We start from the raw sequence: 56899 nt of genomic DNA on the forward strand, positions 1-56899 counted from the left end.
AGGTCCTTGCCCGCGATGCATCGCACATCGCGGGCAAGGGAGACGCGCGCCGCGTCTTTCCATCGCCATTTAAAAGAGCACCGCTCGCCTCCCAAGGAGGAGACACATGCAGCCCGCCGTTCAGTCACCAACCGAATCGAACCTCGAAGCACGCGTGTCGCGCAAACTTGCGTGGCGCATCATTCCGTTCGTGATGCTGCTGTACTTCATCAGCTTTCTTGATCGCGTCAACGTCGGCTTTGCGGCGATGACGATGAACAAGGCCATCGGCCTTTCGCCCACTGCATTCGGTTTGGGCGGCGGGCTGTTTTTCATCGGCTATTTTCTGTTCGAGGTTCCGTCGAATCTCATTCTTCACAAGGTCGGCGCACGCATCTGGATTGCACGCGTGATGATCACGTGGGGCATCGTGTCGGTGGCGTCCGCATTCGTCAGTGGTCCGAATAGTTTTTATCTGCTGCGCTTTCTGCTCGGCGTTGCGGAAGCGGGCTTCTTTCCGGGCGTCATTCTCTATCTGAGCCTGTGGTTTCCCGCGAAGCAGCGCGCCGTGGCCGCTGCATGGTTCATGGCGGCTGCGCCGATATCGACGGCCATCGGCTCGCCGCTCTCCGGCGCGATCATGCAAATGCCGCCCATGTTCGGCCTCGCCGACTGGCAATTGCTCTACGTGATCGAAGCGCTGCCTGCCATCGCGCTCGGCTTCGTCGTGCTCAAGTATCTGACCGACACACCCGCCAAAGCGCACTGGCTCGCAAGCGATGAACGCGAGTGGCTCATCGCGAAGCTCAAGTCCGAAGCCGATGCGAAGCAGGCCCACGCAGGCCACACGGCGGGCGCGTGGAATGCATTGCGCGATCCTCGCGTGCTCGCGCTGGCGTTGATCTACTTCGGCACGTCGGCGGGACTTTATACGCTCGGGCTGTGGGCACCGCTCATCATTCGCCAGTACGGGTTCAGCGCGATGCAGACGGGCCTCATCAACGGTATTCCGAGCGTGGTTGCGGTTGTCGCGATGATCCTCTGGGCCAAGCATTCCGACCGCACGCAGGAACGCACGTGGCATGTGGTCATTCCGTGCGCGCTGGCGTGCGTCGGCTTCATATTCGCGGGTCAGGCGGCGACAGCGCTGTTCGTGGTGCTGGCGCTCGTCGTAGTGAACGTGGGCATCAGCGCGGCAAAGGCGCCGCTCTGGGCAATGCCGAGCATGTTCCTCTCGGGCGCGGGCGCGGCGGCGGGGATCGCGATGATCAATTCGATCGGCAATCTCGGCGGCTTCGTGGGACCGTTCGCGATCGGCTGGCTCAAGAACGTAACGGGCGGCTATGCAGCGGGCCTTTACGTGGTCGGCGCGACGCTTGCGATGTCCGCGGTCATCACGTTGATGCTGAGCCGCAAGGCGAAGGCGGAGCGAGAGCATGGCGTGACGGCTCGTTCGTAGGCGGTATTTACATTCGATGTCGCGTACCCACGCGAGCCCTGTTCGGACGGGGCTCGCTTTTTTTGCGTTTTGCGCGCCGACGAGGGGTGTCATCGCATTGCATGCAATCGACCGCAGGCGGCCCAAAGAATACAAAATGCCGCGCGACCGTGCGACACGCTCTTCCCCTTCATGTTGCGTCCCCTTTCAGCCGCATTTTGCGACGGAATAGTCGGCTTTATTTTAAGATAGCCGCTTTCAGCGATTCGGCATCGTGTGCCGGGGATAGGTTCGTGTTCTTTCCGAAGCAAGCTCAAAACGCCGTGGCGTGGGCCTTTGGCGCTGTTTTGTGCCTGTCGGTGGCGGTTGATGCGCAGGCCGCCCGGTCGGCAGCGTCAGCCGCATCGGCGGCCACGGCGCCCGCCGCGAGCGCAACCGCAGCAAGCATTCTTTCGGCGACGTCGCTGCCGCCGCACTTCGACGGCGACGATCCCGAGCACGTCAGGGACGCATTGGCCGCGGCGACCTCGCCCAACAAAAAACCGGCGGCGAATCCGACGATCACGAGCCGCGTGCGCAGCTTCCTGGCTCGTCCGTTTCATCGCGCGAACGCTTCAGCTTCGAGCGGCGATGACCAGTCGCAAGCCGAGCGAACTTTTGCATTCGTCATACCAGCGTCGTACGGCGTGCGTTTTGAATCCAAAAAGAAGCTGTTATCGGTGAACGTGTCGCTGGCGGCGCCCGAGCATCCCGACGTGATCCAGCTCAAGCGCAAGGTGGAAGGCCAAAGCGGCCGAAAGCTCGTGATCGCGCCGGAAGCGAAGGCGAAGGGTTTCATCCAGACCATCGATACGATCCAGCTCGAAACCGACGATCGCGCGAAAACGAGTGTGCGTGGAAGCGCGCTGCTTCCCGGCTTCGATCCTTCGCACGGCAGCGGTGACTTCGCGATCGTGCTCGTCTGTTCGCTCGAACCGCCTTATCTGTCCGACCGCTCCGAACATAGCGATCCCACCGACGAAGAGCCGACCGACATCACGCGCAGGACGTCGACATTACATGGACGTATCGTTGGGATATGGCTCGTCGATCGCAACGATGGAACGATCGTCACGAAGCGGCTTCGGCTCGTCAAATAGCGCGTCGAGCAGTTTCGAGGTGAAGGCGTTATGCGAACGGCAAACAGCACCGGCGCAGAAAAGCGCTTGTTTCATGATGTTTTTTGAATACTGATGAGGCGACGCCATGAGTCGATGAACGACACGCTCGCGTATGGAGACACGAATGCCCCGTAGTTTAAAAAGCGTGCACAAGACCGGCCGGGCGGTCGGCTTGCGCCTGTTTCGGCGCAATAGCAATGCGTGGGTGCGCGTCGCCGATGTGTTCTCGCGCTTTCCGCTGCTCGCGGGCGTGATCGGCACTGCGATGGCTTTGTCGATGGGCGTGCTGTCGTTCGCCGCGCTCTGGCAGGGTCGCGCACAGGCGTTGCAGAACGCGCACGAGGCATCGGCGAATCTGGTCGCGACGCTCAGCGCAGACATCTCGCGCAACGTCGAATCGAGCGACCTGTCGTTGCGGACCATCGTGAGCGGCATGGAGAACCCGGCAACCGCGAAGCTGGCGCCGGGACTGCGCAGTCTCTTTCTCTTCGACGGCGCCACGGCCGCGAGCTATATCGGCGGTGCGTTCGTGATGAACGCGCAAGGACGGATCGTCGCTGCGCGTGATCGATCGCAGCATGCAACGGATTCTTTCAGCGATCGCGACTACTTCACCACTCACGCGCAACGCGCGGATGTCGGACTCTACATTTCGGGCCCGTATGAGTCGCGTTTGCGCGGCGGCAAGCCATCGCTCGCATTGAGCCGGCGCATCAACGCACCCGACGGCTCGTTCGCGGGCGTCGCGGTCATCGCGCTGAACAGGAGCTATTTCGATAGCCTGCTTTCGCGTGTGAATGTGGGCCGCGCGGGCTCGGTATTCATCGTGCAGCGCGATGGCGTGATGCTCGCGCGCAAGCCTCCATTGCAGGCCACCGCGGGCAATACGCCAAGGACGATCTCGCTGTCCCCGGCGTTCGCCGCGATGAAGGATCAGCCTTCGGGGTCGTATATCTCCGTATCCGCACTCGATGGCGTGCGCCGCCTCTTCACGTTCACGCGCGTGCCGGGCACGAACCTGATCGCCGGAGTCGCGCCCGCCGAGGACGACGTGCTGCAAGGCTGGCGGCACCGCAGCAAGATCATCGGCGGCCTCACGCTGATGTTCGGCGGCGGCTTCATCGCCATGTCCTGGCTGCTGGCGATCTCGCTCCGCTCACGCGCCATCGCGCTCGAAAAACTGCAGCGCCTTGCCGGCACGGACTCGCTGACCGGCTTGAGCAACCGCCGCGCGCTGGATCGTCGTCTGGGCGAAGAGTGGCGCCGTGCGCGTCGTGCGGCTCAACCGCTGTCGGCACTCTTCATCGACGTGGATCACTTCAAGCTCTACAACGACACCTACGGCCACGCGATGGGCGACGACGCGCTCGTCGCCGTCGCCGATTGCATTCAGCATTCCATCAAGCGTCCCAGCGATATCGTCGCGCGCTACGGCGGCGAGGAATTCGTGCTGGTGCTGCCCGGCGCGACGGCGGCGAGCGCGGTGACCTTCGCCGACCGGCTGCGCCTGAAGATCGAATCGCTCGCCATTCCCAACAGCGCTTCGCCCAAGGGCTTTCTCACGATCAGCATCGGCTCCGCAACGACGATTCCCCGCCACGGCGGCGACGCTCTCAAGCTGCTGAACAGCGCGGACGCCGCGCTTTACCGGGCGAAACGTTCCGGCCGCAACACGGCTGTCCACGAAGACAGCATGGTGGACGGCAGCGCGTAAGGCGCTGCCCGTGATCTGCGAACCGCGAGCCGGATGCGCTTGCATGCTGCATGCAAAATCTTTCGGCATTTTGCATTCGAAGGAGACAACACGATGACAGCCTCGGCTGCGGTATCCGCCATCCTTTTCGCGATATTGCTCGGCGCGATGATTCCTGGACCCAGCTTCGTGCTGGTCGCCCGCAACGCGATCGGTTTATCGCGAGCGGACGGGCTCGCCACTGCGCTCGGCATGGGCCTCGGCGGGATCGTGTTCGGAGGCGTCGCGTTGGCGGGCCTGTACACGGTGCTGCTTGCGGTCGAATGGCTTTACATCGCATTGAAAGTCGCGGGCGGACTTTATCTGCTCTATATCGCGTCGCGAATCTGGCGCGGCGCGGCACAGCCGATGTCGATGCCAGCCGATGGCACGCCGCACGCCCGCAGCGCTTCGAAGTGCTTCTGGCTCGGGCTGACGACGCAACTGAGCAACCCGAAGACGGCGATCTGGTACGGCAGCATCTTCGCCGCCCTGCTGCCGCAGCATCCGCCGCTCTGGTGTTATTTCGTGCTGCCGCCGCTCGTGTTCGGCATCGAGTTCGGCTGGTACACAATCGTCGCACTATGCTTTTCGAGCCGCCGTCCGCGCGAGCTGTATCTGCGCGCGAAGAAATGGATAGATCGCATTGCCGCGACAATGATCGCCGCGCTTGGACTCCGGCTCATTCTCGCGGCGGGAAGAAGTGGGATTTGAAGCGGGATTTGAAGCTGGCTGCATTCAGAATGCCAAGCGCCGACGCAGCGCCGGCACACTAGCGCGATAGTCCGCGCGCGTCGATGGACCAGATATCGACCACTTGCTCGCCGCGATAGCACACGTACTCGTCGTAGAGATTCACGGTCGGATCGCAATGGCCCGGCGGCAAAAGAATGCGCTTGCCGAGCAGCGCCGACGTGTCGTCGTGCGGCGCGCCTTTTGCATTCAGCATGCCATGTTCGTCGTTCGCGGCGCTATACGTCAGCACCGGCTCATCGGCTGCATCCAGCCAATGCACGCTGCGCGGCAAGCCGGAATCCACCGCCAGCCCCTTGAGGCCGACATCGCAAACGGCCATGCCGGGACGGGCCGCGCTCATGATCGTCGACAGCACGAAAAGGCTATGGCGCCACTGCAGTTCACCGTCATACGCCAGCGAGCCGTAATCGCCATCCATGAAAACGTACGAGCCCGGCTGCACCTCGGTATAGACGCCGCTCGCGACATCGAATTCGACCGTGCCCGTGCCTCCGCCCGTCACGATGGCACTTTGAATGCCACGCGCCTCCAGCGTTCGTACAAAATGCGCGGCGCGATCCGCTGCGCGCCCCGCTTCGGTCTTGCGCGCCTGCCAGTCGGCGATATGCTGAGCACCGCCGTGATACGCCTGGATGCCCGCGAATCGCAACGCCGGCTGGGCCGCGATGGCATCGGCGAGCGACAGCAGCGCGTCCTCGCTCGTCACGCCGCAACGGCGCTGGCCGGCATCGACTTCGGCGAGCACGTCGATCTTCACGCCCGCGCGCAGAGCCGCGGCGCCGAGCGCTTCGACTTGCGGAATCGCATCGGCGCATACGGAAAGACGCACGTGCGCCGCGAGTTCGACGGCCATCGCGACCTTGTCCGCACCGACGAACTCGTTGCTGATATGAATGCTCTCGACGCCGGCCGCCGCGAAAGGATAGGCCTCCGAAAGCTTCTGGCAGCACACGCCGGCCGCGCCTGCCTCGATTTGACGACGCGCGATCGCGCTCGACTTATGCGCCTTCGCATGAGGCCGCAACGCGACGCCGTTACGCGCGACGAACGCGGCCATTGCGGCCAGATTGGCATCGAAGGCGTCGAGGTCGATCAGCAGCGACGGCGTGGCGACGGCCGAGAGCGCATCGCCGACGCGCGCGGCGGGAGGAGGAACGAGCTTCATGATTGAACGTGAGGCGTGAGACATGAGAAACGAGAAATGAAAAGGCCGGGCGTCACTATAACGCCCGGCATTCGGTCGACCGCATGCTGCATGCAAAATGCCGCATGCATTGAACCGAGCGACACGAATCATCCCGCCAGCGCTTCGGCCTCCAAAATCGCGCCTTCGTCCTTGAGCGACTGGATGCGCGCATCGTCGAAACCGTATTCGCCCAGCACTTCGGCCGTATGCTGCCCGAGCAGCGGCGCCGAACGCGAGGGCGCGGTGCAGCCATCGGAGAAATGAATTGGCAAGCCGATGCCGCGCATCGAACCCGCGAGCGGATGCTCGGTCTCGACGATCATGCCGCGCGCGACAGCCTGTTCGTGCGACGACGCTTCCGGCACGCTGAGCACGGCGCCGCTCGGCAAGCCGATCGCATCGAACGCTGCGAGCCATTCGTTCGTGGTGCGCTCGACGAGCCGTGCAGTCAGAATCTCCACCAGCGCCTCGCGATGCTTCAGCCGGCCCGCGTTGGTCTGGAAGCGCTCGTCATCGGCGAGGCCGGGAATGTTCAGCACGCCCACGAGCCGCTCGTAATTGCTTTGATTCGCCGCGCCGATATTCACCCAGCCATCGCGCGTCCGGAATGCCTGATACGGCGCGCTCGTCGGATTCGCCGAGCCGGCCTTCGGCAGCACGGTGCCGTCCGCGAAATAGTTCGCGAAAGCCCAGTACATCTGTTGCAGGCCCGCTTCGAAGAGCGAGGTATCGACCATCTGGCCGAGACCCGTGCTCTTCTTTTTCGCATAGGCCGCGCTGATGCCGAGCGCCGCGAGAATGCCCGCGTTGATGTCCGTCACCGGCGACCCCGCCTTGATCGGCGCCTGCCCCGGCTCGCCCGTCATGCTCATCAGTCCGCTCAGGCCTTGCGCGATGAGATCGAAGCCGCCCTTGTCCGCCATCGGCCCGCTGCGGCCGTAGCCTGAAATCGCGCAATAGATGAGGCCGGGATTCACTGCCTTGAGCGCTTCATAGCCCATGCCGAGCTTTTCCATCGTGCCGCGACGATAGTTCTCCGTGACGACATCCGCCGTCGCGAGCATCTTCTTCAGCACTTCCTTGCCGCCCTCGGTTTTCAGATTGAGCGCGATGCCGCGTTTGTTGCGGTTCACGATCATGAACGATGCCGACTCGCCGCTCGGAAGGATCGGCGCGAAACGCCGGCAATCGTCGCCGCCCGGGATCTTCTCGACCTTGATGACGTCGGCGCCCATGTCGGCGAGCATCATCCCGCAGATCGGTCCCGACATGATGTGCGCGAGTTCGATCACCCGCATGCCCGCGAGCGGACCTCCGCCCTGCTCGGTCGATGCTGCCGCTGGATTCGTGTCTGCCGCTTTCGTGTCTGCCATTTCTACGTTCCTGTTATTCCGGTTTCATCGGGCTGCTCGTGGATGTCAATGGCGACCGTCCGCGCCGAGATTGCATGCTGCATCTTGAATGCCGAATGCCTAATGCCTGATGCCGCATGCAATCCGTGCCGCCGAACGACCGCCCTGCGCGTCACACCAGCTTTCCCGCGTGCGCGCCTTCCGTCTTCTCCTCTTCGACTTCGAGCGACCGATCCGGACGCATCGTGAACGACAGGATGATGCCGGCTGCCATGACGATCATCGATACCGTGAACGGCAGATTCCAGTTGCCGGTGCGGTCGATGAGCCATCCGCCGATGACCGGGCTGATGATCGCCGACAGCGCCGATCCTGAATTCATAATGCCGGACGCCGTGCCCGCATGCTTCGGTGCGATGTCCATCGGCACGGACCACATCGGCCCGATCGTCATCTCGTTGAAGAAGAAGCCCGCCGACAGACAGATGGCCACGAAGGTCATCGAGATATCGGAGACGAGCATGATCGGTGCGAGCGAGAGCAGCGTCAGCAGCATGCACACGCCGACCATCACATTACGAGCGAGACGCACGTTGCCGCTCTTGCGCAGGATGCGATCGGTCACGGAACCGCCGAGATAATCGCCCAGCACGCCCGCGAAGAACACACCCGATGCGAACAGCGCCGACTTGCCGAGCGGCATGTGATAGTTGTGCAGGAAGTACTGCGGAATCCAGCCGAGGAACAGCCACAACACCCAGCCATAGCAGAAATACACTGCGGTGACAGGCGCCATGCGGCCGAGCAGAATGCGCCACGGTACCGGCTTGCGCTGCTTCACGCCCGAATAGTCCGCAAGCGTCGCGCATTCGGACTCGGTGATGCTCGGATGATCGCGGGGGTTATCGCGAAAGTAGAAGATCCACGCGACGGCCCATGCGAAGCTGATGATGCCGGTGATGATGAACGCACCGCGCCAGCTCGTCGCGAGCATCAGCCATACGATCAGCGGCGGCGCCACTGCATTGCCGATGCGCGATGCGGCATGCGTGATCCCTTGCGCGAAGCCGCGCTGGTCCGCCGGCATCCAGTTGGACATGGCGCGCGTCGCGGTCGGGAACGTCGCGCCTTCGCCGAGACCGAGCAATACTCGCGCGACGATCAGCGAGACGAAGCCGCCTGCCATGCCGGTCAGCACGGTCGCGCCTGCCCAGATGATGGCGCACACGGCGAGCGTACGACGCGGGCCGAAGCGATCGCCCACCCATCCGCCGATGATCTGGAAAATCAGATACGGATACGCGAATGCAGAAAACACGAAGCCGATCTGCGTATGTGACAGGCCGAGTTCCGCGCCGAACTGGCTCGCCGCGGTACTGACATTGACGCGGTCGATATAGGTGATGAAATACATCGCGCATAGCAGCAACAGAACGCGCGTGGTGGCTCGACGGAACATCATCGTCTCCTTGAGTGATCGCGTGCGCTTCCCCGGCGCGGCATGCACCGTGGTCACGGCATACGGAACATCGTTAGGTGCGTCGAATGAGGGCGTGCGCCCGCGAATATCGCTATGGTGTGCGTCTGCGCAATCGGCGGATGCGAGGTTTGCGGGGTGATGTCATGACGTCGTCTCCTGTCGCGGATCGTCGAGTGTCCGCTGTTATGGTGTCGATGGAACTGCCTCTGCCTGCTGCTATGTCAATCTATAACGTCGACTTCCTTCAAGCGATCGCACGTTCGAGCACGCGCGCGACATGTAATGCGTCGGTCTGTGCGCCATCCGCGATCTGGTGACGGCAACTCGTGCCGTCCGCGACGATCACTGCATCGCGCGCATCTCTTGCCTTGCGCACCGCCGGCAAGAGCGACATTTCGGCCATCGCTTGCGATGCTTCATAGTGTTCCGCTTCATAGCCGAAGCTGCCGGCCATGCCGCAGCATGACGATTCGATCGTCTTGACGTCCAGCCCGGGAATCCAGCTCAGGACCGCCTCGACGGGACGCACTGCATCGAAGGCTTTCTGATGACAGTGGCCATGCAGCAAAGCCTTTTGTTTGTCGAGCGATTTAAACTGGAGATTGAAACGTCCCGCTGTGCGCTCGCGCACGAGAAACTCTTCGAATAGAAACGATGCTTCGGATAGCTTACGAGCTGCATCGCCATATCCGTAGCCGAGGAACTCGTCGCGCAACGAGAGCAGACACGATGGCTCCAGCCCCACGATCGACACGCCGCGTTCGACGAAGGGCAGCAGCGCATCCAGCGCACGGCGCGCTTCGGCTTTCGCTTCATCGACGAGTCCGGCTGAAAGGAACGTGCGGCCGCAGCACAGCGGACGTTCGCCTGCCTTCGTGTTGAGATGAACGGCGTAGCCCGCCGCTTCGAGCACACGTTGCGCGGCGCGGGCGTTCTCGGGCTCCATGTAATTGTTGAACGTATCGACGAACAACAGCACTTCCTTCTCCGCCGATGCAACGCGCTTGCTGTGGGCATCGTCGAGAAAAGGCTTCTTGAAGCGCGGAAACGCACGTTGAGGCGCGAGCCCGAGCTTCGTCTTGAGCCAATGCGCGGCGCGCGGCATGTTCGCTTCGAACGATGCGCTCAACGACGGCATGCGGCTCGCATACGGCGCATAGCGCGGCAGGAATGCGACGAGGCGTTCGCGCAGACGCAGACCATGACGCGCCGTCCACGCCGCGCGCGCTTCGATCTTCATGCGCGCCATATCGACGCCGGTCGGGCAATCGCGCTTGCATCCCTTGCATGAGACGCAGAGATCGAGCACGTCCTTGACATCCTGGCTCGCGAGTCCATCGCCGTCTTCGCCGAGCTGACCCGACAGCGCAAGACGCAAAGTATTCGCGCGGCCTCGCGTGACATGTTGCTCGTCCTTCGTGATGCGATAACTCGGGCACATCGTGCCTGCATCGAACTTGCGGCAGTGGCCGTTGTTGTTGCACATCTCGACAGCCTTCGCGAGTCCGTTCGAAAGATCGCCACCCGATCCCTTCGGTCCTTCTTCACCGGTCAATGGATCGCGCGTGACGTTCCACGCGGACCAGTCGAGTTGCGGTTCGAAGGCACGCTCGCGATACGACGGCGGGAACCGGAAGTTCGTCGCGTCGTCCATCTTCGGCGGTGCAACGATGCGATCGGGGCTCATGCGGTTCTCGGGATCGAAGAGCCGCTTGATGTCACGAAACGCTTCATTGATCCGAGGTCCGTATTGCCATGCAACCCACTCGCCACGGCAAAGACCATCGCCATGCTCGCCCGAATATGCGCCCTTGCATTCGCGCACCATCGCGGCTGCCTCTTCCGCAATCGCACGCATCTTCGTCGCGCCGTCGCGACGCATATCGAGAATCGGCCGCACATGCAGCGTGCCGACGCTCGCATGCGCATACCATGTCCCTTCGGTGCCGTGCTTTCTGAAGACTTCGGTGAGGCGGCTCGTATAGTGCGCGAGATGTTCGAGCGGCACCGCGCAATCTTCGATGAAGGACACAGGCTTCCCGTCGCCCTTCATGCTCATCATGATGTTGAGCCCGGCCTTGCGCACTTCCCACAGCGCTTTTTGCGGGCCCGCATCGGGCATCTGCACGACGGAGCCAGGCAAGCCCAGGTCGCTCATCAACTCGACGAGTTCTGCGAGCTTGCTTACTTGCGCGTCACGTTGCTCGCCCGCGAACTCGACCAGCAGCACCGCTTCCGGTTCGCCCACCAGCGCCTTCTCGATGACCGGACGAAACGCGGGATTCGACATCGCCAGATCGATCATCGTGCGATCGACGAGTTCCACTGCAACGGGACCGAGCTTCACGATGTGCTGCGTCATGTCCATCGCATCGAAGAAGCTCGGGAAGTTCACCACGCCAAGCGTCTTGTGAGCGGGCAGCGGTGCGAGCTTCAACGTCAACTGACGGCTGAATGCGAGCGTGCCTTCCGAACCGACCAGCAGGTTCGCCATGTTCGGTTCGTCGGCGCTGAAGGGCAACGGGCTCTGGCAATCGAAGAGATCGAGGTTGTAGCCCGCGACGCGCCTCAGTACCTTCGGAATGTGCTCACGCATTTCATCGCGTTCGCGCATGGCAATCCCGCGCACCCCTTCGATGAGATCGCGCACGCGCGCATCGCTGCGCATCGTCGAGAGCCTGCCGAAGCGTGCTTCGTGACCATCGGCGAGGATCGCGTCGATGGCGTCGACGTTATGCACCATGATCCCGTATTCCATCGAGCGCGAGCCGCACGAGTTGTTGCCGGCCATGCCGCCTATGGTGCATTGCGCGCTCGTCGATACATCCACCGGAAACCACAGGCCATGCGGCTTGAGCCACGCATTCAGATGATCCAGCACCACCCCCGGCTCGACCGTGACCGTGCGCGCTTCCTTGTCGAAGTGAACGATGTTGTTGAGCCACTTCGTCGTATCGATGACGAGCGCTTCACCGATGGTCTGTCCGCACTGGCTGGTGCCCGCGCCGCGCGCGAGCACGCTCGCGTGACTATCGCGCGCAATATCCAATGCGAGCCGCAAGTCGTCCTGATCCTTCGGCACGACGACGCCGAGCGGCATGATCTGATAGATCGACGCATCGGTCGCGTAACGTCCACGCGATGCGCGATCGAACAGCACGTCGCCCTTCAGCTCGCGTTGCAGCCGTGCCTGCAAGGGCGTCGGCGCGGCGAGCCGTGCGCGCGCCGATGCAGGCATCAGATGAATCGGCTTGACGAGACGGTCGGTGGTGGAATTGAGCATCGTCGCTGTCAGTAGGTGCGGTTGGTCTTTTGCATGCGTGATGCCGAATGCGTTATTCGAAATGCAGTCGGACGGGCGGCAAACCTTCGATCTTGCCGGTCGCCACGCCCGGCTTGTCCGGGAACGCGATGCCGGTGTACGAACCCGCCGTGATCACCGTGCCTTTCTCCACGATCAGTCCGCGCGACACCGCGTGATTGATCGTCCAGGCGAGCAGCCTGCGCGGATCGCCGGCCGGATTGGCGGGCGTGGCGTCGAAGAGCGATGCGCCGTCGTAGTCGAACGTCATCGCCGGCGAAACGAACGGGAACGCGTCGTCATACGGCACGCCTTCGCCGACGACGAGCGCGCCGTGGTTCTGCAAGTCCGCAAGCTGCCAGATCTTGTCGATGTCGGGCCACGCGGCAAAGCGGCTCGCGACCACTTCGATCGCCGCGTGCACGGAGTCGATTGCATTCAAAATGTCATCGTCGCTGTACGGGCCGCTGTTCGCGTCGAAGCTGCGCTTGAACGTGAACGCGACTTCGAGTTCGAGCCCCGCCTTGCCGAACGCCTGCATCGAAAGATGCACGCCCGATTCGTGCATGCCGCTTGCCGGAAGCAGCGCGCCCTGAATGGGACCATCGGCGGATTTCGAGCCGACCTTCCAGCCGCCGATCGCGCGGCTGTCGCTACTGTCGGCGCCGAGTGCGCGCAGCGTCGCTTCCTGCGTCGCGTAGGCATCGTCGGCGCTCGCCGGACGAGCGGTCTCGGGCAAGTCGTCCAGCTTCGCGCGATGCCCGCGCGCCTCGGCAAAGAGACGCGCGAGCGCCGCTACATCGAACGCCGCGCTCATGCCGCGACCTTCAGTTCGGGCTTGGCGACGTGCTTCGTCAGATAGTCCATCGCGGCCGTGACGCCGCTGCCCTGCAACGGAATGTGCGCGAGCTTGAGGCCCATTTCGCAGCCGCAAAGCGCGGCCATCAGCGTGAGATCGTTGCAATCGCCGAGATGTCCGATGCGGAACATGCGGCCCTTCGCCTTGCCGAGCCCCGTGCCGAGCGACAGATCGAAATGTTCGTAGATGAGCTTGCGCACCGAATCGGCATCGACGCCTTCGGGCGTCATCACGCCCGTGAGCACCGGCGAATACACGGACGGGTCCGCGCACTGGATCTCCAGACCCCACGCCGTCACGGCCGCGCGGCAGGCAGCCGCGAGCCGCTGATGCCGTGCGAACACGTTGTCGAGCCCTTCGCCGAGAATCATGTCGAGCGCTTCAGCCAGGCCGTACAGCAGATTCGTGTTCGGCGTGTAGGGCCAGTAGCCCTGCTTGTTCATCTCGATGATCTCTTTCCAGTCCCAGAACGCGCGCGGCAGCTTCGCCTGCTTCGACGCTTCGATCGCCTTCTGCGACACCGCATTGAAGCTGATCCCCGGCGGCAGCATGAGGCCCTTCTGCGAGCCTGAAACGGTCACGTCGACACCCCACTCGTCGTGGCGATAGTCGGCGGATGCGAGACCCGAGATGGTATCGACGAGCAGCAACGCAGGATGACCCGCTGCATCGATCGCGCGGCGCACGGCGGCGATGTCGGACGTGACGCCCGTCGAAGTCTCGTTATGCACGACGCAAACGGCCTTGATCGTGTGCTGCGTATCGTCGCGCAGGCGCTTTTCGATCATGTCCGGCTGCACACCGCGACGCCATCCTTCGATGCCCGGCAAGCCGAGGAACTCCGGCTTGAGTCCCAGGTTCTCGGCCATCTTCTTCCATAGCGTCGCGAAGTGACCGGTTTCGTACATGAGGACGGTATGGCCGGGGCTGAGCGTGTTGGACAGCGCGGCTTCCCATGCACCCGTGCCCGATGCCGGATAGATCACGACCGGCTGCGTCGTCTTGAAGATCTTCTTGATTCCATCGAGCACCTTCAGCCCCAGCGCGCCGAACTCCGGGCCACGATGGTCGATGGTCGGATAGCTCATTGCACGCAGTATGCGATCGGGCACCGGGCTAGGGCCGGGAATGCCCAGGAAGTGACGGCCAGCGGGATGGAAATCGAGCTTCAGCATGGGTGCGCATCCTTTTAAATTGAATTTTGCATGCAAAATACTCTAACGCAGTGTTTCGGCCGAGCAAAGGATTTATTAGGCCGAATGGCCTAGGGATAACCCGTTGGCGGTTTTTTCCGCTTTCCTTGAGCTAAAATTGCCGAAACGAATTTCGAGGTATTGAATGCAAAATCCCGACATCCCGGAATCGCGCCTGTCGCCGGCGCTGCTCCCCAAGCTGGAACGTCTCCGCCTGCACGACACGGTGGTGGACAATCTGCGCACGTTCATCGTCGAGGGGACGCTCGCGCCCGGCGTCAAGCTGAACGAGCGCAAGCTGTGCGAAACGCTCGGCATCTCGCGCACGCCGTTGCGCGAAGCGTTGAAGGTGCTGGCGGCCGAAGGGCTGATCGAGATCGCGCCGAACCGGGGCGCGTCGGTATCGCAGATGAGCGACCTCGAGATCCGCGAGATGTTCGAACTGATGAGCGGCCTCGAAGCGTTCTCCGGCGAGTTGGCGTGCGAGCGCATCACGCCCGCCGAGATCGACGAGATCAAGTCGCTGCACGAAGCGATGATCGCTTGCCGCGCGAACAACGATCTTTCGGGGTACTACGCGCGCAATCGCGCCATCCACGACAAAATCAACGAAGCGGCGCGCAATACCGCCTTGCGGCAGACGTACACGTCGATCAATCGCCGTTTGCAGGCGCTGCGCTTCCGTTCGAATTTTCAGACGCCGAAGTGGGACAGCGCCATACGCGAACACGAAGAGATGATCGCGGCGCTCGAGACACGCGATGGTCCGCGCATGGCCGCGATTCTGCGCCGGCATTTGCTGAGCAAGCGCGATGCGGTGCTCGCGGAGCGCACGCTGACGACGGTGAAGCCCGCCGCCGTCACGAAGCGTGGGACTAAAGAGGCATAGATCGTGAACCGTGCGGCATCTCGCTGCCGTTTCTTCAGCCGCGCGAAACCAGCGCGGCGACGTGACCGCTCTCATGCGGGACATGGCGCGTGACGGGTGCGACGAAAGCGAGCGCAGCCGTGATAACGATGGCGATGACACTGATAGTGATGGCATTCATGTTGACCTCCGTTTCGATGAAGCCATTGTCGTCGCGCAGAGTTAGCTGGAAATGAGCCGGGCTGCGGTGCGATCGCGTTCGCGCCACCGAGAGTAACATCGGCATTCTTTATTCCGCATTCAGAATGCAATCGATGCACTCGACGTACGCGACCACGGCTACAACGCTCGAACTCCCCTTCAAACGTCCCTTCGACTGGACGCGCCTCATCGCCTTCATCGGCGGGAGGGCGTCGGCGGGCGTGGAGTCCGTGGAAGGCGGCGTGTATCGACGTGCGATCGAATGGCGCGGCGACGACGGCATCGTCGAAGTGCGGCCACATGAACGCAAGCATCGCCTCATCGTGACCGTTCAAGGCGATGCGGCTCGCCACGCCGACGAACTCGCCGCCCCGCTTTCACGAATGTTCGACGTGCATGCAGATCCTCACGCCATCTCGCAATGCCTCTCGCGCGACCCGATGCTCGCGCCGCTCGTCGAGGCCGCGCCCGGACTGCGCGTGCCGGGCGCGTGGTCCGGCTTCGAACTCGTCGTGCGGACGATCGTCGGGCAGCAGGTGAGCGTGAAAGGCGCATCGACGATCATGGGACGCATCGTGCAGCGCGCCGGGCGGCGCATCGACGGTCATGCGCACGAAGGCACGGCCTGGCGCTTTCCGACGCCATCCGAACTCGCAGCGGCAGACCTCGAAAAGATCGGCATGCCGGGCAAACGCATCGAGACTGTGCAGCGTTTCGCGCATGCGGTGGCGACGGGCGCCCTGCCGATCGACACGCCCGGCGCGGACCCTGAGCACGTGAAATGCGAACTGCTCGCGATGCCGGGCATCGGACCGTGGACGGTCGGCTATGTCGCGATGCGCGCCTTGCGCGACCCCGACGCATGGCCCGATGCCGATCTCGTGCTGATGCAGGCCATCGCTGGACGCGAGCCGTCACTCATGAAACCGGCCCAGCGGCGCGCGTACACCGAACGCTGGCGTCCGTGGCGCGCTTATGCGGCAATGCACTTGTGGAACGGCGTGGCGGCCGAGACCGGACTCGCACGAGGCGGTTGAATTTTGCATGCGGTCGATTGCATGCAGCATGCCGAATCACAGGAAATGGGCTAGTCTGGGCTGAGATGCGGTCCTCGCCCCTCGCCTTCGCGCACAGATTGCAGCGGCTCCGTTTGCAAAGGAGACTCCTATGACCGATGTACCGAGCGACAAGTGGCAATACCAGGTCCGCATTCGCCTAAGCCCCCGATACGCGGACCTCGCGCGCAAAGATCCGTCCAACGCGGAACTATCATCAATCAACACGCTGCTCGTCAAATACCAAGCCTCGTTGAACTGCCAGTTCGATGCATTCGCCGACTACGTCGCGCAAGCCGAACGAGAAGGCACGGAGCATTACCCGCTGTACCGATGGACACGCGAGACCATCGAAGATCCCGTCAAAAAGGCAAAGTATCTGGAGGCGTTCACGCTATACGTGCATGACGATGAGGTCTACGACAAGGCCATCGCCGACGCGCTCGAAACCGACCTCCACGGACTCGCGCGCCATTGGAACGGGGCCATCACCGACATTCGCAAGTTCGATACGAACCCCGCGCATAACCCGCAGCCGCCGTCCTACGACAAGCGCTGAAGTGCGTATGGTTGACGGTGCGGGCATCGCAAGATAAGGTCTTGGTCAACCAACCAAGATCACGATGCGAGGCAGCCAGCGTGCAGGATCGTCGACAAACCATTCTCGAGGCCGCCCTCGCCACCCTGCGCGAAGAAGGCTATTCGGGCTTCACGCAGCCGCGCGTCGCCAAACGCGCGGGCGTGCGGCAAAGCCACCTCACTTACTATTTCCCCACGCGTCTCGAACTGATCGAAGCGGTCGCGCGCGCCGCCGTCAACGGTCAGCTCGACGCACTCGACGCCTTCGCGGGAGAGACGTCGCCGAAGGTCACGGCGGCGTCCATTGCCAACGTCGCCATGCGGCACGAGAACACACGCGTGCTGATGGCGCTCGCGCAGGCTTCCGACGAAGAGCCTTCGATACGCAGCCTGTTTCGCGAGTTCGCGGATGCCATCGCTCTGCGCATCACACGCATGCTCGAATCGATGGGACTCGCCGTGAGCAAGGAGCACGTCGCGATGATTCATGCGCTCGTCGTGGGACTCGCGGTGGTCGAACTCGCGGTCGGACGCAGTGACGGCAAGCGGCGTGCGAGCGCGGCCATCGAAGCCCTTTTCGCGATGCTGCCGCGCACCGGCGAGCGCACCGTTCAACCCTCGCGCTAAATTGCATCGTTGCCGCGATTGCATCTTGCGTTTTGCATATCGCATTCGATTGCACCGTCAGCGTGACATCGCGTGAAACAAGTCTGAGCGAGACTCTGCGAAAGCCTTCTCCTATAGTGAGCACGTCGCCACACACAACGCCACGTGGCCCACGCACCGAGAGGACGCTTCCGTGAACGACAGATCGAATTTTGCATGCAAGCTTGTTTCATCCGCTGCGAAGACGGGACTGCGCCGGACGCTGATCGTCGTCAGTGCCGCGGCGCTCGCGCTGTCGAGCGGTTCAGCCTTCGCGGGCTGGGGGCGCGGCGGCACTGCTTATACCGGGCGTGGCGAATATAACGGCGCACATTTCGGCTCGTGCGGCGGCGGGAGCTGCTCCCACGCGGGCGGCGTGATGAACCCGTGGGGCGGCGTCGCGACGAACTCAGGCACGGTCACGCGCACCGCGCCGGGCCAGTTTTCGAACGCCGGCACCGCGTACGGCCCCAACGGACGCTCGATGCAGCACGCGGGCGACACGAGTTGCGCGGGCGGATCGTGCTCGCACACCGGCAGCATGACCGGCCCCAACGGCAACACCGCAACCGGCGCGGACACCGTCACGCGCAGCGCGCCGGGTCAGTTTTCGTCCTCCGGCTCCGTGACCGGGCCGTACGGGAACACCTCGACGCACAGTGCATCCACCAACTGCGCCGGTTACACGTGCAACCGCTACGGCACGGTCAACACAGCCAGCGGCGGCACCGTCGCGCATTCTGGCAGTGCGACGAGCGTCGCGCCGGGCGTCGTCGTGACCTCGGGCACCGCCGTCGCGACGACCGGTTCGCATGGCACGACGGTGATCGCGGGCAGCGCCACGACGTCGAGCGCGGTGGTCGTGATGCCGCCGCCACCCGCCACCGTATATGTCGCGCCCGCGCCGGCGCCCGCCGTATGGGTTCCCGGCCACTGGGCCGGCGCCGTCTGGATTCCGGCGCACTGGGCCTGAATGCAAAATGCCAAAGCGTCGTCGCCGCCGTAGTCGTTGCCATCGACCCGGCGGCTGGCGCACACTGCGAGTCAACGCCGCCGCCAGGGAAGGCTCGACATGCTCAGTGTCTCGTTCGACGTAGACGGATCGAAGGCAATCCGCTCATGACGCGGGATCGCATGCAGCGTCCGCATCTGCCGCAGGATCACGCGAAAGGCGTCCTGCACGACCTCACATGGACGGTCGGCCCTGTGTTGCTGGCCTTTGCGCTGGCGACCGCGCTCGTCATCTGGCTCGTCGATCCCGCGCCGCCCAAGACCATCACGATGAGCGCCGGCCAGCCCGACAGTTCGCTTTATCAAACCGCCCAGGAATACGCAAAGATCCTCGCGCGCAACGGCATCACATTGAAGGTGCTTCCCTCCGATGGCTCCGTGCAGAACCTGGAACGCCTCCTCGACCCGAAACAGAAGATCGATCTCGCGCTCGTGCAGGGCGGCATCGCGACTAAAGAGCAGGCATCGTCGCTGATGTCGCTCGGCAGCGTGGCGTACGTGCCTATCGTCGTGTTCTATCGCGGCAAAGGGCTCACGTTGCTGTCTCAGCTGGAAGGCAAACGCATCGCGATCGGGCGCGAAGGCAGCGGCACACGCACGCTGTCGCTGAAACTGCTCGAAGCAAACGGCATTACGCCTGGCGGCAGCACGCAGCTTCTTCCAACCGACGGCCTGCAAGCTGCAACGGAACTCGTCAGCAACGAAGCGGACGCCGTGTTTCTTAGCGGCGATTCGGCCACGCGCGGGCTCATGTTGCGCCTGCTCAAGGTGCCCGGCATATCGGTGATGGACTTCAACGAAGCGAGCGCTTATACGCGGCTCTTTCCGTATCTCGACGATATCGAATTGCCGCCCGGCGTGCTCGATCTGGGCCGCCGCATTCCGCCGGCGACCGTGCATCTCATCAGTCCGACGGTTGAGTTGGTTGCGCGCACGAACCTGCATCCCGCGTTATCGGATCTATTGATCGAAGCCGCGCAGGAAGTGCATGGCACGGCGGGATTGCTGCAGCGCGCGGGTCAGTTTCCGAGTCCCGTCGCGCATGAGTTCCCAATCAGCGAGGACGCGAGCCGCTATTACCGTTCCGGCAAGAGCTTTCTTTATCGAACGCTGCCGTTCTGGCTCGCGAATATTGCGGATCGCGCGCTCGTGTTGCTGCTGCCCGTCGCGGTGCTTGTTTTTCCAGCGTTGCGGGTCGTACCCGCGTTATATCGATGGCGCGTGCGCTCGCGTATCTATCGCTATTACGGTGCATTGATTGCAATCGAACGCGGTGCAATGCATATGTCGAGCGATGAAGAGCGCCGTGCGCTGCTGGTCGAACTCGACCACATCGAAGAATCACTCGATACGCTCAAGCTGCCGCTTGCCTATACCGATGCGCTCTATGTGCTTCGCGAGCATATCGGCTTCGTGCGTTCGCGATTGAGCGGCTCTGTACGCAGGGAACACAGCACCGTTTAGGAGGCGATGCCCATGCTCAAGCAAGCGCTGACGAGATTGCATTGCGCGATCATCATGCTCGCTTTGATGACGGCATGCGCGAGCCTTCCGCCTCAGAGCGGCCGCACGCCGAGCCACGCTTCCACACAGACAACCGATACGCGCTTAAGCAAAGCCTTTAATGCAAGTGAATTGAATCATCCCGGCGAGAATGCATTTCATCTCTTGTACGACGGAATGGATGCACTCGTCGCTCGCGTCGTGCTTTCCGAAACCGCAGAGCGATCGCTCGATGTCCAGTACTACATCTGGCACGACGATCTCACTGGCCGTGCGATGGCCGCATCGGTATTGCGCGCGGCGGATCGCGGCGTGCGCGTGCGATTATTGCTCGACGATCTCGGCACCAACGCCGACGACAATCTCCTGCTCGCGCTCGCCTCGCATCCGAACATACAGGTACGGCTTTTCAATCCGGTGGCGAATCGTACTTTCAAGCGGCTCGGCTCCGCAGTCGAGTTCTTCAGAGTGAACCGGCGCATGCATAACAAGTCGCTCGTCGCCGATAACCAGGCGGCGATTCTCGGCGGCCGCAATATCGGCGACGAATATTTCGGCGCGTCGAGCACGGTGGCATTCGGCGACCTCGATGTGCTCGTGCATGGCCCTGTCGTGCGCGAAGTATCGGATGCGTTCGATCTCTACTGGAATTCCGATGCGGCCTATCCCATCGACAATCTCATGGGCCGCCGTGCGGATACCAACTCACTCGCAACATATCGAAGCCGGCTCGATGCGTATCTGCTTTCGGAAACTCACTCGCCGTATGTCGCGCAGGCAAGTCAACGTATCGCGCAAGCGATCGAATCGCACGATGCATCGTTCGTGTGGGGCAAAGCTACTTTGCTCTACGACGATCCCGCCAAAATCACTCGCAAGCCGGACGACAGCGAAGGCCGCCTCATGTCGCGGTTCAGGGCGCTCAAGCTCGAGCCGCAGCATGAATTGCTGATTGTCTCGCCCTACTTCGTGCCGCGCGAAGCGGGCGTCAAGTGGCTGCAAGCGATGACTGCGCGCGGCGTACGCGTGACCGTGCTGACCAATTCTTTAGCCGCAACCGATGTAGCCGCCGTCCACGCGGGATATCAGCGCTATCGCAAGGACATGCTTGAGGCCGGCGTGCGGCTCTATGAACTCAAGCCTGTGGCTTCCAGCGATAAAAATGACAAAGAAAATAAAACGATGTTCGGCTCGTCGAAGGCCTCGTTGCATGCGAAGACCTATGTATTCGACCGCGAACGCATCTTTATCGGCTCGATGAATCTGGACCCGCGCTCCGTCGAACTGAACACGGAGATAGGCGTCTATTGCGAGAGTCCGCAAGCGGCGCAGCAAGTGGCGGATGGTATCGGGACGAATATCGATCGTATTGCGTGGCGTGTGGAACTGCAGCCGAATGCCGATGGCGGTCAACGCATGGTATGGATAGACACTGACGCGAACGGCGCGGTCACAACGCTGGAGAAAGAGCCCGATGTCTCGACGTTCAGGCGCGCGACGATATGGATGCTGGGCCTTTTGCCGATCGAGTCGCAACTATGAGGCGAGCTTGCGACTCGATCGTCGATTGGCTTATTTGAAGCCCGCGACCGCATGCGGCACATACGGCGCTTCGAGCTGCGCGATCTCGTCGGCCGTGAGATTCAGCGACAGCGCCGCGACCGCATCGCTGACGTGATTCGGCTTCGATGCCCCGATGATCGGCGCACTGACGGGCGACTTTTGCGCGACCCATGCAAGCGCCACTTGAGCGCGCGGCACACCACGCGCCTTTGCGACCGTTGCCACGGCCTCGACCACGGCTTTGTCTGCATCATGCGTCTGGTACAGCGTGCTGCCGAACGCATCGGTCTGCTGACGCTCGCTCGTCGCATCCCACTCGCGCGTAAGACGGCCGCGCGCGAGCGGGCTCCACGGCAACACGCCAATGCCCTGATCCTTGCATAGCGGTAGCATCTCGCGCTCTTCTTCGCGATAGAGCAGGTTCAAGTGATTCTGCATCGTCTTGAACTCGGTCCATCCCTTTGCGCGCGATGTATAAAGCGCTTTGCTGAATTGCCAGGCGTACATCGACGACGCACCGATATAACGCGCCTTGCCCGCCTTGACGACATCGTGCAACGCTTCCAGTGTCTCTTCGATCGGCGTCGTGTAGTCCCAGCGGTGAATCTGATAAAGATCGACGTAATCGGTGCCGAGGCGCCTCAGGCTGTTATCGATTTCATTGAAGATCGCCTTTCGCGAGAGGCCCGCGCCATTGGGACCGGGCCGCATGCGATTGAATACCTTCGTCGCGATCACGATGTCATCGCGCTTCGTCATTTCGCGCAATGCACGACCGACGATCTCTTCCGACGTGCCGTCGGAGTAAGTATTCGCGGTGTCGAAGAAATTAATGCCTGCATCCAGCGCCTGCTGGATGATGGGACGGCTCTGCTCTTCATTGAGCGTCCAGGGATGCGTGCCGCGTTCAGGCACGCCGAAGGTCATGCATCCAAGGCACAGCCGCGACACGTCCAGGCCGGTCGTGCCGAGTTTCACGTAGTCCATCGGGGAATCTCCTTGCCGTCGACTGCTTTTCTGAGGATGTGCACGAAGGCTTTGGTGTCTTCATGCGCGAGAGACGAAAAGCATAGACATTAGCGCAGGTTGGCTGCTCTTGCTTGTCTTACAGTCGTTAAGCAACGCAATCATTACTTGCAAGGAATCGATGCAAACTTACTCGCACAGCGCCGCGCGGCGCTGTGCGTTTTCTCTAGCGAAGCTTAGGAGCGCGCGGGCTCGCCCTCCTCCATGTCATGTCCGTGCGAAATGGCCTCCAAGGACGGATCGTGATGAAGCAACAGGACCGCCGCTACACCGACCATGCCCGCGCCCGCGAGGCAAAGCAGGCCCGCACCGAAGCCGCCCGTGCTGTCCTTGATCCAGCCCATTGCGTAAGGCCCGAAGAAGCCCGCGAGATTGCCGAGTGAGTTGATCGCCGCGATCCCGCCCGCCGCAGCCGCACCCGAGAGGAACGATGCAGGCAGCGTCCAGATCACCGGCAGACAGCCAAAGATACCGAAGCCTGCAATCGACAGCGCAATCATCTTGAGCACCGGATTGTCGAGGCCCGCCGACGCAGCGATGCCGCCCGCCGCGACCATCAGCGCGATGGCAACGTGCCAGCGTCGTTCGAGCTTGCGATCCGAATGACGGCCCCAGAGCACCATGCTGACGACACCGACTGCATACGGCAAGGACGTCACGAAGCCCGTCTGAAGATTCGTCAGTCCGAACGCCTTGACGATCTGCGGCAAGAAAAAGCTCAAGCCGTAATTGGTCGCATTTGCCCCGAAATAGATCAGCGCGATGGCGAGCACGCGCGGATTGAAGAGCGCTTCTTTCACGCTAAACGAATGCACCGACTCGCGATGCGCGCGTTCATGCGCTTGCCGATTGACGAGCCAGTTACGTTCGTCGTCTGCGAGCCAGTGTGCGTTCGCGGGCTTGTCCGTGAGATAGAAGAACACGACGAACGCGAGGATGAGCGCGGGAAACGCTTCGATCAGATAAAGCCACTGCCAGCCCTGCATTCCGCCGATGCCGTCCATTTGCAGCAACGCACCCGAGATGGGGCCGCCGATCACGGTGGACAACGGAATAGCCGCCATGAAATAGCCGACGACGCGCCCGCGATATTTCGCCGGGAACCACAGCGTCAACAGGTAAATGATGCCGGGGAAGAAGCCCGCTTCCGCGATGCCCAGCAACACGCGCAGTCCATAGAACACATATGCGTTCGACAAGCCCGTTGCTTGCGCGATATGCGGAATGTACGCCATCAGCGCGGCGAGAATGCCCCACGTGAACATGATCCGTGCGATCCACTTGCGCGCGCCGAATCGTTCGAGCAACAGGTTGGACGGGACTTCGAAAAAGAAATAGGCGATAAAGAAAATGCCCGCACCAAAGCCAAAGGCGCTCGCCGAAAAGCCGAGCGCCTTGTTCATTTGCAGTGCAGCAAAGCCGACGTTGACGCGATCGAGATAGGCGATGAAGTAGCAGAGAATCAGAAACGGCACGAGACGTAGCATCACGCGCTTCATGGTGCGAGTTTCAAGGTCCATCAATGTCTCCTCCGTTATAGGGAACAGGCAGATCGTTGACTTGCAATCGACTTGCGCAGCCTACTCTTTACGGAGGAATTGCATAACTGGTGTTTAGCCTGTGTTTTGCCGAAAAACACCGGCAAGAGGCGCTTCCACGCGCCTCCTTGTGACGTTTATGCGACCGGTAACATTCCGGCGTAGCCGGGTTCCGGTAATCCTTGCACGCCGGGCCGCAAAGCGAACACGGAGCCGTCGTTGTCGGTGGCGTTGGAAGCGGGTCGAATCGATGTCACATAGAGCGTGGAAAGATCGTCTCCGCCGAATGCGCACATCGAAGGCTTGACGGCCGGCACCGCGACGGTGCGATCGAGCTTGCCCTCCGGCGTGAAGCGCAAGAGGCAGCCGGCATCGTTTGCGCAGGTCCAATAGCAGCCGTCGGCATCGACCGCCGCGCCATCCGGACGCCCCATGTGATGATTCAGATCCGCGAAGAGGCGACGGTCATGCGGCATGCCCGTGTCGGTATCGAGATCGAAGGCCCAGATCAGGCGCCGCTGCGGATGTGAATCGGACAGATACATGATCGCGCCATCCGGCGAAAACGCGAGCCCGTTCTGCGTGATGAGCCCGTCGACGATCGGCGCGGACAGCGTGCCGTTTGCATCGAAGCGATAGAGCGCGCCTGCGGTACTCGCCTGCGCCATGTCCTGCACCATCGTGCCGGCCCAGAAGCGGCCCTGCCGGTCGCAGCGGCCATCGTTGAAGCGCATGCCGGGTGCATCGAAGCGCGGCGCGGCGAGCTTCGTCACACGCACATCGCCCGCGTCTTGCAGCGTCACCGCGAAGAGCCCGCTTTCCATGCCGGCGACGATGCTGCCCGCCGCATCGAATGCAAAACACGCGACCTGCTCGGGCAGCGTCCATTCGCTGCGCTGTCCGCTTTCGGGGCGCAGCCGCACGATGCGCCGCGCGGGAATGTCGACCCAATACAGCGCGCGGTCTTTTGCATGCCAAACAGGGCACTCGCCGACAGCAGCGCGCCCTGCCGCTTCGATCCGCTCCACGCGAGGCGCGCTCGTCATCGGCTGCGCTCCATCGGCTCGCCGAGCACGAACGCGCCGCCCTGGAAGCGCTGCGCCGGATCGTCGTGATCGTCCGTGGGCGCGCGCACCGGAAAGCGGTCACTGAATTCGGCTGAGCTATCCTGCGGATTGAAGCCGAGGAAGCCCGCCTTCGTGTTGTCCCACCACTTGAGCGGATTGTTCGACGCGCCATACACCACGGTATGCCCGACGCGATTCGTGAACAGCGAGCAGCGCACGAGTTCGATGAAATCGCGGTAGCTGAGATAGGTCACAAGCATGCGCGGATTCTTGGGCTCTTCGAACGACGACCCGATGCGCAGGCACACCGTCTCGATGCCGAAGCGGTCGAAGTAATAGCGCGACAGCGATTCGCCGAAGCACTTCGTCACGCCGTAGAGGCTGTCGGGGCGCTGCGGCGCGTCGGCGTCGAGCACTTCCGTCACGGGATGAAAGCCGATCGCATGGTTCGAACTCGCGAACACCACGCGCTTCACGCCGTGACGCCGCGCCGCTTCATAGATGTTGTACGTGCCGCGGATGTTCGCCTCGATCAGATCGTCGAACGGCGCTTCGACCGAAATGCCGCCGAGATGCACGATGGCATCGACGCCCTCCACCAGACGCATGACCGCGTCGCGGTCCGCGAGATCGACCGCGCTCACTTCTTCGTGCGCGGCTGCGTCGTCGATCGGCGCAATGTCGGATGCGCGCACGACATCGGCCCATTGCGCGAGCGCGCCGCGCAGCTGACGGCCCAAATTGCCGGCCGCGCCGGTCAGAAGCAGGCGTTTGAACGGCTTGCCCGCTGCTGTTGACTGGTTCATCGGAACACTCCTCTCGAATGCGTGAAAAGCAGAATGGGGTAAAACGTTTTCCGCACTATAACGATCCGCGCAACCCGCCGTCAAATGGCATTTTGTCGATTGCATGCCGCATGCAAAAAACATTTCGACTGCGTCGTTTTCTGCGACAATCCGAAAATCTTGGAAAAGCCAGAGAAAACGTTACCTCGATGAAGAAAAACTCCCCGACCATTCGCGATGTCGCCGCCGCAGCGGGCGTTTCGGTCGCGACGGTGTCCAAATACATCAACGGCGCGCAGCGCTTCTCGGCGCCGGTCGAAGCGAGGCTCAAGGAGGCCATCGAATCGCTCGGCTATCGCTCGAATCCGCTTGCGCGCTCAATGATCACCGGCCGCACGCGCACCATCGGCCTCACGATTCTCGACATCAGCAATCCGCACTTCACCAACGTCGTGAAAGGCGCGAACCGCATCGCGCTGCGGCACGACTACACGCTGCTTCTGGTCGATATCGACGAACAGCAGGCACGCGAGCGGCCGCTGATCGAAGCGTTGTCGCAGCGCGTGGACGGGCTGATCGTGAGTTCGCGTCTGCCCGACGAGGACGCGCGCTGGATGCTCGATCTCGACAAGCCCGTCGTTCTGTTGCGTAACGCCGAGGCGCTGCCGATTCCGAGCGTCGGCATCGACAACCGCCTCGCCGCGCATATGCTCGCGCGGCATCTGCTCAATCTCGGGCATCGGCATATTGCATACCTCGGCTTCGGCCAGGCGCGCATCAACGATGAACGCATTCGCGGCGTGCGCGAGTGCCTCGAAGAAGCCGGCCTCGAACTCGACGTGCATGACGCCCACGCTCCGACCGCGCTCGCCGGCGAGCATGCCTGCTCGCGCGTGATGCTCGGCCCGAAGCGGCCGCAAGCGGTGATCTGCTACAACGACCTCATCGCGCTCGGCTTCATGAAGGAAGCCGCGACGCTCGGCATTCGCGTGCCTCAGGATGTGTCGGTGACCGGCATCGACAACGTGCCTTACGGCGCCTACGCCGCGCCCGGCCTCACCACCGTCGACATCCAGAGCGAGAAGATGGGCGAGCTTGCGATGCAGAAACTCATCGACGCACTCGCCGGTCATCCCGATCCCGGCAACTCCATGTTCGAGCCGCGCCTCATCGTGCGTGAATCTACTGCTGCGGCCGCAGCGACCGCAACGAGCACGTGAAGCGCGGCGCATGATCTCGGCGCTCGCAATCAGGCGTCGAGCTTCGCGGGCGTCATCTTCGGCGTGAGGACGTGCATCACGCCGAACGCCACGAGGTACGCGAGCGCGCCGATGGCGAACAGCGCCCAGTACTGACCGGTGCGTTGCAGAACCTGACCGATCACTTCCGAGAACAGCACGCCGCCGACCGAACCCGCCATCCCGCCGATACCGACCACCGCGCCGATCGCGCGCTTCGGGAACAGGTCCGACGCCGTCGTGAAGAGATTGGCCGACCAGCCCTGATGCGCCGCCGCCGCGAGACCGACGATACCCACCGCGATCCACAGGTCGTGGACCTGCGAAACGAATGCAATCGGCAAAACACAGCACGCGCAGATCAGCATCGCGGTTTTGCGTGCAGCATTCACGCTCCAGCCCGAGCGCAAGAGCGCCGACGAAATCCATCCCCCGCCGATACTGCCCACCGTGGTGATCGCGTAGATCACCACGAGCGGCAAGCCGATGTGCTGCATGTCCATGCCGCGCGATTCGTTCAGCCACTTCGGCAGCCAGAACAGATAGAACCACCACACCGGGTCGGTCAGGAACTTGCCGACGATGAACGCCCACGTCTCGCGCTTGCGGATCAGCACGCCGAAGCCCGGCGCGGCGGCCTTCGCGTTGCGGGCATCGGCGGCGGCGGCTTCGTCGTTCTCTTCGGCGAGCTCGTCGTCATGCGCGCTGCCGTCCGGCTGGCGATACATGACGAACCACACGGCGAGCCACACGATGCCGATGGCGCCGATGATCACGAACGCCGCGCGCCACCCGAACGCGACCGCGAGCGCCGGGATGATGGCGGGCGCGAAGACTGCCCCGATGTTCGCACCTGAATTAAAAATACCAGTTGCCAGCGCACGTTCGCGGCGCGGGAACCATTCCGCCGTCGTCTTGATGGCGGCGGGAAAGTTGCCGCCCTCGCCGATGCCGAGCAGCGCGCGGACCATCGCGAAGCCCATCACCGATCCGACCGCCGCATGCAGCATCGCGGCGATGCTCCAGATGAACATCGCGAGCGCGTAGGAGATGCGCGTGCCGAGCCAGTCGACGATGCGCCCGAAGCACAAGAGGCCGATCGCGTAGAAAGCGGAGAACGCGATGACGATGCGGCCGTACTGCACCTGCGTCCAGCCGATGTCGTGCTGGAGCAGCGGCGCGAGCAGACCGAGAATCTGCCGGTCCATGTAATTGATGACGGTCGCGAAGAAGAGCAACGCACACACGGTCCAGCGATAACGGCTCGCGGCACGCACGACGCCGACGACGGCTGTTTGCATGAAAGTCTCCGGGTACGCGGCGGCGCTCGTCGAACCGCGTGTCTTGTTCATGGACGGCGACGAGCGCCGTGAGCGTGGCGTCGCTCGAAGGCATGCACGCCACTGGAGTTTTTCTTGGAAAACGTTTTTCTGAAGGATATAGACGATGGCGGGAAGGCGGTAGCCTAGGACTTTCCCTAGCGCCCCGTCGGAGCAGGCAGGTATGGGCTTCGCGCGGCAGAACGAAAATTATTGAACGGGCGTTAATCGTTTTCTGTCGCACGGGAAACGGCATTTTGCATGCCGCCTGTTGCATGCCGCATGCAAACGACAGCCCCATGCGAGAAGCATGTCCACCTAAAGTCCAGGCCCCTGTTGCCGATATAGAGACGACAACGTTTCAACTCTTCGGCAACTCTCCCGTACTTCCCATGCCTCACATCTCTCTGGCCCGCACGAACGTCGGGGCCAAATTTGCCGCTTTCGCGTGTGCGCTTGCGGCAATCGTCGTTGCTAGCTTCACGGTCGCTGTCACCCACTCTGCCGGCGATCAAATCAACGCGCATGCGATGGCCCGCGTCCAAAGCGACAACCGTTCGATCGGCACGATGATCGGCCTCTACGACACGGCCGTCAGCGCCGAAGTCTCGCGTTTCATGACGATGTTCTCGCGTCGCATGCAGGACGGCTTCACGCTCGATGAAGCGCATGCCGTCGATATCGGCGGTGTCGCGACGCCGACCCTCCTCACGGGCGACAAGCCCTTGAACGGCGACTTCTCGATTCCCGATGCGTTCCTCGCGGAAAGCGGCGCCATCGCGACGATCTTCGCGCGCACCGGCGACGACTTCGTGCGCGTGACGACCTCGCTCAAGAAGCAGGATGGCGCGCGCGCCATCGGCACGCTGCTCGATCGCAAGGGACCGGCGTATGGGCCGGTGCTGAACGGCAAGTCGTATATCGGCATTGCCGCGCTCTTCGGCAAGCAGTACATCACCGAGTACAAGCCCGTGACGGATGCGTCGGGCCGCGTGATCGGCGCGCTGTTCGTCGGCGTCGATGTTTCGTCGGAGATGACCGCGCTGCAGGACGATATTCGCAAGCTCACCATCGGCGAGAGCGGCTATCACTTCGTCGTCGACGCATCGAATGGCGCGAATCGCGGCAAGCTGCTCGTGCATCCGGGCGGTGAAGGACAAATGGCGGACGAGCGCGTCGCGCCCTTCAAGCACATGCTCGATACGCGCGAAGGCAAGCTCGCATTCGAAGGCGAGGACATTGCCGGCGCCAACGCGCGCGTGCATGGCGGCGCGAAGGAAATCGTCTATATGACGGTGCCGCAATGGAACTGGGTGATCGGCGGCATTGCGTATCGCGATGAGTTGCTCGCCAGCGTGCACGCGAGCCGCAATCGCTTCCTGCTGCTCGGGCTCGCGGTCATCGTCGCGCTCGTCGGCGTGCTGCTGTATGCGGTGAAGCGCCTCATTGGCCGTCCCATCGATGAAGTCACGCGCGCATCGGAACGTATCGCAGCGGGCGATCTCACCGTGCGCATCGATACCGATCGCGAAGACGATATCGGCCGCCTCATGCGCGCGATCGACGGCATCGCGCAAGGGCTCGCGGGCATCGTCGCGCAAGTGCGCAGCGCATCCGCCGACATGACGGACGGCACGGCGCGTCTTGCTTCGGGCAGCACCGACATTGCATCGCGCATCGCGACGCAGGCGGCAAGCGTCGAGGAAACCGCGGCCAGCATGGAAGAGATCACATCGACCGTGCAGCACAACGCCGCGAATACCGCGCAGGCGGGCACGCTCGTGGCATCGGCGTCCGATGCCGCGCGTGAAGGCGGCGAAGCAGTGAGCCGCGTCGTCGAGACGATGAGCGAGATCGACGCATCCTCGCGTCGCATTGCGGACATCACCGCGACGATCGAAGGCATCGCGTTTCAAACGAACATTCTCGCGCTCAATGCGGCCGTGGAAGCTGCGCGTGCGGGCGAGCACGGCAAGGGCTTCGCGGTGGTCGCATCCGAAGTGCGAGCGCTTGCGCAACGAAGCGCGGGCGCAGTGAAGGAGATCGAAGCGTTGATCGCCGAATCCGCAGCCAACGTTTCGCGCGGATACAAGATCGCCGAGCAGGCCAGCAGCACGATGAACGGCATCGTGGAACGCGTGACGCAAGTCAATGCGATCGTCGGTGAGATCGGCGTCGCGTCGCGAGAGCAGGCAAGCGGCATCGAGCAGGTCAATAGCGCGGTCATGCTGATCGGCGAAGCGACTCAACAGAACGCGGCCCTCGTCGGCGAGGCGGAGCATTCGACCGCCGAATTGCGCGACCATGCCGAGCGTCTTGCGCGTGCCGTCAGCATGTTCCGCGTTTGAGTTTGCTTCGTCGAGCGCTAGCTCTTCAGCAATCGATAGCGCATGACATGCACAGGTTTCGTGCCTGATTGCATGAAGCCTGTGTTTCACGTTAATGAACGCCCTCGCGGCGTTCATTCTTTTTTGTACGGCTAAGATGCATCGTACCGCGCGATCAATGAGCGCGGCACCGTTCTTGCGAAAGCATCTCACAGCACGTTTCCAAGCAGCAGGTCGTACCAAAGCGATTCGGGGGAACCCGCTTCGGCAAACCCGATCTACTGCGATTCGCCATCACATCCAGCGCATCACATCGGGGCTCAAGGCCCGATGAGACGGCTCAACGTAGCCCTTCCATCGCATTCGATGCAATGACCGGGCTCGCCGCAGACATCATCGACAGACATTCGACCCAAGCACTCGTCTGGGGCGCGCGCAGCTTCGCGCGCCATTGCGTCAACCACGCGACGCAACCCTAACCCTCAACGACGGAGCGTCCATATGTCCTTTGAACGTGACTCTGTGCAGTACAAAAGTCCGCTGCTCACCATCGTGGTGGCAGCCTATGAAGTCGAAGGCTATATAGAGGAAGCACTCGAATCCCTGCTTTCGCAGCCTCATATCGATGCAATGAAGATCGTCGTCGTCGACGACGGCTCTCATGACGAAACCTATGCAGCGGCGCAAGCCGTGGCCGATCGCGACGGCGGCAGACATATCGAAGTCATGCGGCAGGAGAATGGCGGCGTGAGCGCCGCGCGCAACACGGGCCTTGCCGCCGTGCGCACGCCTTATGTCGGCTTTCTCGATGGCGACGACATCTATCTGAAGAACTTCACGCAAGCGGTCATTCCGCGATTAGCCGAAGACCAGTACGACCTCGTCGAATACAACGTCAAGATCATCGACGACGACGGCCACGAACTCGAGGACCTCGACCTCGTGAACGCCGGCGAAGACGGCGGCCATCCGATGAATCGCGATGCGCTAGAGCAGTTCGCGGACACGTTTCACACTTTCGTGTGGGCGCGCGTGTATCGCACCGCGATGTTCAGGGACATGCCGTTCCCGGTTCGCAGACAGTACGAGGACATGGCGGTCATACCGTCGATGTACCTTCGCGCCACGCGATATTTCCGCGTGAGCGAGCCATTGCTCGGCTATCGGCGGCGCTTCGGCAGCATCACGCAGAAAGCAACCTTGCACGACATGCGCGACTTGCGCATCAATGGGCAGGAAGCGCTTGCACGCTGCAATGGCGGCGAAATGGACGACTTCTGGCTGACCGTCTTCGACAAAGTGTTCCAGCGCGCCTGCCATGTGTGCGCACGCGTCGATCGCGCATCGTTCCGGGAAGCGTCGGAAACGCTGTCGGAGATGGCGGCGGATCATCGCGAAACGCGGGCGAGACTGGCCGAGCGCAATGGGCGCGAAGTCGTCCAACTCAAGCCATTCGATTTGAACGTGCGTGCGGATCGGTCGGTACACTTTCTCAAATCGCTCGTCAAGAAAGTCTTGCGACGCAGCCTCGATCATCATCAGCGCGCGCGCCGGCCGGCTCCGTCGAATCAGTTGAGCGGCTGAGTGGCCGGGCGCACGGGCGGCAGGCGTACATTTCGCAGTAAACTGCACGAATGGAAAAGTGCCCTTACTGCGAAAGAATCCGCGACGAATGGGACTGTCACGGACAAGACTGCCGAACCGCCATCGCACGTGCGCTGCGCAGACAGCGCATGGGCCTGCCCATGGTTCCGAACGTCATACGCAATGAAATCGCGGCAGGCGCGAGCACCGGCGAAGTGATCGCGCAACTGTCGCGTCAACGCTTGCGCGCTCGACGCGCCAATGAAGAGCGTCGCGCGCGAAAGGCTGCGGAAGACATGGATCTGTAGCTGAAGAAAAGCGTCAAGCGCTTTAGCACGCGTTCAGCACCGCTCTGAAGCCATCCGCGGTGAATGGCTTGAGGAAAAATCCGTCGAAGTGCTCGTGCGCATCATTCTGGTGCCGGTCATCGCCCGTGACCGCCACGACACACGCGAGCCTGCTCGGCCCCGCCGCGCGCAAACGCCGGCATAAATCCCGACCGTCGACATCGGGCAAGCCGAGATCGAGGAAGATCGTGTCGTAGCTGTGGGCGGCGGCGAGCAGCATCGCCTGATGACCGTCATAAGCGACGTGCGCGACGTGACCCAGCGACACCGCGAGGTCTCTGAATGCATCGCAAAGATGGGTGTCATCTTCTACAAACAAGACAAGCATGATCGGTCATCCGGAAGCGTTGGTTCCCTTCCCATGCAAGGGCGTTGCCTTCGCGTTTTCAGGTCACGCAACATTCACGCAAAAAGCGAGCCACGCTTAAAGAGCGAAAGATTGCGCGCTCAACGAAGGAACTGCCGCAAAAGCGGGCTTGGCAAAGAAGTAGCCCTGCATCAGTTGCACATCGTTGGCGACGAAGAAGTCGCGCTCGCCCTTGGTCTCGATGCCTTCCGCGATCACGCGAACGCCGAGATCGCGGCAGATGGCGAGCACGCCGCGCACGATGCGTTGCCGCACCGTATCCGTATCGATGCCGCGCACGAGATCCATGTCGAGCTTGATGAGATCCGGCTGGAAATCGGCGAGCAGCGTGAGGCCCGAATAGCCCGCGCCGAAATCGTCGATAGCCGTCTGGAAACCGAAACGCTTATAGGCGCGAAAAATATCGACGAGATGCGGCCGGCTGATGATGTCCTCGCCCTCCACCGTCTCGAAGATGATTCGCTCGATCGGAAAGCCGTGCTTGTCCGCCGCTTCGAAGGTACTGCGAATGCAGGCCTCGGGCCGATACACCGCGTTCGGCATGAAGTTGATCGAGAGGAAGCCTTCCATCCCGAGTTGCGCGGCCTGCGCGATGGCCGTCGTGCGGCAGCGCTGGTCGAAGTGGTAGCGATTCTCGGCGTTCACCTTCCCCAGCACCGTGCCTGCCGGTTCGCCTTGCGGTCCGCGAACGAGCGCTTCGTGTGCATAGGCGACGCCGGCCTTGACATCGACGATCGGCTGAAACGCGAACGCAAGCGCAATCGTCGAATCGGGATCGGTCTTGCATCCCGCGCAGCCCGGCGAAGCCGAGTGAATTGCAATCGTGCTGGCAGCGCCTTTAGCATCGCTCATGAATGAATCCTGTATCTTTATCCGATGCCGCGTTTCGACAAGTCAACATGACCGATCATGCAAGCGCGCATCAAGACCTTTAACGGCACGCGCGTTCCAGTCCTTTAACTTACTTGCAGCGCTCCCGCATGGCCTGAAGGCGAATCTCGTCGACGATACCGCGCTTCGTCATTTCTTCGAGCGCCTGCAATGCGGGCCGCGCGCCGCAAATCAAGGCGGCTTTGGCGTCGGCATCGAGTTCGAGTGCAATCGCGCGCCTCGCGCCATGCGCTCGCCACGCTTTGAAGAACATCGCCACGACGAACGCAAACACAGCACCAGGGACGGACACGCGCCACAGGTCTTCATCGGGCCACGCCGCGAACATGACGCACGGCCCCGCGATGAGCGCCGCCACGCCGAGCACGGTCCACGCGAAGTCGAGCAAAAGCGCCCGTCGTTGCGTGGCATGCGCCACTTCATGCGCGATCACGAGCCGCAGCAAAGGCTCGGGCAACAGAAGCGTGCGTGCATCGACTTCAATGCGATCGAAGAGCGCTTCATAGCATGGCCCCGAATTCGTCGCGACGAACCGCACGACGGGCGGCGCGATGCCGAGCGCCGCCGCATCGTTCGCGACGAGACGCGACACATGTTGCTCGGCCGTTTCCATGATCGATGCAAAGACGAACGCCGTCACTCGATGGGGTTATCGCTCCACGCGCTGCGTTCCTGCCATGCGTCGAGGTCCGTATTGAGCCGCGCGAGCTTGCCGCGCACGAGGTCCATGCCCGCATTGCCGAGCACGAGATGCGCAGGCGGTTGCGGCGCGAGCACCGCTTCGATGATGACTTGTGCCGCACGCGCGGGATCGCCCGGTTGCTTGCCGCTCTTCTCTGCGATGCCCGCGCGGCGGCGGCCCGCGACTTCCGCGTAATCGTCGATGGCCTGTTGCGTCTGCTTGAGCGAGCGCCCCGCCCAATCGGTGCGAAACGGTCCGGGTTCGACCGCCGTGACCTTGATGCCGAGTGCTTCCGTTTCGCGGGCAAGCGCTTCGCCCAGGCCCTCCAGCGCGAACTTCGTCGCCGCGTAGTAACCGCTGCCGGGATTGCCGACGAGCCCGCCCACCGACGTGATATTGACGATATGCCCAGAGCGGCGCTCGCGCATGCCGGGCAACACGGCGCGGATCATCGCGGCCGCACCGAAGAAGTTCGCTTCGAACATCGCGCGCACCTCGTCGTCCTCGCCTTCTTCGACGGCGGCGAGATAGCCGAAGCCCGCGTTGTTGACGAGCACATCGACATGACCGAACGCCTCGCGCGCATCGCTCATCGCGGCCGCAATTTCGTCGGGGCGCGTCACGTCGAGACGAACGGCGATCGCGCGGCCGTCCGCACGCTCGACGAGATCCGTCACGCTATCCGGGTTTCGCGCGGCAACGACTGCGCGCCAGCCGCGCTCGATAACGGCAGCGGCCAGTTCCCGGCCGAAGCCGGTCGAGCAACCCGTGATGAACCAGACAGGCGATTCGTTCGACGACAATGACATTGCGAGTCTCCGTGAGAGGACATTGACTCACTCATTGTGGACGCAAGTTCGCCAATCTGCCCGGATGCCAGCCGACGCATTCAGTTGGGTTAGTTCGTACGAAACCGAACAGACTCGCGAAACGCAAAGAGGAAAAATGAACCGGTATATTGCGAGCGGCCAAGTAATTTTGGCTTTTATGACGACCGTGCGGCAATAAGCTAAGCAAAAACGCTTATTGGACCAAAATAGCAAGCCGTGGTAAAAATCACTGTCGCTCGAAACGGCGAGCGCATCTTCAACGTTTAATTCGTCTCATAGGGTTTGGAAAAATGGCAACAGGTACGGTCAAGTGGTTCAATGATGCAAAGGGTTTTGGTTTCATCACGCCGGATGACGGCGGCGAAGACCTGTTTGCACATTTCTCCGAAATCCAGTCCAAGGGTTTCAAGTCGCTCCAGGAAAACCAAAAGGTGAGCTTCGAAGTCAAGCAAGGCCCGAAGGGCAAGCAGGCTTCGACTATCCAGCCGCTGTAATACAAGCGGTCTAGCCTCGGTGCACAACGGCCCTTCGGGGCCGTTTGTTTTTTGCGCGTGCGTTATCCGGCGTCGCGATAAATCAGTAGAATCGCGCATCGGCCCCGGCGCCGTGAACCTCCGAAGCGTCCAACTCTTTCTCTGTACCTGCGTGAAGCCGCGAAGCAATCGACAAGAATTCCGTGCATGGGCACGGCCTACAACAAGTGCATTGCTCGTCATGCTCTGGTGCGTGATCGTCAACGCGCATGCGCAATCGTTTGCGGCGAATGCACGCGCGGTTCGCTTCGTGACTGCCGTCGTCATGGACGACTTTCACACGGCGCAAGCAGGCGGCGGCTATGTCTTCTCCTATGAGAAGCAGGAAACGGAAGCGACGCTGACGGCCAAGCTGGAACGCTGGCTTTCCGGCACCGCGCCCGATGCCATCCACATGGAGCCCGCTGAAAAGCAGACGCTCTTCAGCTTCTATTGGGCGGCGAGCATGATGCCCGCGAACTCGCCGTGTTTCGATTCCATCGCGCAAGCGGCTTGCAGCGACGAACTCGCCAAGTGGATGGCGCGCGAACTCGCCGACGATCCCCGCTTCATTCGCGCCTATGAATCGGCGGCCAAACCGCTCGGATTACCGCCGCTCGTGCGCAACGCGCGCTGAGTCACGTTGCCTGCATCGACGATGCCGCGCAGCGCCACGCTTCGCATGTTCGACGCGCGCGCATTGCGGGCGGCGCGTCGGCGAGGCAGTGTGATCGGCCACGTCTTCACGATGCTCGCGCATCCATGCAATCTTCGCGGCCACGCTTGCGAGCACCGAAAGCGCACCGACGGTTTCGAGCAAGGCATCGATCATGATGGTTCGATAAGGAACATGACGCGTCATCGATGCGACAGCATCGGCCCGTAAGTCTTCACGAAGAACGCGACCGTGATGCCTGCGCTCACGAGCAGCGTCCCTGTCCTGATGAGCGCGGGCGATGCGCGCCGGCCCACTTGCGCGCCGCTGTATCCGCCGGCAATGGCGGCCACGAGCATCGCGATGGTCTCGGGCCAGCGCACGGCATGCGCCACGGCGAACGTGATCACCGCAACCGAATTCGCCGCGCTCACGAGCAGCGTGCGCGGCGCATTGAGGCTCTTCAGGTCGCGCGTGTCGAGCAAGCCCCACACGGCCATCATCATGATGCCGACCGCGCCGCCGAAATAGCCGCCATAGACGCCCAGCGCGAATTGAATAGCGAGCACGGCGGGCGCGCCGATGCGCCAACGCCTGCGCAACGCTTCGCCGAGCCGTCGCCCGAAGGCCAGCGTCAGGCTCGCGCATAGCAGCAGCCAAGGCAAGACGAACGAAAATGTCGATGACGATGTCGACAGCAACAGCACTGCGCCGGCCAGGCCGCCGAATAGCGTCGCGACGAGCAGCTTGCGCATCGACACGGAGCCGACAGGACCCAGGCCATCGCGATACGCCCATGCGCTCACGGCGCCGCCGGGAAAGAGCGCGACAGTCGACGATGCGTTCGCCTGGACCGGTGGCACCCCCGCCGCAATGAGCGCGGGCAGGCTCACGAACGATCCGCCGCCGGCCAGCGCATTCATTGCCCCCGCGACGAATCCCGCGAAGATCACTACGATGAGAGGTTCCATGCGGCAAATCGTAGCGAGCGCGGTGCGCGCTTACAATCTGGCATTTCCTTTGCGAGGCTTCGGCGCGGCCGAAGGCACGGCATGCGTTTCGATCTCACCGACATGCGTCTCTTCCTGACCGTGATCGAACGCGGCAGTATCACAGCAGGCGCGCAGGCCATGCATCTCGCGCTGGCATCGGCGAGCGAGCGGATCGCGGGCATGGAAGCGGCGTTGGGCGCGCCGCTTCTCGAGCGCAATCGGCGCGGCGTGCAAGCGACGGCCGCAGGCGAGAGCTTCGTGCGGCACGCGCGCATGATTCTCGGGCAGGTCGAACAGATGCGCGGCGAATTGCGGACCTACGCAACGGGCCTCAAAGGCCGCATCAAATTGATGTCGAATACGGCGGCATTGGCGGCCTATCTGCCGCCGCGGCTCACGCGTTTCCTTGCGGCGCACCCCGACTTGTCGATCGATCTCGATGAGCGGCCCAGTTCAGAAATCGTGCAGGCCGTGATGGAAGGACGCGTGGACCTGGGCATCGTCGCCGATATCACGGACCTGGCGAGCCTCAAGACGCATGTGGTGGCGCAGGATCAGCTTGTCGTGGTGACGAGCCGCACGCATCGCGTGGCGAACGAAAGCGCGGTGGCGTTCGCGGATATCGTGGGCGAAGCGTTCGTGGGACTCGCGGACGCCGCGCTGGAGATGCATCTTGCCGAGCGCGCGTCTCGGCTTGGCCGACAGCTCAATTACCGCATTCACATGCGCAGCATCGACAACGTGGGAATGCTCGTCGAAGCGGGCATTGGCATCGCCATTCTTTCGCGTGCGTCGGCGCAATTGCTCAAGCGCCCCGGGCTCGTGATGGCGCCGCTATCCGAGCCTTGGGCCACGCGTCGCCTGCATCTATGCGCCCGCTCCTTCGATGCGCTCACGCCGCAAGCAAGCCTGCTTGCGCACGAGTTGGTGACAGCCGACGCTTGAAGATCAGAACGCACGCCCGACGATAAATGGATCGACAGGCCCGATGGTCTGGACATCGCGATTCGCATACGGCAAGCGATGCAGCACGTAGCGCATGGCATTGAGCCGTGCGCGCTTCTTGCAATCGGAACGCACCACGGTCCAGGGCGTATCGGCGGTATCGGTGTGAGCGAACATCGCTTCCTTGGCGGCGGTGTAGTCCTCCCACTTGTCGAGCGATGCGAGGTCGACCGGACTCAGCTTCCATTGCTTGAGCGGATGCACTTCACGTTCCTTGAAACGGCGACGCTGCTCCGCGCGGCTCACCGAAAACCAGAACTTGATGATGTGCACGCCGCTCTGCGTGAGATGACGCTCGAACGCGGGCACCTGTTGAATGAACGCGTCGTACTCCTGGCTCGAGCAGAAGCCCATCACGCGTTCGACGCCCGCGCGGTTGTACCAGGAACGGTCGAACAGAACGATCTCTCCCGCTGTCGGCAAATGCTCCACGTAACGTTGAAAGTACCACTGGCCGCGTTCACGTTCTGATGGTTTTTCCAGCGCAACGACACGCGCGCCACGCGGATTCAGATGTTCCATGAAACGCTTGATCGCGCCGCCCTTGCCCGCCGCGTCGCGACCTTCGAACAGAATGACGACACGCTGGCCCGTTTCCTTGACCCACGCCTGCAGCTTGAGCAATTCCACTTGCAGCCGATACTTCTGCTTCTCATACGCCTGCCGCGACATGAGATGCTTGTACGGGTAGCCGCCATGACGCCAGCCCGGCGCAAGCTCTTCGTCCTGACGCTGACGGCGCGAACCCTGCGCACCGATCGGCGATGCGCCTTCCAGCAAATACGCGCGCAACGTTGCGATCTCATCCGGCGACAGGCCGCCCATCATCGCCTTCAACGTATCGAGCCGCGTTCCGACGCTGCCGGATGCGGCGCTCACGAGAATGTCTTCCATGCTGCTGGAAATCAGTTCGTTCGCGGCATCGACCGCCTCTTGCGTTTCGCGCCTGATCACATGCTCCGACGCTTCGACGACGCTGACGTCGCCGTCCAGATCGTCCTTCGCGGATCGTTGCACAGTCTTGCTTCTGTTTCCCTCGGATGGGTGCGCGGTTTTCACGTTCAATCTCTCCCTGGCATGCTGCGGTGTTGGCTTGAATTTTTAAGCGGCTTGCGCGGCTTTTCGCAGCACGACGTACATCTTGTCCTTCAACAACAGCTTTTCCTTCTTGAGCGATTCGATGGCGAACGCATCCGCGGGCGTCACGCCGCTTTCCATGTTCTGAATCTCATGGTCGAGTTGATTGTGACGCTCGAAGAGCCTGGCGAAATGCGCGTCTTCTGTCTTGAGGCGGGAAATGAGGTCACGGTATTCGGGAAACATGGAGCTCTCCAATGCAAAATCGGCTAGGTACTGCGTAGTACATCTTACCGATTGAGTGCAGCGCTTTCGTCCGGATATTGCACTCTGCTCATGCGTGATATCGCCGCAGTTCGAGCGTCGGGCATCGACCGCGCATGTAGGCGAAAGGCGAATCGTGGTGCCTTGTCACCGTAAGCAGAAACCCTCCTGCACGCAGGCAAGCTACTTGCGCACAATGGACAGGCTGTCCGGGCGCATCGAGCGTCCCTTGTGGAGGATCATCATGAAGACAAATCGCATTGCCGCCGCCGCACTGTCGATGGCCGTGGCCGCCGTTTGCATGGCCGATGCCGCGCATGCCGACAGCAGCGCCGCCCATAAACTCGGGCAAATAGGCGTCATCAACCAGACGCTTCAGCCGAAGCCGCCGAGATCATCGCCTGGAGCCAATACCAATTCGACGACCCAAAGCCCGGCCACATCGGGATATTCGGCCAATCCATCAAACAGCGGGGCATACAACGCCAATGCAGCGAACGCCGCGAATTCAGCGAATTCAGCGAACGCGGCCAATGCTGCTGCGGGAGCGCGCAACGGCCGTTAAAAAACAGCAAGCTCTGTCTGGTGCAAGCGCGCGGTGCCGCTCGCTATCATGTTGCGTTGACGAGGGTGATGTCCTCGTCCGTCATCGAAAAAAAAATGCACCGCCGCAGGAGCGCCACGCAATGAATTTACGGGGATTGCAATGCTTCATCGTGCTTGCTGAAGAGCTGAACTTCAGCCGCGCGGCGGAGCGCCTTCATATCGCGCAACCTGCGCTTTCGCAGCAAATCCGCGCGCTCGAGGCGCGGCTCGGCAGCCAGCTCGTCGATCGCGGCAGCCGGCCGCTGCGGCTGACCGAAGCGGGCAGCTACTTTCATACCGAAGCACGCGAGATACTGCAACGCTGCGAGCAGGCGACGCTCGGCGTGCGCGACATCGGCGCGGGCACGCATGGCTGGCTCGCCATCGGCTTCACGCGCTCCGCGATGTATAGCGTGCTGCCGCCCGCGCTCAAGGCCTTTCATTCGGCGTATCCGAAAGTCGAATTAAAGCTGTTCGAAATGTTGACCGAGGAACAGGCCGATGCCTTTCGCGACGCGCGCATTCATGTCGGCATCGGCAGACAGGCGCCCGATGTGCCCTCGTGCACCACGCGCACGCTGCTGAACGAACGCGTGATGGCGGTGCTCGCTTCCGATCATCCGCTTGCGAAACGCAAGACCGTGCGCATCGGCGAACTCGCGACGACGCCGCTGATCGTCTATCCGAAGCATCCCGCTGCGCAGTTCCCTCGTCTGATCGCTTCGCTGTATCGCGATGCAGGCGTCGCGCTCAACATCGCGCATGAAGCTTACGAGATTCAGACGGCCATTGCGCTCGTCGCTGCGGGGCTCGGCGTGACCTACGTGGGTGAATCCGTCGCGCGCCACGGGCGATCCGATGTGGTGTATCGGCATCTCGCGGGGCCTGGCGCGGCGCAGATCACGTCGCTGACAGCGAGCTTTCGAACCGGCGATACATCGCCTCATCTGCAAGCGTTCCTCGCGTGTCTTCCATCGGTCGATACGCCACGCTAAAGCGCTGCCCAAGCGTTCGCGCACGCTATAAGCAAAAGCCTATACAAGGATACGCAATCCGTCTTGGACGACTGCGCCTCGCGTCCCTATGATCGTCGTTCGTGACCGGGCGAATCAATGCGCCCGCATCACGCCATCACATAGACGCGGGCAAAAAGCCTGCGCAGCATGGAGACGAAGATGAACCAGGCGCTTTCATCGGAAAGAGAATCAGCCATCGCGTCCGCGACGATGCGCAAGGTCTACGGCCGCCTCATGCCGTTGCTCTTCGCGATGATGTTCTTCAATTACCTCGACCGCATCAACATAGGGTTCGCCGCGCTGGACATGAATCACGCGCTGAACTTCAGTCCCGCGGTATTCGGTTTCGCAGGCAGCGTGTTCTTCGTCGGCTACATGCTGCTCGAAGTGCCGAGCAATCTCTTGTTGCATCGCGTGGGCGCACGGCGATGGATCGCGCGCATTCTCATTACATGGGGCGCGGTCGCGGCCGCCACCGCGTTCGTCTTCAACGATACGAGCTTCTATGCCGTGCGCTTTCTGCTCGGCGTGATGGAAGCGGGCTTCTTGCCGGGCGTCGCGGTGTACCTGACGAAGTGGTTTCCCGAGCGCTACCGCGCGCGCGCGGTGGGCGGCTATATCATCGCGGGCTCGTTTTCAGCGGTGCTCGGCGGTCCCGTTTCGACCGCATTGATGACCTACGCGAACGGCGTGCTGGGTCTCGCGGGCTGGCAATGGATGTTCATCTGCGAAGGCGTACCCGCGATGCTGCTTGGCGTCATCACATTGCGCGTGATGCAGGAACGTCCCGCGGATGCGACGTGGCTCACCGCCGACGAAAAGCAATGGCTCGAAAGCACGCTGCAAGCGGAGCGCAATGCGTTGGGCGGCCACACGCATGTATCGATGTGGCGCGTGGCGGGCGATATCCGCGTCTGGAGCCTCGCCTGTCTCTTCGGCTGCGCGCTCGTCGGCATCTATGGGCTCTTTTTGTGGCTGCCGCAGATCGTCAAGAGCCTGGGTCATCTGAGCAACATGGAAGTGGGTTTTCTCTCGGCTGCGCCGCCCTTGCTCGGCGTACTCGGTACGTTCGTCATCAGCCGCAGTTCGGACCGCACCGGCGATCGCAAGAAGCACCTCGCATTCGTCTATGGCATGAGCGCAGTGGCGATCGCGGCAAGCGCGTATGCACCCTCGCCTGTCATCGCGTATGCGTTGCTGTGCGTGACCGGCCTCTTCATCTATGCCGGCAATCCGCTCTTCTGGAGTCTTGCCGCTTCGTTTCGAACGGGCGCGGCGGGCGCTGCGACCATCGCGCTCATCAACACGATTGCGCAATTCGGCGGGCTCGTCGGGCCGTGGAGCATCGGCCTCGTGCGTAATGCAACCGGCAGCTTCAAGCTCGCGCTGGTGACCATCGCTGCATTCCTTGTCGTTGCAACGCTCATTGCGCTCGTGATGCGCGTGCGTCCGTCCGAAGACGAAGCGGCGCATGCGGACGAAAACGCCGATGCGCGCAGCGATGCCAGCCAATCCATTTGACACACACGCGAGTCATTTCATGATCATCGATTGTCACGGCCATTACACGACGTCGCCCCCCGAACACGAAGCATGGCGCACGCGCCAGATCGAAGCGCTCGCCAACGGCACGACGGTTCCGCCGCGCCCGAGCATAAGCGACGAGCAGATCAGCGAGACGATACGCAACGCGCAATTGCGCGTGCAGCGCGAGCGCGGCATCGATCTCACGATCTTCTCGCCGCGCGCCGCGGGCATGGGTCATCACCTCGGCGATGCGAATGCCAACGCGCTATGGTCGGCTGAATGCAACGACCTCATTCATCGTGTCGTTTCGCTCTTTCCGCAGGACTTCATCGGCGTATGTCAGTTGCCGCAAGCGCCCGGCGTGAATCCCGCCAATTGCATTCCCGAGTTGCGGCGCTGCGTTGAAGAGCTGGGCTTCATAGGCTGCAATCTGAATCCCGATCCTTCGGGCGGTCATTGGTCCGGTCCGCCGATGACGGACCGTCACTGGTATCCGCTTTACGAAGCGCTCGTCGATCTCGATGTCCCCGCGATGATTCACGTGTCGTCGTCGTGCAACCCGAACTTCCATGCAACGGGCGCGCATTACATCAATGGCGATACGTCCGTGTTCATGCAATTGCTCACGGGTAATCTGTTCGCGGACTTTCCCACGCTGAAGTTCATCATCCCGCACGGCGGCGGCGCGGTGCCGTACCACTGGGGACGCTATCGCGGTCTTGCGCAAGACATGAAGCAGCCGCTCTTGTCCGAGCATCTGCTGAACAACGTGTTCTTCGATACCTGCGTCTATCACCAGCCCGGCGCGGAACTGCTGGCTCGCGTGATACCGGCGAAGAACATCCTGTTCGCATCGGAGACGATCGGTGCGGTGCAAGGGATCGACCCGGAGACAGGACATCATTTCGACGATACGCGCCGCTATATCGACGGCATCGCGTGGCTCGCGACCGAAGACAAGCAGCGCATTTTCGAAGACAACGCGCGCGCCGTTTATCCGCGCCTCGGCGCAAGACTCGAACAACAACTCTCGATGCAAGGAGTCGCATCATGAATGCTCCCGGATGGCGGCATCACCCGTCCGCCGCTCAAGCCAGCCCTCAGACGCTCGACGCGCTGAAGGCGCTTGCCGTGTCGCTTCTCTCGGACAACATGGCGCGCGCATCGGGCGCCGTGGGTCTCACGCCGTTTCATCGGCCAAAAGCGATGGCCGGCACGGCCGTCACGGTGCGCACGCGCCCCGGCGACAATCTCGCGATTCACGCGGCCTTCGACGACTGCCGCCCCGGCGACGTGCTCGTGATCGATGGCGGCGGCGACCTGCATCAGGCGCTCATGGGCGACATCATGGCGAGCTATGCGGAAAGTATCGGCATTGCGGGACTTGTGATCGACGGCGCGATCCGCGACGTGGCCGCGCTGCGTGCGCGCGACTTTCCGGTCTATGCGAAAGGCGTCACGCATCGCGGACCTTACAAGAACGGTCCCGGTGAGATCAACGTGCCGGTGACGGTCGGCGGCATGGTGGTGCATCCGGGCGACATCGTCGTGGGCGACGAAGACGGCGTGCTAGCGATTCCTCAAGCCGATGCAACGGACGTCATCGAACGTGCGCGCGCGCAGGAACAAAAGGAAGCGCAAGCGTTGCGTTCCATCGCAGCCGGCGCGTTCGACCGCTCATGGGTGACCGCTCAGCTCGAACGCGCGATGAAGGGTTAACCCTTTCCACCGCTTTTCTTCACGAACCGACGCTTAAGGCTTGCTTAGCGCAGGCCAGTAAAACGTTCCTGCGGCCGATCGGCGCTTAGCCGTGCGTGGCGGGCGTTGGCTCAAAAAAGGCACGACTGTCAGCCGTTTTTATGAACGCCCGTTCCGCAAAATATGCGCAGGCGTTTTCAATCGGGTTGCGGTCGCCAATGTAAACATTAAAAAGCCGCATATCGTTTGCGCGGCTTTTTACCCCGACGAATCCAAAGGATACTGTGTCCACAAACACACAATATCTGAGAGAAGAATCATGTACGGGGAATCCAGGACGCTCTATTTCGCCGGACGCGCAGTGTCGGAAGACTTGGCCGAACGCCTGCACGCACGCGGCTGGAATATCGAGTACGTCAATCCGGCCAAGCTGCCGAGATTGTCGAGGCATGGCAAGGGCGTCGCTGCGGGCATCGTCGACATGACGAGCAGCGGGTTCATCAAAGACATCGAAGCGCTCACCGCTTTGCTGTCGGGCTATCGCATCGGCTGGGTCGCCACCGTCACCGCCGATCACACGGACGACCCGGAGCTGTGCCGCCTGATCCGCGATTTCTGCTTCGATTACGTGACCGTGCCTTCGTCGGCGGACCGCATCGTCGATGCCGTGGGCCACGCTTACGGCATGGTCTCGCTGCACGATGTCGCCAGCAACGATCCGCAAAAGTCCGATGGCACCGAAGGCGGCATGGTCGGCAATTGCGAAGCGATGAAGGCGCTTTATCGGTCGATCCGCAAGGTCGCGATGACCGATGCGCCCGTCTTCATCTCCGGCGAATCGGGCACCGGCAAGGAACTCACTGCGCACGCCATACACGAACGTTCGGCGCGCCGCTCGCAGCCTTTCGTCGCGATCAATTGCGGCGCGATTCCACCCCATCTTTTGCAGTCCGAACTATTCGGCTATGAGCGCGGCGCGTTCACGGGCGCGAATCAGCGCAAGATCGGCCGCGTGGAAGCGGCGGACGGCGGCACGCTCTTTCTCGATGAAATCGGCGATTTGCCGCTGGAAAGCCAGGCGAGCCTGTTGCGCTTCCTTCAGGAGCGCAAGATCGAACGGCTGGGCGGACAAGGCTCCACGTCGGTGGACGTCCGCATCATCTCGGCGACGCACGTCGACATGCAGACCGCGATGCTCGAAGGACGCTTTCGCGCCGACCTGTATCACCGTTTGTGCGTGCTGCAGATCGACGAACCGCCGTTGCGCACGCGGGGCAAGGATATCGAACTGCTCGCGGATCACATGCTCGAGCGCTTCAGGAAGGATGCAAGCCGGCGGCTGCGCGGTTTCTCGCCTTGCGCGATCGCCGCGCTTCATAACTATGGATGGCCCGGCAACGTGCGCGAACTCATCAATCGCGTACGGCGCGCAATCGTCATGTGTGAAGGACGGCAAATTCTCGCAAGCGATCTCGAACTCGGCGATTACGTCGAAGCGGCACCGACTACGCTCGCCCAGGCGCGCGAGGCGGCGGAGCGGCAGGCTATCGAAGTGGCGCTGTTGCGTCATCGCGGACGGCTTGGCGAAGCCGCCGACGAACTCGGCATTTCGCGCGTCACCCTTTACCGCATGCTGACGGCTTACGGATTGCGCGGCAAAGAGGAGCGGCCATTGCGGGTTTCGGGCGGCTGAATTAGCGCTCACGGTCCGCACGCTTTAACATGGCAGGCAATGGCATCGCGTGCATGACGTAGTGCATTCGCACCGCATGCCTCGATGCCGACCTTCTCTTTTGCGGAAATCCTGCCATGACAACCACTTCTTCCCGCCGCCGCGCCGCGTTTCGTGAACTGGTCAATGCGCGTCGCGGCCTGCTTCTGCCGGGCGCATTCAACGCGATGAGCGCGCGCGTCGCCGCCGATCTGGGCTTCGAGGCGCTCTACATTACCGGCGCGGGCGTCACGAACATGTCGCTCGGCATGCCGGATCTCGGCTTCATCGGCCTCGCGGAAGTCGCGGAACATACGACGCGCATTCGCGATGCAGTCGATTTGCCGCTCGTCGTCGATGCGGATACGGGCTTCGGCAATGCGCTCAACGTGCGCCACACCATCCGCACGCTGGAACGTGCGGGCGCCGACGCGGTGCAACTCGAAGATCAGGTGATGCCCAAGAAATGCGGCCATTTCGCGGGCAAAGGCGTGATTTCGACGAACGAGATGGTCGGCAAGATACACGCCGCCGTCGACGCGCGTGAGGACGAGAACTTCCAGATCATCGCGCGCACGGATGCCTGCGCGGTCGAGGGCTTCGATGCCGCGATCGAACGCGCGAATAAATTCGTCGAAGCGGGCGCGGACATTCTCTTTATCGAAGCGATCGAAACGCAAGAGCAGATTGCGTCGTTGAACAAGCTGGTGAATGCGCCGCAACTGATCAACATCGTGATCGGCGGAAAGACGCCCGTGACGGGCCGGGATGAATTGCAGCGACTCGGTTTCAGCCTCGTGCTGTATGCGAACGCGGCTTTGCAAAGCGCGGTGCGCGGCATGCAAACGGCGCTCGGCGCGCTCAAGGAGCATGGACGGCTGGATGAAGATCCTGCTGTCGTCGCGCCTTTTGCAGAACGCCAAAGGCTCGTGAACAAACCGCTGTTCGACGAGCTCGATCGCAAATACGCTGCGGACTAACTTACTTCACCGGCAGCGTGGCTCGACGCCGCGCCGCCGGATGAGATGCGCTTAGCGGGTGTACATCGCGTTCCAGTCGGCTTTCGAAACGCTATTGCCCGATTGCGTCGTGCCATTCACAGCACCGCCGTAAGCGGTCGCGCCTTGCCGCGCGGCGAGCTTGGCTTCGGCTTGCTGAATGGCATCGGGATAATGCGCCTGATCGCCGTCGCCGACGTGATAACCCACGCTTTGCAGTTCCACGAGTTCCGCACGCACCTGGGCGCGCGTGATCTGGCTGCCTTGCGCGAACGAGAGAGCGGGAACGATCAGAGCGGTGGCGACAACTGCTGCGCGAATCAAAGACTTCATTTTCTTAACTCCAGTGACTTGGGTGCTTGCTTGAACGTTTTCCGAGGACCCCCGGAGTGTCGAAGCAGTGAGTGAAGTCTAGGCCTGTAAGGGTTTCGGGTTAACCCCTAGACACGGAAAGCACTCTTCACTGAAATACGTGGAATCGGCGGAAAGAAGTCTTGGGCGATTATTTGCTATGCTCGCCTTCGCATCGGCGCATCGCGCCAGGTCGCTCAACAAAAAACAGGAGAATCAGATGGCAAAGGCATATTGGGTTAGCGCATATCGCAAGATCAACAAGCCCGACCAGGTCGCCGAGTATTCGAAGCTCGCGACGGTCGCGATCAAGGAAGGCGGTGGCCGGCCGCTCGCACGCGGCGTCGCTTCGATGGCGCATGGCGCGGGCATCGCGGAGCGCACGGTGCTGATCGAATTCGATTCGCTGGATCAGGCACTCGCCACGTTTAACGGCGACAAGTATCAGGAAGCATTGCGCGTGCTGGGCGATGCATGCGAGCGCGATTTCCGCGTCGTCGAAGGCCTGGAATAAGCATCGAAATGCGAGGTGGCGAACGAGCCGCCTCGCTGCGTCAACTTCGGCTATTGGCCCGGCGCGTAGAGATCGAGCAAACGCAAGGTCACGCCATTGGTCCAGCCGAACCCATCCTGCAGCGGATATTCTCCGCCCCCGCCGCCGCCCGTCCCCGTCCCTTCCACGACGTATTTCTCCACGAGCTTTTGCTCCGTGGCATAGACATGATTCACGTCGGCCAGGAAACGCGTGCCAATGGGCTGCGCAAGATCGGCGCGGCCATAACGACGCAGACCCTGAATTGCGATCCAGTGCAGCGGCGCCCAGCCGTTCGGCGCATCCCACTGTTGCGTGGTGTTGTGCGTAGTTGTCGTGAGACCGCCCGGCTTCAGAAGCAAAGTCTCGACCGTCTGTGCCGTGATATGCGCGCGATCGGGCCACGCGGCTCCTGCGAACAAGGGATAAAGCATCGCCGCCGATGGATTGTTGCGCGGCTGCGCGAGCTTCCAGTCATAGTCACCGTAATAGCCGTTGCTGTTCCAGAGATACTTGTTGATGCCGATCGCGCGCCTGGCCGCCTTGCCGATGAACTCCGCCACGCAGTGGAAGTCGTGCGCTTCGCCACAGCCGCGTGCGATCGTGGTTTCGAGGTGGAACATGAGGCTATTGAGATCGATGGGAACGATCGATGTCGTGCGAATGGTCGCTAGCGTCTGGTTGTCGCCGAACCAGCGCGAGCTGAAGTCCCAGCCACTTTCAGCCGCGGCGCGCAGATCGCGATAAACCTCGTTGGCGGGACGGCTCGACACTGAACTCGCGGTCTGCACGTCTTCGAGATACGACTCGTCGCGCGGCGTATCGCGTTCGTCCCAGTAGCGATTGAGGACGGTGCGATCCGGCAGCATCACAACGTTGCGCACGGCCTCGCCCGCTTGCAGCGTATGCGCGCCCTTCATCCAGTAGCTGTATTCGCGGCGCATCTGCGGCAGGTACTTCTGATATACGCGCCCGCCTTCCTTGTGCGCGGCGAGTTCGACCATATAGGAAAAGAACGGCGGCTGCGAGCGGCTCACATAGTAAGTGCGATTGCCGTTTGGAATATGGCCGATCGTATCGATGAGATAAGCGAAGTTGTCGAGCATGTCGTCGACGAGATCTTCGCGGCCCGCTTCCTGAAGGCCGAGCATCGTGAAATAGGTATCCCAGTAGTAGCCTTCGCGAAACCGTCCGCCGGGCACGACATACGGCTTGGGCATGGGAATGAGCGTGCTGTACGGGGGCACCGTGGATGTATTGCGCGTCAGCGCCGGCCAAAGCCAGTTGATATGCTCGCGCAGCGTTTGGTTCGGTGGCGGCGTGATGACCTGATCCGTCGGCGGCGTGAAGTATTGCGCGACGAAAGCGGATAGACTGAAGCCCGGCACCGTGCGCTGCTGAAGATACAGCGCGTTGATTTGCGCGGGGTCCATCTTCGGCGTGGCATCGACGAAAGTCTTTTGATCCGGATAAATCTGCTGCGTTTGCACTGCGACGAACAGTTCGCCATATAACTCACTCGGCGGCGGCGGCACGACATAGCCGCTTTGCGTATCCGCATGAGCGACACTCGCCGCGCTCAAGAAGATCCACGCGCCAACAAGACGACGCGCATTGAACGGGATGTGTTGCGACGCATCACGCGTCTTGCCATACTGCGACAGTACGAACATGTCCACTCCTTCGAAGGATGATGACTCGGACTGGTCCCGCTCGTGCCGCGCTCGCGTTTTTTGGAATATGCAGCAGAGCGAAGCATCTCACGCGCTTCAGGGGAGTGGCAATGGTTTGCTTGAGGGATTCTCGCGAATAGAAGAGACCATTCGACTCGCTCGTAATGCGAAAGCCAAACGTAATGGCGTTGGTCTCAACACTCAAGCCCGTGCGTACCGACGTAAAAGCCAGTGTCTAGCGCACGCTGAACTTCCATACCGTGATTTCATGATATTCATCGCCGGGCCTAAGCTCGGTCGACGGAAACGATGGACGGTTAGGCGAATCCGGAAAGTGCTCGGCCTCCAGCGCAAAGCCATCGGTCTGGCGGTACGCGCTGCCCGATGCACCGGTCACGCTTCCGTCCAGCCCGTTCGCCGTATAGAACTGCAAGCCGGGCTGCGTCGTATAGACATCGAGGACGCGGCCGCTCGACGGGTCATAAGCGCGCGCAGCGAACGAGGGTTCGCCGTCACGCTGGCCCGACTTGTTGAGCTTGTAGTTCTGATCGTATCCACGCGCATAACGTAGCTGAGGAAACGACGAACGCAAGCGCGCGCCGATCGGCGTAAGCGCACGCAAATCGAGTGGCGTGCCTTCCACCGATGCGGTCTCGCCCGTGGGTATCGAATCCGCGCGCATGGGCGTATAGCTCGATGCGGCGATCATGATGAGTTGGTCTTCAACGCTTCCACTGCCCTCGCCCGCCAGATTGAAATAGCTGTGATTCGTGAGATTCACGACAGTCGGCTTGTCCGTCTTCGCGCGATAGTCGATGCGCACTTCGTTGTCGTCGGTGAGTGTGTAGGTGACGTCCACCGTGAGCGCGCCCGGAAAGCCGTTTTCATTATCGGGACTCACATAACGCAGTTGCACGCCCGCGCCGGCCGCGTTCTGGAATGTCCGCACGACCGTCCAAACTTTCTCGTCGAAGCCATGCGGCCCGCCATGCAGCGTATTAGGCGGATCGTTAATAGGCAGTTGATACGTATGTCCGTCGATGGTGAATCGTCCCTGCGCGATGCGATTCGCATAGCGCCCGATCAGACTGCCGAAATGGATGTTGCCGTTATACCGCTCGTAATCGGTGAGCGACGCGAAGCCGAGCACCACGTCCGCACGCCGTCCGCGTCTGTCGGGAACGTCGATTCTCGTGACGATACCGCCATATGTCATGCAACTCACTGACACGCCGCGCGCATTGGAGAGCGTGTATTGCACGACCGGCTGCCCTTGCTGCGTGGCGCCGAAGGGAGCCGATGTGATCGTCGCGGCATGCGCGTTCGATGAAGCGAGCGCTACAAATCCCGCACATAGCGCGACCGTGTTGCGATGAAACATGGTCATGAACGTTCGAATGACAGAAGGCATTTGAAGCGTTCGTTCAAGCATCGGCCATGCCCAAGGCTATCGAAGCGTTGTCGGCCATCAGGCATGACGGATGCAAACACCGTTCGACGAACCGCTTTCTTTTCAACACAACAAAAGGAACTCACATGACCGAACAAACCGATCGTTCGACACCGCCCAAGCAAACCGATAGCGATCCGACCGCAGCAGATCGTCGCTTGAGCGACGAACAAAAACAGAACGCAGCAAATGAGCCCGCACCGCCTGACGCAGACAAGGGCCCACCCTTACCGGATCCGAACGCAGTCGGCGAGGATGGCTAACTTAAGCGAAGCACTCATGGCGCACGGGCGTGCGTTCGTGCGCCATTGAATGCGGTATGGTATCCGTAGGTAGAAAAACAATACCAAGCAAAGAAAGCCGCGCCGGCGACGCGCTCGCCGTTCAACCGCAGCAAGGACGCCCATGTACGATCCTGCTCACTTTCTTCCGTCCTTCGTGTGGCGCGCGGCGCGCGACGGCTTCATTCAGTACGCGAATCCGTGGGCGTGCCGCTACCTCGGCATCGAACTGGATGAATTGATCGGACGACATTGGCGTGAATTCATTCATCATCAGGATGAAGAATGCGTACTCAACGCTTTGCGTCAAATGCGCGATACGCTCCTGAGCAATGTCGATGTCCGGCTCCTGCGAGTGGATCATGAATTCCGCTGGCATACGCTGCACCTTCAGGCGACACGCGACCAGGAAGGCCGGATTGCCGACACGGTAGGCGTGGCCATCGACATACACGAATGCCGGCACGCGTGGGAGTTATACGAAGCGAGCGAACGCCGCTTGCAGGCCGCATTCGCGGGCGCACGCATGGGCGCGTGGGAATGGGACATGACCACGCGCGTGGTGCGCATGACGGCGCAACTCGCGGAGATGTACTCGTTTCCGCCGGGCACCGAGTCCGCGATGCTCTCGGAGATATGGGATCGCGTGGCGCCCGAACATCGCGAGCCGTTTCAGCGCAAGCTCGCAGAAGCATTGCACGAACGCGGCCCATTCGAATTCGACTTCGTCCTCGACGGCGTAGCAACTTCTCGGCGATGGGTGCGCATGCGCGGCAATCCCGAATACGACGCGCGCGGCGTCCTCACGCGCGTGTATGGCGTGAGTTTCGATATCAGCGATCATCGCGCGGACGAAGAACGGCTGAGTCTTAGCGAACGCCGTTATCGCGCGCTGGTGGAATCGACGGGTGCGCTCATCTGGTCCGCCGATGCGAACGGCGAGATTCATCCTTCGAGCGGCGACTGGCAGAACTTCACCGGCGCGCCTCGCGACCGGCTATCGCGCTGGGGCTGGCTCGATTTCATTCATCCCGATGACCGCGAGCAGACGCGTAAAGCATGGCTCGCCGCGTTGCGTCAGGGCGGCCCATGCACGCTCACGTTTCGCATGTATCGAAGGGATGGGGTTTTTCGCATGGTGCAGGCGCAAGCCGCGCCGCTCTACGACGAGCGCGGCAATCTGCAGGAATGGTTCGGCACGACAACCGACGTCACGCCGCGATACGAAGCGCAAGCCGCGATCGAAGCGCGCAGTCTTCGCCTCACGGTGGCAATGCAGGCAGCGAAGATCCACATCGTTTCGCTGGAGCTGGCCACGTGGTCGCTCATGTTCGAGATCGTCGGCAAGCAGCGGCCCGAGCCTGCCGAAACGGTCACGTACGAAGCAGCGCTCGCCCGCATTCATCCCGACGATGCACCGACGCTCGATCGCTACGTGCGTCGGCTCGCTGCCGGTGATGCGCCCGGCGAGCAGTTCGAATTCCGCGTGAAGGACTCGGACGGCGAGCGATGGATGCAAGGCAGCGCCCTGCTTCAACGCAGCAACGACGGCAAGCCGCTGCGTATCATCGGCAGTCTGATCGACATCACCGAGCGCAAACATATGGAGCTGGTGCTGCGCGAATCGGGCCGGCGCAAGGACGAATTCCTCGCGATGCTCGCGCATGAGTTGCGCAATCCGCTCGCGCCCTTGCGCACGGCCATCGCGCTGTTGCAGAAAGACGAAACGCTCTCGACGCGCACGGACGATCTCATCGAGTTGATGCGCAGACAGGTCGAGCATATGACGCGCATCGTCGATGACCTGCTCGAAGTGTCGCGCATCACGCAGGGGCGCATTGCGTTGAAGACCGAGCCGATTCTCGTCGGCACGGCGGTGTATCACGCGGTCGAAGCGATTGCGGGCATGGTGGAATCGCGCAAGCAGCACATACAGGTCGATGTTCCCGATGCAACCACCTGGGTCTGCGCCGATGTCACGCGTCTCTCACAAATCCTCGTCAACGTACTCAACAACGCAACGAAATACACGCCGGAACAAGGGCAGATATCGGTGAGCGTGGAAGCGGACCAGGACTGGGTATCGATCGTGATTGCGGATACGGGAACCGGCATCTCGGCGGACCTGCTGCCGAAGGTTTTCGAATTGTTCTCGCAAGGCGAGCGCACGCTGGACCGGTCGAATGGCGGGCTCGGCATCGGGCTATCGCTCGTGAAGAAACTGGTCGAGATGCATAAAGGGACCATCACCGTGCAAAGTCCCGGGCCGGGTCTCGGCACGACCGTCACCGTGCGATTGCCGCGTCTGCATCATCATGAAAGGCATTCGGCGATGGCGCTAACGGATGGCAGCGGGCTCGAAACGCAAGCTGCGCTGCGCGTGCTGGTTGTCGATGACAATCGCGACGCCGCCGATTCTCTCGCCATGCTGTGCGAATCCGAGGGACATGTCACGCGTGTCGCGTATTCGTCGGAAGAAGCGTTGGCGGCAACGCAATTCGACGCGGACGTCGCGTTGCTCGATATCGGCTTGCCGGACATCGACGGATACGAGCTTGCGCGACGCTTGCGCCGCAAGGGCGCTAGCGCGCCGCTGCTCGTTGCGATCACGGGCTATGGGCAAGCCGAAGACCGCTTGCGCGCGCAGTCGGCGGGCTTCGATTATCACTTCGTGAAGCCGGTCAACGTCGAGAGTCTGTTGAAGCTATTGTCGTCGCTGACGACGGAACGCCCTGCCGGACGCATCGCGGAACAGTGATTGCTCGAGGCTGTCACCAAACTCACTCGAATCGATTCGAATCACCAGGATATTGAAATGAATCCCGAACCATCCGATCCGGTCGAACGCGCGGACAAGCGGCGCGAAGCCATCGGCGAAGGCGACGTCAAAGAGAAAGCGGACGGCACGATCGAACAGCGCGAGCACGGCAACATGGACCCTTCGCTCGTACCGAAGGGCAAGGATCATCCGGAGCAAGGCGCTTATACGCCGGAGGACGATCACATCGATCCCGACGTCGATCCGGCCGCGAGCAGCGATCATCCGCGCAGCAAGCCGGATTCCGAAGCGTGAATGCTTGAGGCGAACCGAGGCGCGCGTGCAGTAAGATGCGCGCTCTCCCTTTCGCTGAAGACGCTTCATGCAAATTCTCGTCGATGCCGACGCGTGCCCCGCCGTCGTGAAAGACATACTCTTTCGCGCAGGGCCGCGCGTGAGCGTGTGCGTGACGCTCGTTGCAAATCAATTCCTGCGCACGCCGCCCTCGCCTTTCATCAAGGCTATTCAAGTCCCTTCGGGCTTCGATGTCGCCGATGCGCGCATCGTCGAACTCACTCAACCGGGCGATCTCATCATCACCGCGGACATTCCGCTCGCCGCCGCCGTGCTGGCAAAAGCCGCGCATGCGCTCGATCCGCGCGGAGAATGGTTCAGCGCCGAGAACATCGAGGAACGTCTCACCATTCGCGCGATGATGGATCAGCTTCGCGGGAGCGGCGTCGACACAGGCGGACCGTCCCCTTACAGCCCGCGCGACAGCAAGCATTTCGCTGCGCAACTCGATCGCTTTCTTACGCGAGTGCGCCGCGTTTCGTGACCGTTCACGCTTATTTCAAGGACACGGACCTTCGCTGTCAGGTCCCGGCATTCGATGCTCACCGCTCGGACTATTCGAGTAATGGTCCGGAAAACCCTTTCCGACGAGTGAATCGTAGTCGTCCGGCGGCGTCCTCACGATGGCATGCAGCATCTTGATGAACGCATTGCCGTCAGCGAGATTGTCGACGATCACCCGCGCCGTTCTCAGTGAAATGGATTCCGTCAGCGGCGGCGCATTGCCGTCGTCCAGCTTGAATTTGAAGCGATGAATCTCGGCCGCGCCCGATTCAGGCGGCTTCTCGTGCGACACGATCGTGGCTTTCATGGTCTTGATTTCTTGTGTGTGGCGATTCTTATTTAGCAAGGAATGCGCCACGAACGCGCGCCGGCACATCGCCTGCTGAGCGCTTGCGGGAACGCGGAATGCGTCTCTGAAAGTCCCAACCATCTTTGCAGAGGAGTTAAGCCGATGCCTGAATCCAAGCAAGGTAATACGAACCCGACCAACCCGCGTAACGATCAAGGAAAAGGAAAGGCACAAGGGCAATTGCAGCAGAACCAGCAAAAGCAACCGATGCATCAAGGTGGTCAACGGCAACCGTGAGTCAGTTGCCATGCAGTGACCCGTCTGCGCCGCACCGTCAGCAATGGCGGCGCGACCGGGTCACGCATCAGCCGTGTTAGGGAGACTTCGCATGAACGCGCGAACGATTGGAACGATCTCTGCCGTGCTTGCGCTCGGCCTGTCCAGCGCCGTTTTCGCAGCGGACACAGGCGCTTCTTCATCGCAGAACAACACCAACGCGGGACAGGGTTCCGCAGGCGGCATGCAACCGCGCACGCCGGGCGGCGGAACGGGCGGTGCGGGTGACGGCATGCGCACGCCGGGGCAAGGCTCCTCAGGCGGCATGCAACCGGCGACACCCGGCGGGCATGACGATGCATCGCGTCAGCCAGGCGCGCCGATCGGTTCATCGTCCGTTGGCGGCGGCAACAAAGGCCAGTAAGTCGCACGGCTCTCCGGCATACTGCATGACCGAGTCACTCGACTTCATGACGGAGAGACCATGCCGAACCCGCTCATCAGCCGTTATCCCGTTCCCGATCCGCAA

56 protein-coding genes (1 of these 56 only partly in view) are annotated in these 56899 nt (G+C 61.9%); 33 read left to right on the top strand and 23 right to left on the bottom strand.

Annotated features, from left to right (window positions below; translation table 11 throughout):
- Nucleotides 1–106: 106 nt before the first annotated feature.
- From AWB72_RS13075 to AWB72_RS13090, 4 genes are all read left to right on the top strand, one after another.
- Complete coding sequence (locus AWB72_RS13075; protein ID WP_040052486.1) at nt 107–1438, top strand: MFS transporter; 1332 nt, start codon at nt 107–109, stop codon at nt 1436–1438.
- Between the two features lie 272 nt (nt 1439–1710).
- Nucleotides 1711–2556, top strand: a complete 846-nt coding sequence (locus AWB72_RS13080) for a hypothetical protein (RefSeq protein WP_244285614.1) — start codon at nt 1711–1713, stop codon at nt 2554–2556.
- Between the two features lie 145 nt (nt 2557–2701).
- Nucleotides 2702–4291 carry a GGDEF domain-containing protein gene (locus AWB72_RS13085; RefSeq protein ID WP_052450069.1) on the top strand — a complete coding sequence of 530 codons (1590 nt, stop codon included), beginning with the start codon at nt 2702–2704 and terminating at the stop codon, nt 4289–4291.
- Between the two features lie 93 nt (nt 4292–4384).
- Nucleotides 4385–5023: a LysE family translocator gene (locus tag AWB72_RS13090; RefSeq protein WP_040052688.1), complete on the top strand. Its 639-nt coding sequence runs from the start codon at nt 4385–4387 to the stop codon at nt 5021–5023.
- A 58-nt stretch (nt 5024–5081) separates the two neighbouring features.
- Here the strand turns inward: AWB72_RS13090 and AWB72_RS13095 are convergent, their stop codons facing one another.
- From AWB72_RS13095 to AWB72_RS13120, 6 genes are all read right to left on the bottom strand, one after another.
- Entirely contained in the window at nt 5082–6230 is a 1149-nt protein-coding gene (locus tag AWB72_RS13095) for a DSD1 family PLP-dependent enzyme (protein WP_040052487.1), read from the bottom strand.
- Nucleotides 6231–6358: 128 nt separating this feature from the next.
- Nucleotides 6359–7549, bottom strand: coding sequence for a CaiB/BaiF CoA transferase family protein (locus AWB72_RS13100; RefSeq protein WP_040052488.1), 1191 nt, complete (start codon nt 7547–7549; stop codon nt 6359–6361).
- 226 nt (nt 7550–7775) lie between these two features.
- A complete protein-coding gene (locus tag AWB72_RS13105; protein ID WP_040052689.1) occupies nt 7776–9065 on the bottom strand; it encodes an MFS transporter in 1290 nt (429 codons plus the stop codon).
- A 262-nt stretch (nt 9066–9327) separates the two neighbouring features.
- Complete coding sequence (locus AWB72_RS13110; protein WP_040052489.1) at nt 9328–12366, bottom strand: FAD-binding and (Fe-S)-binding domain-containing protein; 3039 nt, start codon at nt 12364–12366, stop codon at nt 9328–9330.
- Between the two features lie 52 nt (nt 12367–12418).
- Nucleotides 12419–13201, bottom strand: a complete 783-nt coding sequence (locus AWB72_RS13115) for a 2-keto-4-pentenoate hydratase (protein ID WP_040052490.1) — start codon at nt 13199–13201, stop codon at nt 12419–12421.
- On the bottom strand, nt 13198–14418 hold the full coding sequence (locus AWB72_RS13120; protein ID WP_040052491.1) for a pyridoxal-phosphate-dependent aminotransferase family protein: 1221 nt from the start codon (nt 14416–14418) through the stop codon (nt 13198–13200). The genes AWB72_RS13115 and AWB72_RS13120 overlap by 4 nt, the downstream gene beginning before the upstream one ends.
- A gap of 163 nt (nt 14419–14581) precedes the next feature.
- On the opposite strand from AWB72_RS13120, the gene AWB72_RS13125 reads away from it, so the two are divergent.
- On the top strand, nt 14582–15325 hold the full coding sequence (locus AWB72_RS13125; RefSeq protein WP_040052492.1) for a GntR family transcriptional regulator: 744 nt from the start codon (nt 14582–14584) through the stop codon (nt 15323–15325).
- 34 nt (nt 15326–15359) lie between these two features.
- On the opposite strand, the gene AWB72_RS13130 is transcribed toward AWB72_RS13125, so the two are convergent.
- On the bottom strand, nt 15360–15590 hold the full coding sequence (locus AWB72_RS13130) for a hypothetical protein (RefSeq protein ID WP_040052493.1): 231 nt from the start codon (nt 15588–15590) through the stop codon (nt 15360–15362).
- Nucleotides 15591–15618: 28 nt separating this feature from the next.
- Between AWB72_RS13130 and AWB72_RS13135 the strand changes: the two genes are divergently transcribed.
- From AWB72_RS13135 to AWB72_RS13160, 6 genes are all read left to right on the top strand, one after another.
- Nucleotides 15619–16542, top strand: a complete 924-nt coding sequence (locus tag AWB72_RS13135) for a DNA-3-methyladenine glycosylase family protein (protein ID WP_040052690.1) — start codon at nt 15619–15621, stop codon at nt 16540–16542.
- A 130-nt stretch (nt 16543–16672) separates the two neighbouring features.
- Nucleotides 16673–17119, top strand: a complete 447-nt coding sequence (locus tag AWB72_RS13140; RefSeq protein ID WP_040052494.1) for a hypothetical protein — start codon at nt 16673–16675, stop codon at nt 17117–17119.
- A gap of 80 nt (nt 17120–17199) precedes the next feature.
- Nucleotides 17200–17766 carry a TetR/AcrR family transcriptional regulator gene (locus AWB72_RS13145; RefSeq protein WP_040052495.1) on the top strand — a complete coding sequence of 189 codons (567 nt, stop codon included), beginning with the start codon at nt 17200–17202 and terminating at the stop codon, nt 17764–17766.
- Between the two features lie 172 nt (nt 17767–17938).
- Nucleotides 17939–18757, top strand: coding sequence for a hypothetical protein (locus AWB72_RS13150; RefSeq protein ID WP_040052496.1), 819 nt, complete (start codon nt 17939–17941; stop codon nt 18755–18757).
- A gap of 146 nt (nt 18758–18903) precedes the next feature.
- Nucleotides 18904–20259, top strand: a complete 1356-nt coding sequence (locus AWB72_RS13155; RefSeq protein WP_040052497.1) for a TAXI family TRAP transporter solute-binding subunit — start codon at nt 18904–18906, stop codon at nt 20257–20259.
- A gap of 12 nt (nt 20260–20271) precedes the next feature.
- Nucleotides 20272–21840, top strand: a complete 1569-nt coding sequence (locus AWB72_RS13160) for a phospholipase D family protein (protein ID WP_052450088.1) — start codon at nt 20272–20274, stop codon at nt 21838–21840.
- Between the two features lie 30 nt (nt 21841–21870).
- Here AWB72_RS13160 and AWB72_RS13165 read toward each other — a convergent pair whose 3' ends face one another.
- The 4 genes from AWB72_RS13165 to AWB72_RS13180 all read right to left on the bottom strand — a co-directional run bounded on the left by AWB72_RS13165 (nt 21871) and on the right by AWB72_RS13180 (nt 26298).
- A complete protein-coding gene (locus AWB72_RS13165; RefSeq protein WP_040052498.1) occupies nt 21871–22848 on the bottom strand; it encodes an aldo/keto reductase in 978 nt (325 codons plus the stop codon).
- Between the two features lie 215 nt (nt 22849–23063).
- A complete protein-coding gene (locus AWB72_RS13170; RefSeq protein WP_040052499.1) occupies nt 23064–24407 on the bottom strand; it encodes an MFS transporter in 1344 nt (447 codons plus the stop codon).
- Between the two features lie 155 nt (nt 24408–24562).
- Entirely contained in the window at nt 24563–25471 is a 909-nt protein-coding gene (locus AWB72_RS13175; protein ID WP_040052500.1) for an SMP-30/gluconolactonase/LRE family protein, read from the bottom strand.
- Nucleotides 25468–26298 carry an NAD-dependent epimerase/dehydratase family protein gene (locus AWB72_RS13180; protein WP_040052501.1) on the bottom strand — a complete coding sequence of 277 codons (831 nt, stop codon included), beginning with the start codon at nt 26296–26298 and terminating at the stop codon, nt 25468–25470. Before AWB72_RS13180 ends, AWB72_RS13175 begins: the two co-directional genes overlap by 4 nt.
- Before the next feature lie 188 nt (nt 26299–26486).
- Between AWB72_RS13180 and AWB72_RS13185 the strand changes: the two genes are divergently transcribed.
- The gene (locus AWB72_RS13185; RefSeq protein WP_040052502.1) at nt 26487–27497 is read left to right on the top strand and encodes a LacI family DNA-binding transcriptional regulator; all 1011 of its coding nucleotides are present in this window, start codon (nt 26487–26489) and stop codon (nt 27495–27497) included.
- A gap of 29 nt (nt 27498–27526) precedes the next feature.
- Here AWB72_RS13185 and AWB72_RS13190 read toward each other — a convergent pair whose 3' ends face one another.
- The gene (locus AWB72_RS13190) at nt 27527–28816 is read right to left on the bottom strand and encodes an MFS transporter (protein WP_040052692.1); all 1290 of its coding nucleotides are present in this window, start codon (nt 28814–28816) and stop codon (nt 27527–27529) included.
- Nucleotides 28817–29226: 410 nt separating this feature from the next.
- Here AWB72_RS13190 and AWB72_RS13195 point away from each other — a divergent pair, with 410 nt between their 5' ends.
- The 3 genes from AWB72_RS13195 (at nt 29227) to AWB72_RS13205 (ending at nt 33053) form a co-directional block, all read left to right on the top strand.
- Nucleotides 29227–31182 carry a methyl-accepting chemotaxis protein gene (locus AWB72_RS13195; protein WP_087128115.1) on the top strand — a complete coding sequence of 652 codons (1956 nt, stop codon included), beginning with the start codon at nt 29227–29229 and terminating at the stop codon, nt 31180–31182.
- A gap of 480 nt (nt 31183–31662) precedes the next feature.
- Entirely contained in the window at nt 31663–32745 is a 1083-nt protein-coding gene (locus AWB72_RS13200) for a glycosyltransferase family 2 protein (protein WP_052450070.1), read from the top strand.
- A 50-nt stretch (nt 32746–32795) separates the two neighbouring features.
- Nucleotides 32796–33053 (top strand): hypothetical protein, encoded by a 258-nt coding sequence (locus AWB72_RS13205; RefSeq protein ID WP_040052505.1) that lies wholly within the window; start codon nt 32796–32798, stop codon nt 33051–33053.
- A 22-nt stretch (nt 33054–33075) separates the two neighbouring features.
- Here the strand turns inward: AWB72_RS13205 and AWB72_RS13210 are convergent, their stop codons facing one another.
- From AWB72_RS13210 to AWB72_RS13225, 4 genes are all read right to left on the bottom strand, one after another.
- On the bottom strand, nt 33076–33420 hold the full coding sequence (locus tag AWB72_RS13210; RefSeq protein ID WP_040052506.1) for a response regulator: 345 nt from the start codon (nt 33418–33420) through the stop codon (nt 33076–33078).
- Between the two features lie 96 nt (nt 33421–33516).
- Nucleotides 33517–34311, bottom strand: coding sequence for an EAL domain-containing protein (locus tag AWB72_RS13215; protein WP_040052507.1), 795 nt, complete (start codon nt 34309–34311; stop codon nt 33517–33519).
- 109 nt (nt 34312–34420) lie between these two features.
- Entirely contained in the window at nt 34421–34990 is a 570-nt protein-coding gene (locus AWB72_RS13220; RefSeq protein WP_244285615.1) for a hypothetical protein, read from the bottom strand.
- A complete protein-coding gene (locus tag AWB72_RS13225; RefSeq protein ID WP_374728895.1) occupies nt 34987–35841 on the bottom strand; it encodes an oxidoreductase in 855 nt (284 codons plus the stop codon). The genes AWB72_RS13220 and AWB72_RS13225 overlap by 4 nt, the downstream gene beginning before the upstream one ends.
- A gap of 311 nt (nt 35842–36152) precedes the next feature.
- Between AWB72_RS13225 and AWB72_RS13230 the strand changes: the two genes are divergently transcribed.
- Nucleotides 36153–36356 carry a cold-shock protein gene (locus tag AWB72_RS13230; protein WP_008347993.1) on the top strand — a complete coding sequence of 68 codons (204 nt, stop codon included), beginning with the start codon at nt 36153–36155 and terminating at the stop codon, nt 36354–36356.
- 220 nt (nt 36357–36576) lie between these two features.
- Entirely contained in the window at nt 36577–37011 is a 435-nt protein-coding gene (locus AWB72_RS13235; RefSeq protein ID WP_244285628.1) for a hypothetical protein, read from the top strand.
- 221 nt (nt 37012–37232) lie between these two features.
- On the opposite strand, the gene AWB72_RS13245 is transcribed toward AWB72_RS13235, so the two are convergent.
- Nucleotides 37233–38000, bottom strand: a complete 768-nt coding sequence (locus AWB72_RS13245) for a sulfite exporter TauE/SafE family protein (protein ID WP_040052510.1) — start codon at nt 37998–38000, stop codon at nt 37233–37235.
- Between the two features lie 81 nt (nt 38001–38081).
- Between AWB72_RS13245 and AWB72_RS13250 the strand changes: the two genes are divergently transcribed.
- Nucleotides 38082–38966 (top strand): LysR substrate-binding domain-containing protein, encoded by an 885-nt coding sequence (locus AWB72_RS13250; RefSeq protein WP_040052511.1) that lies wholly within the window; start codon nt 38082–38084, stop codon nt 38964–38966.
- A 3-nt stretch (nt 38967–38969) separates the two neighbouring features.
- Here the strand turns inward: AWB72_RS13250 and ppk2 are convergent, their stop codons facing one another.
- Both ppk2 and AWB72_RS13260 read right to left on the bottom strand, forming a co-directional pair.
- Nucleotides 38970–40043 carry a polyphosphate kinase 2 gene (ppk2, locus tag AWB72_RS13255; protein WP_040052695.1) on the bottom strand — a complete coding sequence of 358 codons (1074 nt, stop codon included), beginning with the start codon at nt 40041–40043 and terminating at the stop codon, nt 38970–38972.
- Between the two features lie 84 nt (nt 40044–40127).
- Nucleotides 40128–40349 carry an HP1242/YdcH family protein gene (locus tag AWB72_RS13260; RefSeq protein WP_040052512.1) on the bottom strand — a complete coding sequence of 74 codons (222 nt, stop codon included), beginning with the start codon at nt 40347–40349 and terminating at the stop codon, nt 40128–40130.
- Nucleotides 40350–40611: 262 nt separating this feature from the next.
- Here AWB72_RS13260 and AWB72_RS13265 point away from each other — a divergent pair, with 262 nt between their 5' ends.
- The 7 genes from AWB72_RS13265 (at nt 40612) to AWB72_RS13295 (ending at nt 47884) form a co-directional block, all read left to right on the top strand.
- Nucleotides 40612–40932: a hypothetical protein gene (locus AWB72_RS13265; protein ID WP_087128116.1), complete on the top strand. Its 321-nt coding sequence runs from the start codon at nt 40612–40614 to the stop codon at nt 40930–40932.
- A 121-nt stretch (nt 40933–41053) separates the two neighbouring features.
- Nucleotides 41054–41947: a LysR family transcriptional regulator gene (locus tag AWB72_RS13270; RefSeq protein WP_040052513.1), complete on the top strand. Its 894-nt coding sequence runs from the start codon at nt 41054–41056 to the stop codon at nt 41945–41947.
- A gap of 180 nt (nt 41948–42127) precedes the next feature.
- Nucleotides 42128–43489 carry an MFS transporter gene (locus AWB72_RS13275; protein WP_052450089.1) on the top strand — a complete coding sequence of 454 codons (1362 nt, stop codon included), beginning with the start codon at nt 42128–42130 and terminating at the stop codon, nt 43487–43489.
- A 19-nt stretch (nt 43490–43508) separates the two neighbouring features.
- Nucleotides 43509–44549, top strand: a complete 1041-nt coding sequence (locus AWB72_RS13280) for an amidohydrolase family protein (RefSeq protein WP_040052514.1) — start codon at nt 43509–43511, stop codon at nt 44547–44549.
- Complete coding sequence (locus tag AWB72_RS13285; protein ID WP_040052515.1) at nt 44546–45214, top strand: RraA family protein; 669 nt, start codon at nt 44546–44548, stop codon at nt 45212–45214. The genes AWB72_RS13280 and AWB72_RS13285 overlap by 4 nt, the downstream gene beginning before the upstream one ends.
- A 298-nt stretch (nt 45215–45512) precedes the next feature.
- The gene (locus AWB72_RS13290) at nt 45513–46886 is read left to right on the top strand and encodes a sigma-54 dependent transcriptional regulator (protein WP_040052516.1); all 1374 of its coding nucleotides are present in this window, start codon (nt 45513–45515) and stop codon (nt 46884–46886) included.
- Nucleotides 46887–47002: 116 nt separating this feature from the next.
- Nucleotides 47003–47884 (top strand): isocitrate lyase/PEP mutase family protein, encoded by an 882-nt coding sequence (locus AWB72_RS13295; protein WP_040052517.1) that lies wholly within the window; start codon nt 47003–47005, stop codon nt 47882–47884.
- A 51-nt stretch (nt 47885–47935) separates the two neighbouring features.
- On the opposite strand, the gene AWB72_RS13300 is transcribed toward AWB72_RS13295, so the two are convergent.
- On the bottom strand, nt 47936–48235 hold the full coding sequence (locus tag AWB72_RS13300; RefSeq protein ID WP_040052518.1) for a DUF4148 domain-containing protein: 300 nt from the start codon (nt 48233–48235) through the stop codon (nt 47936–47938).
- Between the two features lie 238 nt (nt 48236–48473).
- On the opposite strand from AWB72_RS13300, the gene AWB72_RS13305 reads away from it, so the two are divergent.
- Nucleotides 48474–48767 carry a DUF1330 domain-containing protein gene (locus AWB72_RS13305; protein ID WP_040052697.1) on the top strand — a complete coding sequence of 98 codons (294 nt, stop codon included), beginning with the start codon at nt 48474–48476 and terminating at the stop codon, nt 48765–48767.
- Between the two features lie 50 nt (nt 48768–48817).
- On the opposite strand, the gene treA is transcribed toward AWB72_RS13305, so the two are convergent.
- Complete coding sequence (gene treA / locus AWB72_RS13310; protein ID WP_040052519.1) at nt 48818–50458, bottom strand: alpha,alpha-trehalase TreA; 1641 nt, start codon at nt 50456–50458, stop codon at nt 48818–48820.
- Nucleotides 50459–50693: 235 nt separating this feature from the next.
- Entirely contained in the window at nt 50694–51845 is a 1152-nt protein-coding gene (locus AWB72_RS13315; protein ID WP_087128118.1) for an aldose epimerase family protein, read from the bottom strand.
- A gap of 50 nt (nt 51846–51895) precedes the next feature.
- Here AWB72_RS13315 and AWB72_RS28555 point away from each other — a divergent pair, with 50 nt between their 5' ends.
- The 4 genes from AWB72_RS28555 to AWB72_RS13330 all read left to right on the top strand — a co-directional run bounded on the left by AWB72_RS28555 (nt 51896) and on the right by AWB72_RS13330 (nt 55785).
- Complete coding sequence (locus AWB72_RS28555) at nt 51896–52171, top strand: hypothetical protein (RefSeq protein ID WP_143754628.1); 276 nt, start codon at nt 51896–51898, stop codon at nt 52169–52171.
- A gap of 142 nt (nt 52172–52313) precedes the next feature.
- A complete protein-coding gene (locus AWB72_RS13320) occupies nt 52314–54947 on the top strand; it encodes a PAS domain-containing hybrid sensor histidine kinase/response regulator (protein ID WP_040052520.1) in 2634 nt (877 codons plus the stop codon).
- 57 nt (nt 54948–55004) lie between these two features.
- Nucleotides 55005–55262: a hypothetical protein gene (locus tag AWB72_RS13325; protein WP_040052521.1), complete on the top strand. Its 258-nt coding sequence runs from the start codon at nt 55005–55007 to the stop codon at nt 55260–55262.
- 67 nt (nt 55263–55329) lie between these two features.
- Entirely contained in the window at nt 55330–55785 is a 456-nt protein-coding gene (locus AWB72_RS13330) for a YaiI/YqxD family protein (RefSeq protein WP_040052522.1), read from the top strand.
- A gap of 15 nt (nt 55786–55800) precedes the next feature.
- On the opposite strand, the gene AWB72_RS13335 is transcribed toward AWB72_RS13330, so the two are convergent.
- Complete coding sequence (locus tag AWB72_RS13335; RefSeq protein ID WP_040052523.1) at nt 55801–56112, bottom strand: hypothetical protein; 312 nt, start codon at nt 56110–56112, stop codon at nt 55801–55803.
- A 144-nt stretch (nt 56113–56256) separates the two neighbouring features.
- On the opposite strand from AWB72_RS13335, the gene AWB72_RS29670 reads away from it, so the two are divergent.
- The 3 genes from AWB72_RS29670 to AWB72_RS13345 form a co-directional block, all read left to right on the top strand.
- Nucleotides 56257–56391, top strand: a complete 135-nt coding sequence (locus tag AWB72_RS29670; protein WP_280174566.1) for a hypothetical protein — start codon at nt 56257–56259, stop codon at nt 56389–56391.
- A gap of 91 nt (nt 56392–56482) precedes the next feature.
- Complete coding sequence (locus tag AWB72_RS13340) at nt 56483–56794, top strand: hypothetical protein (RefSeq protein WP_040052524.1); 312 nt, start codon at nt 56483–56485, stop codon at nt 56792–56794.
- Nucleotides 56795–56854: 60 nt separating this feature from the next.
- A protein-coding gene (locus AWB72_RS13345; RefSeq protein ID WP_040052525.1) for a peroxidase-related enzyme crosses the window boundary here: on the top strand, nt 56855–56899 show its 5' end (the start). The gene runs 543 nt beyond the window's last position; only the first 45 of its 588 coding nucleotides appear in the window; its start codon is at nt 56855–56857; its stop codon lies beyond the right edge, outside the window.

The organism is Caballeronia concitans, assembly GCF_001544615.1.
GTDB lineage: Bacteria > Pseudomonadota > Gammaproteobacteria > Burkholderiales > Burkholderiaceae > Caballeronia > Caballeronia concitans.

Coding starts and splice junctions, on each gene's coding strand:
- AWB72_RS13075 (WP_040052486.1), top strand. CDS start 107: ATGCAGCCCGCCGTTCAGTCACCAACCGAATCGAACCTCGAAGCACGC.
- AWB72_RS13085 (WP_052450069.1), top strand. CDS start 2,702: ATGCCCCGTAGTTTAAAAAGCGTGCACAAGACCGGCCGGGCGGTCGGC.
- AWB72_RS13090 (WP_040052688.1), top strand. CDS start 4,385: ATGACAGCCTCGGCTGCGGTATCCGCCATCCTTTTCGCGATATTGCTC.
- AWB72_RS13095 (WP_040052487.1), bottom strand. CDS start 6,230: ATGAAGCTCGTTCCTCCTCCCGCCGCGCGCGTCGGCGATGCGCTCTCG.
- AWB72_RS13100 (WP_040052488.1), bottom strand. CDS start 7,549: ATGCGGGTGATCGAACTCGCGCACATCATGTCGGGACCGATCTGCGGG.
- AWB72_RS13105 (WP_040052689.1), bottom strand. CDS start 9,065: ATGATGTTCCGTCGAGCCACCACGCGCGTTCTGTTGCTGCTATGCGCG.
- AWB72_RS13110 (WP_040052489.1), bottom strand. CDS start 12,366: ATGCTCAATTCCACCACCGACCGTCTCGTCAAGCCGATTCATCTGATG.
- AWB72_RS13115 (WP_040052490.1), bottom strand. CDS start 13,201: ATGAGCGCGGCGTTCGATGTAGCGGCGCTCGCGCGTCTCTTTGCCGAG.
- AWB72_RS13120 (WP_040052491.1), bottom strand. CDS start 14,418: ATGCTGAAGCTCGATTTCCATCCCGCTGGCCGTCACTTCCTGGGCATT.
- AWB72_RS13125 (WP_040052492.1), top strand. CDS start 14,582: ATGCAAAATCCCGACATCCCGGAATCGCGCCTGTCGCCGGCGCTGCTC.
- AWB72_RS13130 (WP_040052493.1), bottom strand. CDS start 15,590: ATGCCGATGTTACTCTCGGTGGCGCGAACGCGATCGCACCGCAGCCCG.
- AWB72_RS13135 (WP_040052690.1), top strand. CDS start 15,619: ATGCACTCGACGTACGCGACCACGGCTACAACGCTCGAACTCCCCTTC.
- AWB72_RS13140 (WP_040052494.1), top strand. CDS start 16,673: ATGACCGATGTACCGAGCGACAAGTGGCAATACCAGGTCCGCATTCGC.
- AWB72_RS13155 (WP_040052497.1), top strand. CDS start 18,904: ATGACGCGGGATCGCATGCAGCGTCCGCATCTGCCGCAGGATCACGCG.
- AWB72_RS13160 (WP_052450088.1), top strand. CDS start 20,272: ATGCTCAAGCAAGCGCTGACGAGATTGCATTGCGCGATCATCATGCTC.
- AWB72_RS13165 (WP_040052498.1), bottom strand. CDS start 22,848: ATGGACTACGTGAAACTCGGCACGACCGGCCTGGACGTGTCGCGGCTG.
- AWB72_RS13170 (WP_040052499.1), bottom strand. CDS start 24,407: ATGGACCTTGAAACTCGCACCATGAAGCGCGTGATGCTACGTCTCGTG.
- AWB72_RS13175 (WP_040052500.1), bottom strand. CDS start 25,471: ATGACGAGCGCGCCTCGCGTGGAGCGGATCGAAGCGGCAGGGCGCGCT.
- AWB72_RS13180 (WP_040052501.1), bottom strand. CDS start 26,298: ATGAACCAGTCAACAGCAGCGGGCAAGCCGTTCAAACGCCTGCTTCTG.
- AWB72_RS13185 (WP_040052502.1), top strand. CDS start 26,487: ATGAAGAAAAACTCCCCGACCATTCGCGATGTCGCCGCCGCAGCGGGC.
- AWB72_RS13190 (WP_040052692.1), bottom strand. CDS start 28,816: ATGCAAACAGCCGTCGTCGGCGTCGTGCGTGCCGCGAGCCGTTATCGC.
- AWB72_RS13195 (WP_087128115.1), top strand. CDS start 29,227: ATGCCTCACATCTCTCTGGCCCGCACGAACGTCGGGGCCAAATTTGCC.
- AWB72_RS13200 (WP_052450070.1), top strand. CDS start 31,663: ATGTCCTTTGAACGTGACTCTGTGCAGTACAAAAGTCCGCTGCTCACC.
- AWB72_RS13205 (WP_040052505.1), top strand. CDS start 32,796: ATGGAAAAGTGCCCTTACTGCGAAAGAATCCGCGACGAATGGGACTGT.
- AWB72_RS13210 (WP_040052506.1), bottom strand. CDS start 33,420: ATGCTTGTCTTGTTTGTAGAAGATGACACCCATCTTTGCGATGCATTC.
- AWB72_RS13215 (WP_040052507.1), bottom strand. CDS start 34,311: ATGAGCGATGCTAAAGGCGCTGCCAGCACGATTGCAATTCACTCGGCT.
- AWB72_RS13225 (WP_374728895.1), bottom strand. CDS start 35,841: ATGTCATTGTCGTCGAACGAATCGCCTGTCTGGTTCATCACGGGTTGC.
- AWB72_RS13230 (WP_008347993.1), top strand. CDS start 36,153: ATGGCAACAGGTACGGTCAAGTGGTTCAATGATGCAAAGGGTTTTGGT.
- AWB72_RS13235 (WP_244285628.1), top strand. CDS start 36,577: ATGCTCTGGTGCGTGATCGTCAACGCGCATGCGCAATCGTTTGCGGCG.
- AWB72_RS13245 (WP_040052510.1), bottom strand. CDS start 38,000: ATGGAACCTCTCATCGTAGTGATCTTCGCGGGATTCGTCGCGGGGGCA.
- AWB72_RS13250 (WP_040052511.1), top strand. CDS start 38,082: ATGCGTTTCGATCTCACCGACATGCGTCTCTTCCTGACCGTGATCGAA.
- AWB72_RS13260 (WP_040052512.1), bottom strand. CDS start 40,349: ATGTTTCCCGAATACCGTGACCTCATTTCCCGCCTCAAGACAGAAGAC.
- AWB72_RS13265 (WP_087128116.1), top strand. CDS start 40,612: ATGAAGACAAATCGCATTGCCGCCGCCGCACTGTCGATGGCCGTGGCC.
- AWB72_RS13270 (WP_040052513.1), top strand. CDS start 41,054: ATGAATTTACGGGGATTGCAATGCTTCATCGTGCTTGCTGAAGAGCTG.
- AWB72_RS13275 (WP_052450089.1), top strand. CDS start 42,128: ATGAACCAGGCGCTTTCATCGGAAAGAGAATCAGCCATCGCGTCCGCG.
- AWB72_RS13280 (WP_040052514.1), top strand. CDS start 43,509: ATGATCATCGATTGTCACGGCCATTACACGACGTCGCCCCCCGAACAC.
- AWB72_RS13285 (WP_040052515.1), top strand. CDS start 44,546: ATGAATGCTCCCGGATGGCGGCATCACCCGTCCGCCGCTCAAGCCAGC.
- AWB72_RS13290 (WP_040052516.1), top strand. CDS start 45,513: ATGTACGGGGAATCCAGGACGCTCTATTTCGCCGGACGCGCAGTGTCG.
- AWB72_RS13295 (WP_040052517.1), top strand. CDS start 47,003: ATGACAACCACTTCTTCCCGCCGCCGCGCCGCGTTTCGTGAACTGGTC.
- AWB72_RS13300 (WP_040052518.1), bottom strand. CDS start 48,235: ATGAAGTCTTTGATTCGCGCAGCAGTTGTCGCCACCGCTCTGATCGTT.
- AWB72_RS13305 (WP_040052697.1), top strand. CDS start 48,474: ATGGCAAAGGCATATTGGGTTAGCGCATATCGCAAGATCAACAAGCCC.
- treA (WP_040052519.1), bottom strand. CDS start 50,458: ATGTTCGTACTGTCGCAGTATGGCAAGACGCGTGATGCGTCGCAACAC.
- AWB72_RS13315 (WP_087128118.1), bottom strand. CDS start 51,845: ATGACCATGTTTCATCGCAACACGGTCGCGCTATGTGCGGGATTTGTA.
- AWB72_RS28555 (WP_143754628.1), top strand. CDS start 51,896: ATGCCCAAGGCTATCGAAGCGTTGTCGGCCATCAGGCATGACGGATGC.
- AWB72_RS13320 (WP_040052520.1), top strand. CDS start 52,314: ATGTACGATCCTGCTCACTTTCTTCCGTCCTTCGTGTGGCGCGCGGCG.
- AWB72_RS13325 (WP_040052521.1), top strand. CDS start 55,005: ATGAATCCCGAACCATCCGATCCGGTCGAACGCGCGGACAAGCGGCGC.
- AWB72_RS13330 (WP_040052522.1), top strand. CDS start 55,330: ATGCAAATTCTCGTCGATGCCGACGCGTGCCCCGCCGTCGTGAAAGAC.
- AWB72_RS13335 (WP_040052523.1), bottom strand. CDS start 56,112: ATGAAAGCCACGATCGTGTCGCACGAGAAGCCGCCTGAATCGGGCGCG.
- AWB72_RS29670 (WP_280174566.1), top strand. CDS start 56,257: ATGCCTGAATCCAAGCAAGGTAATACGAACCCGACCAACCCGCGTAAC.
- AWB72_RS13340 (WP_040052524.1), top strand. CDS start 56,483: ATGAACGCGCGAACGATTGGAACGATCTCTGCCGTGCTTGCGCTCGGC.